We start from the raw sequence: 56372 nt of genomic DNA on the forward strand, positions 1-56372 counted from the left end.
GGCTCGTCGCCCCTTCGGCCACGTCGATCCCCGTCTTCGTCGACCCGGTGAACGCGACCTTGTCGACGCCGGGGTGGCGCACGAGCGCGCGGCCGACCGCGGGACCGTTGCCGGTGATGACGTTGAAGACGCCGTCCGGGATGCCGGCCTCGGTGACGAGCTTGGCCAGCTCGAGCGCGGTCACCGGCGTGTGGTCGGACGGCTTGACGACCATCGTGCAGCCGGTCGCGAGCGCCGGCGCCAGCTTCCAGGTGAGCAGGAGCAGCGGCGAGTTCCACGGCACGACCGCGGCGACCACGCCGACCGGTACGCGCTGGGTGAAGGCGACGAAGTTCGGCTTGTCGGACGGGATGCTCTCGCCCGCGAGCTTGTCCGCCCAGCCGGCGAAGTAGCGGTACCAGGTCGGCAGCAGCCGCATCTGGCCGCTGAACTCGCGCAGGAGCTTGCCCGAGTCGCGCGACTCGAGCTCGGCGAGTCGGTCGGCGTCGCGCTCGATCAGGTCGGCGAGCTTGTGCATCAGCCGCGAGCGCTCGAAGCCGGTCTTCTCGCCCCACTCGCCCTCGAAGGCCGCGCGGGCGGCGCCGACCGCGCGGTCGACGTCCTCGTCGCCCGCGTCCGGGACCCGCGCCCAGGGCGCGCCCGTGTACGGGTCGACCGTGTCGTAGAAGCGGCCGTTCGCCGGCGGGAAGGTGCCACCCGCGACGTAAAGCTCGTACTGCGGAAGTTCAACGGTGGCCATGACCGGAGAATACAGACGCGCCAGTTTTGTATACAGAAGTTGGCGCCCTGTGTACGATCGCGCGAATGACGGGACATGACCTCCTCGCCGGTCGCACGATCGTGGTGACCGGCGCCGCGACCGGCATCGGGCAGGCGTTCGCCGTGGGAGCGGGCGAGCAGGGCGCCAACGTCGTCGCCGCCGATATGAACCCCGCCGACGAGACCGTCGCCGCGATCGAGGCTGCGGGCGCGAAGGCGATCCAGGTCGAGGTCGACGTCTCCGACATCGACTCGGCGGCCGCGATGGCCAAGGCCGCGACCGACGCGTTCGGCCGGATCGACGGCCTGGTCAACAACGCGGCCTACTTCCGCGAGATCAAGCTCACCCCGTTCCAGGACATCGACGAGGCGGTGTGGGACCGGACGTTCGCGGTCAACGTCAAGGGCATCTGGAACTGCTGCAAGGCGGTCCTCCCGGCGATGCGCTCGCAGGTGTCCGGAAGCATCGTCAACATCGCCTCGATCGTCGCGGTCGCGGGGCAGCCCGGCTACCTGCACTACGTCGCCAGCAAGGGCGCGGTGCTGTCGATGACCAAAGGGCTGGCCAAGGAGCTCGGCAACGACGGCGTCCGCGTCAATGTCATCGCACCCGGCTTCGTGATCACGGGCGCCACGCAGGACCGGCCCGTCGAGTGGCAGCAGTCGTTCCTGCGCGCCCGCGCGCTCTCGCGCGAGCAGCGGCCGGACGACCTCGTCGGCACGGCGCTCTACCTGCTGTCGGACCTCGCGGGGTTCGTGTCCGGGCAGACGATCGTGGTCGACGGCGGCCACATCATGTACTGAGAGGAGCATGTGATGGGCCTGGAGGAGAACAAGCAGCTCTGCCGCGACTACTTCACGGCGTTCCTCGCCGGCGACGAGGCGTGGATGAACGCGCACATCGCGCCGACCTTCGAGCGCCACGATCCGGGCCTCCCGTTCGAGGTCAAGGGGCCTGAGGGCGTCATGCAACTGCACCACGCGCTGATGCCCGCGTTCCCGGACATGGAGCTGCCGCTGCACGACTTCGTCGCCGAGGGCGAGAAGGTGCTCGTGCGGCTGACGATCCACGCCACCCACACGGGCGCGTTCGGCGAGCTCGAGGCGACGGGCAAGCGGATCGAGGTGGCGGTCTTGGACCTCTTCCAGATCCGCGACGGCGTGTTCGTCGAGCACTGGGCGCAGCTCGACAACCTCGGGATGCTCACCCAGTTGGGTGCCATGCCGGGTTAGCGGCGGCGCAGCCGGACGGTGCGTGTGGCGGTGGTGGCGTTGCCGGCCTGATCGCGGGCGGTGACCGTGAGCTGCGCGCTCACGTGGCGATGTGCCCTCAGCGCCTTCACCGCCGCCCGCCGCGTCTTGGCCGGCACGCGCAGGTGCAGCCGGGCGGTCACGTTCGGGGCGAGCTGTGCCGTGGCCGTGCCGAGGGCGTGGCGCCGGCCGCGGACGATGAGGGTTCCGCCTGCCGTCGCCGATCCGAACTCGCTCGCGGTGACACCGACGGTCACGGTGCGGCCGGAGCGCTGTGACGTCGCGCCCGACAGGACGACCACCGGCGGGGTGGTGTCGGGCGCGGGTTGTGGGACCGGTATCGGTGTCGCGGTGGGTGTCGGCGTCGGGGTGGGGAAGCCGGGCGCGGTCGCGCTCCACGCCCGTGGGCTCGCGCAGGGAGTCGACCCTTGGCGGGCCTGGAAGGTCCCCTGAGCGGTGCCCGGCGACGGGAACGTCCCGCTCAGCGTGACCGTGGAGGTCGCGTACGTGAACGCGCCGTTGGTGATCGGCAACGTGCCGACGTACTGCACCACGAGCGATCCGCAGCCGGTGTTCGGGACGTTGAGCTGGATGCCGTTGACCGCTGTCCCGCCATCGGACACGGTCAGGCTGACCGATCCGCCGCCGTCGATCGTCCCGCTGTACGTCGCGGCGGTCACGGCCAGCACGGCCATGAGACCAACCTTGTTGATCACAGCAACAGCGATCTTAGATCACGGCGAGGTGCTCGGCGAGTGCCGAACGTGGGCCCTCGATGAGCTGCAGCGCGACCATGCCGTCGCCGTAGCGGACGACGCGCGCCGTGAAGCGCAGCTGGACGATCTCGATCTCGATCCGATCCTCGAGCGCGACCGTCAGCGCCGCGCGCGCGAGCACGCCGTCGCGCGAGACGTTGGCGGTCACGCCCGCGACCACTTCCTCACCGCGGCGCAGCGTGACCGGCAACTCGACGTCGATGCGCGGCGCCCGCTCCCGGCGCACCCGCACGCCGTCCTGGACGCGGAAGCGGACGCCGCCGCCGTCGCGGGTGAGCGACCCCTTGAGCGCGACCAGCCCTCGCCCGCTGACGAACGACAGGTACACGTCGTCGGTCTGTCCGGGGATCAGCTCGAAGTCGATGTCGGGCCGCAGGACGACGGCGCTGTCGAGCAACTCGACGACGGTTGCGTCGAAGTCCCGCAACCGCGCCCGCGCGTTCGTGGGCGGAAGGTTGACGGTGACCCGGAAGTCCTGATCGAGCCGCTGATCCACAACCTGGGAGATCGGCCGCTCGGCCCCTGAGTCCCAACGCGCCAGGTCTCCGGTGTCCGCGATCGAACGCGTCAGAGGAGCAGCGCTCCCGCTTCGCCGACGCTGAGGTCGCGATCGACGCCGTGCGAGACCACGGTCTGGCCCGGCTCGGGCTCGAACCGCTCGCCGTCGAGCCGCACCTCGACCGGATCGGGCGAGCTTGGCGTGTGCCGGCAGGTCGACGTGCGTCCAGGCCGCTCGGCGGGCGTCGCCCGCGACCGTGAACCAGGCGGTCTCACCGAGGTCGGCGTGCCGCGTCCGATGCTCGATCGGTTCGAGCACGCCTTCGGTGAAGTCCTTCGGCGCGAAGTAGGCGACGGGGTAGCGGCCGGGCTCGAACAAGAGCACCACGTCGTCGGACTGCACCACCGTGCGTCCGCCCAGCTCCGCCCGGAGCCTCCGGCGCAAGGGCTCGGCGTACAGCACGCGCTCCGGCACGCCGGGGACGAGGAACTGTCCGTGGGGATTGCGGCCGAGCGGCCCTTGCTGCCATGACAAGCCCATCGCGGGCCTCCGATCGTTCGTGGTTCGAACGCATTGGTGGCGCGCAGCGCGGCGGTCTTACCATCACTCCTCGTGGACGCCACTTCGCTGCGTTGGGTCGAGCGGTTGCGGCTCGGCGACGAGCAGGCGGTGTCCGACCTTCATGACGCGCTGCGCCGGGCCGCGCTCCACGAGCTGCACCGGCGCGGCGGACCGTTGTCGGGCCCGGAGCTCGAGGACGTCGCGCAGCAGTGCGCGAACGACGCGGTGGTCACCATCCTGGCCAAGCTCGACGACTTCCGCGGGCTCAGCCGGTTCTCGACATGGGCGTACAAGTTCGCGATCTTCGAGGTCTCGAGCAAGCTCGCGCGGCACGCCTGGCAGCGCCATCCACCTGGGCGGGAGGAGCTGACGTTCGACCAGCTGCCGGACGTCCTCGCGACGACGCCGGGAGCGCGGGTGGAGGCGCGTGAGCTGCTCTCGACCCTGTCGGCCGCGATCCGGAGCGACCTCACGCCGCGCCAGCGCGAGGTGTTCACGGCGGTCGCGCTCAACGAGGTGCCGATCGACGTCCTCGCGTTGCAACTGGAGTCCAACCGCAACGCGGTCTACAAGAATCTGTTCGACGCGCGGCGCAAGTTGCGCGCGTGCCTGGCCGACGCCGGATACGAGGTGTCCACATGACCGAGCTCGACGAACTGCTGCGCGCCGAGGAGGCTGATGCCGGATGCGAGGCCGGGGTGCCGATCATGGACCAGTACGTGGAGATCGAGCTCGGCGGCGGCGACCCCGCGGAGCGCTTCCCGGGCACCGCGATCCATCTGCGCGTCTGCCCGGCCTGCCGTGCCGACCACGACGGGCTGCTCGAGGCCGCTCGCGACTTCGACGAGTTCGGGTAAGACGACCGTCGGGCGGCACACTCATGACGTCATGAAGCTCGTCTCGCTCAACGTCGGTGTGCCGCGCGAGGTCGCGTGGGAGGGCAAGACCGTCCGCACCGCGATCTGGAAGGCCGCCGTGGACGGGCCGCGGATGGTGCGGCGGCTCAACATCGACGGCGACGACCAGGCCGACCGGCTCGCCCACGGCGGCGAGCACCGCGCGGTGTTCGTCTATCAGCTCGACTCGTATCGCCACTGGGAGCGTGAGCTCGGCCGCGACGACTTCTCCTACGGGCAGTTCGGCGAGAACTTCACGGTCGACGGGATGGGCGACGACGAGGTCTGCGTCGGCGATCGCTACCGCGTCGGCGGCGCGTTGTTCGAGGTCACCCAGCCACGGGTCACGTGTTACCGCGTCGGCATCCGGATGAACGACGCAGCGATGCCCGCGCTGCTCGTCTCACACCACCGGCCGGGCTTCTACCTGCGCGTGCTCGAGGAGGGCGTGGTGCAGGCGGGCGACGCGATCGTCAAGGTGGCCGACGGGCCGGAGCGGATGACGATCGCCGACGTCGACGCGCTCCTGTACCTGCCCGGGAAGACCCGCGAGCGGCTCGAGCGGGCGCTGCGGATCCCCGCCCTGAGCGAGGGGTGGAAGGGCAGCTTCCGCGACCTGCTCGCCGCTCCCGTGCAGGCGGAGCCCGCGTGGCCGGGGTTCGCGCCGCTGCGGGTGACCGAGGTGCGGCGCGAGAGCGCGGGCGTGAAGTCGTTCACGTTCGCGGGGCGTGGCGCGGTGCCCGCGCCGGGCTCGTATCTGACCGTGCGGCTCCGGCCGTCGGACGACGAGCCGCCGCTGCTGCGCAGCTACTCGCTCTCCGACGTCGACCGCTTCCGGATCAGCGTCAAACGCGAGGGCGCGGCCAGTTCGTTCCTGCACGATCACGTGGGGGTGGGCGACACCGTGGACGTCGCCGCCCCGCGCGGGACGTTCGTGCTCAAGCCGGGCACGCGGCCCGTCGTCCTGATCAGCGCGGGCGTCGGTGCGACACCTGTCCTGGCGATGCTGCACGCGCTCGACGGCGCGCGGCGGGTGTGGTGGCTGCACGGCGCCCGTAACGCCGCCGAGCACGCGTTCGCGGCCGAGGTCGACGCCCTGTTGTCCGCCTTGCCCGACGCCCACCGCCTGGTCGCCTACAGCCGGCCGGCGGCGCGCGACTCCGGCTATGACATCACCGGTCGGCTCGGTGTGAGCGCTCTGGAAGGGGTCCCCGTCGACGCCGACTACTACGTCTGCGGGCCGGCGGCGTTCATGCAGGGAATCGGCGACGCGCTGATCGCCCACGGCGTCGCGGGCGACCGGATCGCGACCGAGACGTTCGGCACCTCCGCCGTCCACCGCTCCGGGATCGTCGACGCGGGCTCGCGCGCGCCGCACGCGCCCGACGGCGAGCCGGGCACCGGGCCGGCGATCACCTTCGCCCGCAGCCACCTGACGATCCCCTGGGACGCCCGCTTCGGCAACTTGCTGGACTTCGCCGAGGCGTGCGACGTCCCGGTCGGCTTCGGCTGCCGCAACGGCGTCTGCCACAACTGCGAGAGCGGCCTCCTCGCGGGCGAGGTCGCCTACGCGCCCGACCCGCTCGAGCCTCCGCCCGCGGGCCGCATCCTCGTCTGCTGCACCACGCCGACCTCCGAACTGGCGCTGGACCTGTGACGCGGTTCGCCGAGGTCTACCCACGTGTCGCCGCGCGCGCCGACCGGCGCGGGGCGGCGGGACACCGAAGCCGGCTCGTGGCGGGATTGGCCGGCCGCGTGGTGGAGATCGGCGCGGGCAACGGGCGCAACTTCGCCCACTACCCGGCGGGTGTGACCGAGGTCGTCGCGATCGAGCCGGATCCGACCCTGCGCGCGCTGGCGGTCGAGGCGGCGCGGTCCCTGCCGGTCACGGTGATCGCGGGAGTCGCGGAGGACCTGCCGTTCGCCGACGGCGAGCTGGACGCGGCCGTCGTCAGCCTCGTGCTCTGCAGCGTTCCGGACCAGGCGCGCGCTGGCCGAGGTGCGGCGGGTGCTGCGCTCCGGCGGCGAGCTGCGGTTCTACGAGCATGTGGCCCCGCGCCGGCAGCCGAAGCGCCTGGCGTTCCGGCTGGCCGACGGCGTCTGGCCGAAGCTCGCCGCCGGGTGCCATCTCTCGCGCGACACGGAAGCCGCGATCGCTGACGCGGGGTTCGCGATCGAGGCGTGCGAGCGGTTCGGGTTCCGCTCGGCCGCGGTGGAGCCGAAGCTCGCCTACATCCTGGGCCGCGCGCGGCGTCAGTGACGCGCGCGCTCGCGGCGCAGCCAGTTGCGCACGACGGAGTAGGCGGGCCGCGGCGTGCCGTTCGCGTTGGTCAGCGCGGAGTCCCACGTCGCCAGCGGGTCGGTGGGCGGGGTCCAGTGGTAGAAGTAGATCCGCTTGATCCGGGGTGACAGCTCGGCGAGCCGGAAGACCCAGCGAGCGGCCCGTGCGGCGTGCTCGCGCGAGGCCGGCAGCGGCACCTGCGCGTCCTGCTTGCGCTTGACGATCCCGCCGGTCTCGGTGAACCACACCTCGCCCTTGGTGGCCTTCAGCAGCGCCTTCGTCCCACGCGTGCGGAACCGGTTCGCGTCGATGTAGTTGTGCAGGCCCCAGATCAGCTTCCGGTCGCGGCCGGCGGTGTCGAGGAACGCGCTCGCCCACGTGGCGATCCGCGAGTCGTCGAGCAGGTCGGCGGCGACGATCCTGCAGCGCAGGCACGCCCGCTTGAGCGCGACGTAGTACTGCGCGACCCGGTCCGGCCGGCGGCAGGTCGGCTGGCTGCAGTGGTTGGCCTCGTTCCAGGTCACGTAGTCCGTCACCCACGGGTAGCGGGCGCGGAACCGCTTGAACTCGTGCGCCAGCGTCCTGGCCGAGGGCAGCGTGCGGGTGTGCCGGTTCGAGCGCCCGAAGCTCAGCAGGACGTGGGTCCCCTGTGTCTTCGCGTCGAGCAGATAGCTGTCGAGCTTCGTGGTCTCCCACGGGTCGTGCAGCGCGTCCCACGGCGCGACGTAGCGCGCGTGGTGCACGTCGAGCGCGGCGTAGTCCGCGTCCGAGAACATCTCGGGGGACTGCTCGCCGATGCCGACGAGCGGCGCGGCATGGGCTTTGGCGACGCCGACGAGGAGCATCGCCGCCGTGACGAGGAGAGCGGTGTAGAAGCGCATTCAGGGCTCGCGCCGAGAAGCGCGAAGGGGAGTCCGTTCCGTGGTGTCGGTAGATCCTACGGGAGGCCCTCGACGGCGACGAGGTTCATGCTCGCCGCGCCTGCTCGCAGCGCCTTCGCGTCCTGGTACTCGGGCGACTCGAACCAGCGCTTCGCGGTCTCGAGGTCCTCGAACTGCAGGATCACGAGGCGCTTGGGCTCCCACTCACCTTCCAGCACCGCGAGCTCGCCGCCGCGGGCGATGTAGCTCCCGCCGTACGCGTCGATCGCCGCGGGCGCGGCGGCCTTGTACTGCTCGTATTGCTCGGCGTCGTGGACGTCCATCTCGGCGATCACGTATGCAGGCATGCGTCGCAGCTTAGGCGCGGGCGTAGCGGCTGGGCGGCTCCCCCACGTAGCGGGAGAACGCCGTGCTGAAGCTGCTCGCCGAGCTGTACCCCACGCGCTCGGCGACCTCGGCGAGCGCGAGTTCCCGCCGTTTGAGGAGGTCCTTCGCGAGCGCCATCCGCCAGGCGAGCAGGTACTCCATGGGCGGCAGGCCGACGGTGCGGGTGAAGCGCTCGAAGAACGCCGAGCGGGAGAGCGTCGCGGCCCGCGCGAGCTGCGGCACGGTCCAGGCGCGGGCCACCTCGCCGTGCAGCTCGCGGATCGCGGGCGCGAGTCGCGGGTCGGCGAGGCCGCGCAGCAGGCCGGCGGGCGCGTGCTCAGGGGGCGTGGCGCGCAGCGCCTCGATCAGCAGGACCTCGACGAGGCGGGTGAGGACGAGCTCGCGGCCCGGGCGTTCGCTGCGCGACTCGTCGCCGACGAGCTGGACGAGTGTCGACAGCCGCGCTGCGCCGCGCACGTGCACGACGGTCGGGAGGACGGAGGCGAGCAGCACCGGGTCGGGCGAGTCGAAGAGGAAGTAGCCGCCGAGCTGGAGCACGTCCGGCGGGCCGTCGGGCCGGCCGTGGCGGACCTCGCCGTCCTCGCCCTCATCCGGCTCGACGTCCACGGGCTCGACCGGGTCCAAGCCCGACATGACGAAGCTCGGCGTGCTCGGAAGCAGGAGGAAGTCGCCCGCCTCGAGGGTGATCGCGGGCGCGCCGTCGACCGCGAGCAGGCAACTGCCCTCGAGCACGGTGCAGAAGCTCGGGTGACCGTACGCGGCGTAGCGCACCGCCCAGCGGCCGGCGCCACTCACACGCTTCGAGAAGACGGTCCGCGGCCGCAGCAGCGCGATGATTTCAGTCAGAGGATCGGACGCTTGCAAATGAAATACGGACTCTACACGATAGAAAGTCCGGTTCGACGGGCGTACCTTCGACGTCATGAACACCGTCCTCATCACCGGAGCCTCCTCGGGCTACGGCCTCGAAACCGCCCGCCACTTCCTCGCCGAGGGCTGGGACGTGATCGCCACGATGCGCACGCCGCAGGAAGCGTTGCTGCCCGAGGCGCGCGTGCTCGCGCTCGATGTCACCGACGAGCAGTCGATCGCCCGCTTGGTCCGCGACGCCGGCCCGATCGACGTGTTGGTCAACAACGCGGGCGTCGGCGCGTTCGGCGCGTTCGAGGCCATGCCGCTCGCCACCGCCCGGGCGGTCTTCGAGACCAACACGTTCGGCGTGATGGCGGTGACCCAGGCCTTCGTGCCGCAGTTCCGCGAGCGCGGCTCAGGCGTGGTGATCAACGTCACCTCGAGCGCCACGCTGACGCCGTTCCCGCTCGTCGCCGTCTACACCGCGAGCAAGACCGCGATCGAGGGCTTCACGGCGTCGCTCGCGCTCGAGCTGGAGGCGTTCGACGTGCGCGTCAAGCTCGTCCAGCCCGGCTACGGTCCGACGACCCGCTTCACCAGCAACGGCACCATCGGGAGCATCCCCGAGGCGTACGCGCCCTTCGCCGAGTGCGTCATGGCCGGCGTCCAGCAGCGGAGCCTGGTCACCAGCGAGGCCGACGTCGCCGAGGCCGTCTGGCGCGCCGCCCACGACACGACCGGCCAACTGCGCTTCCCGGCCGGCCCCGACGCGGTCGCGCTCGCGCAGTCGCTCTAGCCGATCCGGTCGTCGATCCGCACGTGGACGGTGTCGCCGGCCTGCTTGTCGATCGCTTTGCGCAGGGCCGCGCGGACGGGCAGCCGGTGCGTCCCGTCGCCCTGCGCCATCAGCGCGCCGTCGAACGGCTCACCGTCGATCGACCCCCGGATCTTCACCAGTCCACGCGTGCCGAAGAGCTCCTTCACGTCATCGACGATCACGCAGGTCCAGGCCCCCGGGTTGTCGCCCTTGTGCAGCTCGGCGTCGAATTCCTTGATCATGCTCGTTGAGACTCCCGGTCGCCGACGAACTCATCGTCGCACCTCGACGAACGTCTCGTGGCCCGGCACGTCCGGCGTGGCCATACTGGCCACGTGCAACGTCTCGCCGCCTGGGCTTCCGTCGCGCTTCTCGGCGTGGCGTGCTTCGCGCCATGGACCGTGGTGACCACTTTCCAGGACGAAACGGTGTTCATGGGGGCGATGAACGAGACGAGTTCGGGCGCCACTTACGTCCTGTTGTGCGCGGCGGGCGCGGCGTTCGGGCTCCTCGTGCGTGCACGGCAGCTCGCGAGGACGTGTGGCGTGATCGCCGCGCTGCTCACGGTGATGATCGCCTATGAGTCGCCAGGGGCGATGATGCAGTTCGGTTACCAGGCGAGCCTCGCCTGGGGCGCCTACCTCGCGCTCGCGAGCTCGGTCGCGCTCGTCGTGGCGACGCGTCGGCGCGTCGCGCGTGAGTGGGTCGAGTTCGAACCGCTTCGCTGAGGCAGTCGCGGTGCGATCATCCGGCCGTGTTCGAGTTCCACGGTTGGGTGACCGTGCGTGAACGGCCGTTCGGGCCGCCGTCGGCGACGGAGGTGTCGGACGCGACCCTCGCGCGGGTGCGCGCGCTGCTGGAGACCGCGCCCACGGACTTCGTCGGCGGTATGGGCGATCTTCGGCGGTGCAACGCCGACTGGCATGTCTGGCTCTCCGGGTTGCGCAACCACGCGCAGCCCTGGGTCACGGAGGTCTACGCGGCGATCGCCGAGCTCGCGCCCGGCTCCTACGGGCTGCTCCACATCCGCGACGACGAGGCGCCCGACGGTGAGCGGTGGGTGTGTTGGACGATGCTCGGTGGACGCGTCGAGGCGTCGACCGAGGAGCGGCTGACGCCGCACCTCGGGCGCGTGGAGGACGGGCCGCCGTACTAGCGGCAGGGCGACTCGCCACCCGGCAGCGGGCCGGAGAGCAGGCCGCCGAGGGAGGGGCGGGGGCGTGGGTCGGGGTCGGGGAGGACGTAGCCGTTGCGTTCGACGTAGCTCCAGCTCGTGCCGTCTCGGGCGATCAGCTCGACGGCACCGAGCACGCGATCGATGTCACCCGCGCTGGTGCCGACGCCGATGCTCGCGCGCACGGCGTGGCGGGAGCCGAAGTGATCCATCAGCGGGTGCGCGCAGAAGCCGCCGTCGCGGACGCCGATGCCGTGTTCGGCGCCGAGCGCGGCCGCGAGCAGCGCAGGGTCGAGGCCGGCGACGTTGAAGCTCACCACGCCGACGCGATCGCTGTCCTCCCACAGCTCGTACACGCGCAGGCCGGGAATCGCCTCGAGGCCGGCGAGGAGCCGTTCGAGCAGCTCGGCCTCGTGGGTCTGGATGCGGTCCCACCCCGCAGCGTCCAGTACGCGCACCGCGGCGGCGATCGCCACGGCGCCGAGCGCGCCCGGGGTGCCGGCCTCGTGGCGGGCCGGGCCGGTCGCCCACTGGACGTCGTCGACGGTGACCCGGCGCACCGCGCCGCCGCCGGCGAGGTAGGGGCGGCCGGCGTCGAGCCAGTCCGCCCGCCCCGCCAGCACACCCGCTCCGTACGGGGCATAGACCTTGTGGCCCGAGAAGGCGACGTAGTCGACGTCCCAGGCGGCGATGTCAATCGGGCGGTGCGCCGCCAGCTGGGCGGCGTCGAGCGCGACCCGCGCACCGTGCGCGTGGGCGAGGCGGGCGATCGCCTCGATCGGCCAGACCTCGCCGGTGACGTTCGAGGCGCCGGTCACCGACACCAGCGCGCGGTCGCCGACCTCCCGCAACGCCCCCTCGAGCGCGGCGAGGGCATCGGCGGGGCTGGCCGGGATCGGCAGGTGGCGGACGTCACCGCGCCGCCAAGGGAGGAGGTTCGCGTGGTGCTCGCCCGCGAACGTCAGCACCGTCGTGCCGGGCGGGAGCGCGCCCGCGAGCAGGTTGAACGCGTCGGTCGTGTTGCGGGTGAAGAGCACGAGGTCGTCCTCGCGCGCTCCTACGAACCCGCGGACGACCTCGCGCGCCCGCGTGTACGCCTCCGTGCTGACCAGCGACGCGAACCCCGCGCCCCGGTGCACGCTGCCGTAGTACGGCAGCAGCTCCTCGACCGCGTCGGCGACCTGCCGCAGCGCCGGCGCGCTCGCCGCGTTGTCGAGGTTGACGTAGCGGACCCACTCGCCATCGACGAGCGGGACCCGCAGGTCACCGCCGACAAGCTCCAGGAGCTTGCCGGCGGTGTGGGGGTGCGTCGCGGAGATGACGCGCCCCTACTTCTTGACCTTGATCGAGGCGCCGGTGGCCGAGCCGCCTGACCAGGAGATCGTGACCTTCCAGGTGCCCTTCGCGAGCTTGGGCACGGAGAACGTGACCACGCCGTTCTTGAGCGTGCCGGTGACGGTCTTGGTCTTGGAGCCCTTCTTGAGCTTGATCGTCACCTTGCCGGTGGCATTGGTGATCGTCACCTTGTACTTGCCGGCCTTGCGGCTCGTCGGGAGCTTGGTCACCGCACCGGTTGCCTTGCTCTTGACGACGGCCACGGGCGTGGCCGTGGGGGTCGGCGTCGGCGTGGCGGCAGGCGCCACCGGCGTCGGCGTGGGCTCGGGGTCCGCGCTCTTGTCCCCCGGCGTGACGGTCAGCGTGCCGGTCTCGGTGAAGGCGGCGATCTGATCGTCACCCGCGTACGAGAGCGTGAAGGCGTACGAGCCCTCCGCCTGCGCCGGCAGCGTGACCGTGGCCGTGCCGTTCGCGACCGCGGCGGAGCCCGTCGCGACGGTCGCGCCGTCGCGCTTGAGGACCGCCGTCACGTTCCCGACCGGGACGCGCCCGTAGTCGTTGGCGATCGAGACGGTGATCTTGGGCTCGGTGCCGGCCTTCACCGCATCCGCGGTCACGGTCCGGCGCGAGACCACGCCGCCGGGGAGACCGCCGAAGAACACGTCGAGCGCGTGGACGGCCGCCAGGCCGCCGATCACGCTGCCGGGCTTGGTCGCGCTGCCCCAGGCGTTGTTGAGCCCGTTCTTGCGGGTCTGGGCGACGCCCCAGGCACCGACGACCGTCGTGAGCTTGGCGATCAGCTCCGGGTCCTGCGGCGATGCCTTCTGCGCGGCGATGTAGGCGGTCCGCGCCGCGGCGTTGTTGGCCGGTGCCGAGGCGCCCAGAGCCGCGAGCGCGCTCGCCAGCGCGGCGGGGCTGATCGCGACCGCGCCGTTGGTGCTGCTGCTCACGGACACGCTGCCGTTGCCCGTCGACGTGTACACCACGTTCGCCTTGTCGGCGTCGACCAGGAACTGGGCGTCATCCGTGTCCACGGCCGTGTTGACGAGCAGCGGGGTCGGGTTCGTCTGCCACGTGACGGTCGGCAGCTGCGCGTTGATCGTCTGCCAGATCGGTGCCGTGAGCGGGATCGTCAGGCCGAGCTGGTTCGGCTGCGGGTTGGTGAACCACCACTGCGACATGTACTCGGTGTACGTGTCATTGCCCTTGTCGATGATCCACTGGCGTGTGACACCGCCGTTGGGGGCATCGCCCGCCTTGCCCTGATAGCCGATGACGAACGGCACCTGGAGCTTGCGGGCCTTGCTCGCCGCGCCATTGCCGGCGCCCTTGTAGTACGTGACGACGCTCGTCGTCGCCGGGTCGTACTCGGTCTTGATGTTCGTCAGGTACTGCTCCAGGAGGTCGCCGTAGAGATACGTCGGATTGGACTTGTCCGTCGACTGATACGTGGCGGTGTTGCGGATCTGCAACGGGTTCACCGCGCTGGTCGCCAGGCCGCCGACCGCGGCACCGTCCAGCACCGTGTCGAAGTTGAAGACGGTGACGTTGTTCTCCTGCGCGTACTTGTTGATCGCCGGGAGCACCGGGCGGGTGTTCGGGCACCAGGTGCCGCCGAAGAGGATCACCGCGTTCGCCGTGTTGGCACCGCTCTTGAACAGGTCGACGAGCTCGGGGTAGGTGACCTGGTTGACCCGCCAACCGCCGTCGGCGGCGGCGTTGGCCGCGTCGGTGATGAGCGGGATCTGCTTGCCGCGGGCGTCGGTCGAGGAGGTGACGAGCTGCCGCGCGTTGCTCTCGCTCTTCCACCAGGCGAACTGGTCGAGTTGGCCGAGGTTCCCCGCGCCGACCTTCGTGATCGCGGTCCCCACGTCCGCCTTCGCGGTGGCGGAGCTGTTGAGGTCGACCCAGGAGACGATCTTCGCCGGCTGCGCCGAGCCGCCGTCCGGCGTGACCGTGCCGTCCTTGTCGTAGACGAAGAAGTAGCTGTGCAGGACGTTCGCCGGCGTGGCGGTGGCGTAGTCGTAGAGCGCACCGCCGTTCTTGTCTCCGACCTTCGTGCTGAAGCCGTTCGTGGAGCCGTAGTCGTTGACCTTGGCCGACGCGTCGGCCTTGATCGTCTGGTCCTCGTCGAGCGGGTCGTTGACGGTGATGGTGTAGCCGTTGCCGAGGTACTGGCCGACGACGTTCAACCAGGCGTCGCGGTACTTGTTCTGCGAGTTGAGCGGCAGCGGGATCGCCGAGGGGTTGCGGATGTCGAGAGCGGGCTCCTGGATGGTCCCGACCGTGGCGCTGCCCGACAGGTTCGGGTTGAACCAGTAGACCTTCTTGGCGCCGGCGGTGTCCGCCGCCGCCTCGACGTCCTGCGCCCGAGCGGCGAAGGACGGATCCGTGGCGGGGTCACCGATCAGGAACGCGAACTTGCCCGGCTGCTGGAGCAGCCACTGGAAGCGGTCGTATGTCACCGACTCGATCGCCGGGCTGGTTTCCGTCGCGGGGAGGCCGAGCGCGTGCTGCAGGTACGTGGCGTGGGTGTAGCTGGTCGTCGTCGCCGTGCGGGCCGGGGCCGCGTGGGCGGTCGTCGCCACCAGCGGCACGGCCGCGGCGGCCGCTGCCAGGGCAGCGGCGGACCGCCTCCATCGGGTGAAGGGGCTCACTGCGTTCCTCTCTCTTGTCTGTTGTGTGAGTGCGGGGTGCTGCGCTACTGACGGCTGAGGCCCTGGAGGCGGGCGAAGCCACGGAACACCAGGCCGAATCCGGCCAGGCCGAAGAGCGCCGCCAAGACGGCGATGCCGACCATTCGTGTGACATCGGGATCGGCGCCGGCGCCGATGTGCTCGCTCGCGAGCTTGTACTTCACGGCCCCCGGCGCTGCGGCGTTCGCCACGCCGCCGGCGGAGGCCGGGCCGTTGGCCGCGGCGGACGTGGTCGTCACGGCCCCGGTGGTCGCCGCCGGATCGGTCGTCGCAGGCGCCGCTCCCGGCGCACCGCCGGTCTCGGTGGCCGTCGCCGTCGCCTGGCTCGTGGCGGTGCTGTGCGGGCTGCCCGAGGACGTCGACGTGCTGCTCTGCTGCGAGCTGGCGGAGCCGGACGTCGTCGACGTGCCGGACGTCGTGCTACCGGACGAGGAGGACGACGAACCGGTGCTGGTGCTCTTCGTCGACGACTTGCCGCCGGAGCTCGTGGACTTGGTGGTCGTCGAGTTCCGATTCTTCGTGGTCGAGCCCGACGTGTTCGTCGTGGCGTTGCTCGTCGACGGATTGCTCGTGGCGGTGTTCGTCGTCGCCGACGGGCTCGACGCCGCGGGGCTCGAGTCGGTGGGCGTCGAGCTCGCGGGCGCCGAGCTGGTCGGAGCGGCCGTCGCGGTCGGGGTCGGCGTCGGCGTCTTCTGCTGATCGACCCAGGTCTGGTAGGAGCTGATCCGCGACCACTCCGTCCAGTGGGCGGTGTCCAGCAGCTCGCCCTCGTTGTTGTAGTACTGGATCTCGTTGCTCGCGAAGTCGTACTGCACGCCCGGGATCGGGGTGCATTCCTGGTCGTCGTAGCCCGGGAGGGTGTCGAGCCCGTCGCTATAGGTCCGGCCGTCGATCGTGACCTTGACCGGTGCGGGGTGGTCGGCCGGGTTGGTGACGCCCTGGGCGTGCGCGGCGGGCGCCGTCACGGCCAGCGCGGCGATCGTCAGCGCCGGGAGGAGGATCTTGCGGTCAGGCATGGACGAGTTCTTTGGGTTCGTGGTAGGTGGGGACGGGAGCGGGTGCGGGTGGCCTCGCGGCGATCGGCGCGGGGGCGGGGGCGAGGGGCTCCTTGCGGCCGGCGAAGATGTCGTCGTCGAGCAGCCCGGTCTGGCGGGCCACGACGGTGGCGCTGACCGCGGCCGCGGTGACGTTGGTCGCGGTGCGTGCCATGTCGGCGATGACGCCGATCGGGATCGTCGCCGCGACGAACTCGAGCGGGAGCCCCGCGGCTGACATCACGGTCGCGGCTGACACCGTCGCCGCCCCGGGCACGCCGGCGACGCCGACCGAGACGATCACCCCGAGGAACGCCAGCACGGCGTAGTCGGTCAGCGAGTACGAGAGCCCGTACGCGTTGATGCCCCAGATCGCGATCATGATCGGCCAGATGCCGGCGCAGCCGGGCATGCCGATCGTCGCGCCGAGCGGCGCGGTGAAGTGCGCGATCTCGGAGTGGACGCCGACCTTCTTGGTCAGCTGCTCCGTCGTCACCGGCAGCGTGCCGATGCTGCTCTGGGTCGTGAAGGCGGTGAGCTGCGCCGGGAAGATCTTGCGGAAGAACTCGACCATCGGCACGTCCGCGAACACCTCGAGGATCGCCCCGTTGACGAGGTAGGCGTGCAGGACGCACGCGCCCCAGACCAGTGCGAGCAGACCGAGCAGCGACCAGAACGCGTTCCCGAGGTCGGTGCTCGAGCCGACCATGTTCGCCGTGAGCGCGACGATCGCGTACGGCGTGAGCCGGATGACGTAGCCGACGGCCTTGAAGACGACGAGCTTGACCGCCTCCACGAAGTCACGGAACGGCTTGACCTTCTCCGCGTCCTTGTCCGCCAGCGACAGGTAGGCCACCGAGATCGTGACCGCGATCAGGATGATCGGGATGATGTTGTTGGCCCCGAGGTCCTGCACCACGTTGGTCGGGAAGAAGCCGACGATCACCTGGCCGAAGTCCTGCACCTGGCCCTGGATCGTGTCGGTGGACACCGAGCCGAGCTTCTCGTGCAACCCGGTCCCCGGATGGAAGACGAACCCGAGCCCCATCGCGAGGATCACGGCGAGCGCGTTGCTCAGCATCAGCCAGAAGACCGAGCGCAGACCGATCGTGCGCAGCTGCGCCACGCCGCCGAGCGCGGTCACCGACGACACGATCGCCACGAGGATCAGCGGGGCCACCGTCGCCAGCAGCACGTTGATGTAGATCCGCCCGATCGGGTTGATCGACGACACGTGCTTGCCCGCGATCAGCCCGACCACGACGCCGGCCGTCAACGCGATCAGCCCGATCAGGCTGAAGTTGACCTTCTGCCTGCGCAGCCACCAGATCCCGACCCAACTGAACGCCACGGCGGCAAGCGTCGCCAACCCCGACGAGTTCCAATGCATAATCCTGTTAGCCCCTCTGTAGACCCCACTCGTACCGCGAGGCCAGAGAATCTACACTAACTAGGTCGGGTTTATCCAGATTAAGCCGTGTAGGTATCTCCGCGGGGCCCGGCCGGCCGGTCGCCGCGGCCTGCGCGGCGACCGGCGGCGAGTGCTTACGGCGTGGTCGTCGAGAGCGTGAAGGTCAGCTTCGTCGAGTAGGTGCCGGTGCGCAGGGCGTCGGTCGTGCCGATGCGCTGGCTGAAGCCGATCTCGACCGAGTCGTGGGTCGCCGGGCCGGTCCAGGAGGACTTCGAGAGCTGGACCTGCAGCGGCTGGGGCAGGGCGAACGTGCCGTTGGTCAGGTGGTCGGACCCCGTGAAGGTCAGCGCGGCGTCGCCCGCCGTCGAGGTGACGTCGGCGATCGTGCTGGTCGTGTACGTCTTGTCGATGCCGGGCGTGAACGCGCCGAAGGAGGCGGACGCGCCGAGGGCCAGGGCGAGGGTGGCGAGGACGGCGCCGCCCGCGCCGCCCGCGACGACGTTCTTGTTCTCCCACAGGATCGCCTCGGTGCGCTGGGGGGTGAGGGTCTCCTTGCCCGCCCACTTCACGAACGACCCGCCCGGGAGGTAGTTGCCGCCGAGCAGGAAACCGCGGTTGATCGAGGAGACGTCGATGCTGTAGGCGCCGGGGGTGCCGACCGGCACCGCGATCGCCTTGATCGCCTGGATGTCGAGGGCGGTGGTGCCGGGCGGGAGCTCGATCGTCGTCGCGGCGGGGTCGTCGCGCTGGATCGAGTCGGTCGCCGTGGTGTGGTGCGACGTGTACCAGACGTCGCCGACCTTGGCCGCGAGCGCCGTGCCCGCCCAGCTGCCCGAGCGCGGCGGCGTGGCGTAGCTCGTGGTCTTCTTGACCTCGGCGAAGAAGTAGTTGCGCTGGTCGGACATCGCGGTCGTCGCCGGGTTGGCGACGGCCTCGATCTTGCCCTCGCGCGCCATCTCCTTGGCCATCACGAGGTACGCCCACGGGTGGGTGTCCATGATCCACTCGCGCGCCCGGTTCGGCGGGAGCTGGACGGCGCTGTCGAGGAAGAAGCGGTAGCCGGACGACGTGGCGACGTCGGTCACCGAGGACATGTTGTTGTTGCTGGTCGTGACCTGCAGCAGCGGGTGGTCGTCCTCGCGCAGGCCGTCGAAGGCGACGGTGCCGTGGCCGGAGGACTGGTACTGGTCGCTGACGCGGTTGCCGTTGGCATCGACCGTGACGCGGTAGAGCCACTCGATGTCCGTGGTGCGGCCCCAGCGGGCCATCAGCGACGGCGAGTTGGTCCCGCCGTCCTCGTTGGACCAGGTCATCGTGTACTCGATCACGCGACGGCCCTGCGCGTCGGTGCTGTCGACGTGGTAGAGGAGCAGCGGCACGTCGGTGTTGACGTTCTCGTACGCGCCCGGGACCGTCGGCAGGTTGCGGCCGTAGAGGATCGGCGCGTAGCGGGCCGCGAGGTCGCCCTCGGGCGCCAGCGACGGCTTCAAACTGCTGACCACGGCGCTCGGCGACGGCGACTTCGCGGCGTCGAGCTTCACGGCGACCTCGTGCGTCCCCGCAGTCACCCTGCCGAGCGCGACCTCGTAGTCCAACGGCGCCGCGCCGTTGAACGTGACGATGTTCGTGACGGTCTTGCCGTCGACCGCGACCTCCAACAGCGCGGACTCACGGCCCGCGGCGCCCCAGTCGGCGTTCGGGGCCGCGGCGGTCACCACGAGCTTGGCCTCACCCGCGCGGTCGGCGGTGAACTCCGTACGCGCGAGCGGCGCGTCCTGCGCCTGTGCGGTCGCCGGAGCGAGCAGCGCGGCGGCGAACGCCGCGCACGCGAGGATACGTCGGTTCTTGATCGTGATCTGCATCGCGGGCCGCACCGTATGCGCGCACGCGAACACTCATGTAACGGACTCGTTGGCCGACACATCGGGTACTGACAGGCGGCGAGCGAACCCGGAGGAGCGGTGTGCTGACGGTCGAGTTCAAGACGACGGGACGTCGGGAGCGAGCGCCGTCGTTCGGCGTGCCGCTGCCGCACGGCGCGACCGACGGCGGCCTCACGCTCAGGGAGCTGATCGCGCTCGCCGTGCGCGAGGAGCTCGCCGCGTACAGCGAGCGGCGGGTCGAGCGGACGTTCGCGCAGGTGTTGAACGACGAGCGGATCGCCGCCGGCCGCGAGAGCGGGCGGATCGACAGCGGGCAGCGGCGCACGCCGGCACCGCCGTCGCCGGAGGCGGCGGTGGGCACGGCGGTCGAGGCGTTCGAGGACGGGTTGTTCCTGGTGCTGCTCGACGGAAAGCAGGAGACCGAGCTCGACGCGCAGGTGTTCGTCGGCCCCGACAGCACGCTGACGTTCGTGCGGCTGGTCGCCCTGTCGGGAGGCTGAGGTGCTCTCGGCCCAGGAGGCACAGCGCGCGCTGGCCGAGCGGCGCGAGCGGGCGGTCACGCGCGGCCGGTTGACGGCGGCGTTCGGCAAGGTCGCGGGGGTGCTGCAGACGGATGCGGGGGCCGCCGTCACCGTGCTCGAGGCGCTCCCACGCCGCGCGCGTCGGGCGGCCTTCGGGGCGGTCTGCAGCGGCATGGGCGGCGAGCTGGCGACGGTGTTCGAGAACGCGGGCCGGCTCACCTATCAGAACGACTGGGACCGCCGCCCGTTCCGCGCGCCGACCCTGCCCCACCTCGCACGCGCCCGGGTGCTCGACCGGGCGCGCAACACCGCCCCTGAGCTCGTCGCCTACGGCGCCGACTCCGAGTGGCTCGCCCGCTGGGCGGGACACGTGCTCGCGCAGGACTGGCAGGTGAGCCCGCACCTCGTGGGTTGGCTCCTCGCGGCGGCGATCGACGCCGGCAACGACGAGGTCCTCGAGCTGCTGCTGGCCTCGACCGACGGCAGCGACGACGTCGCGACGATGGGCCAGCACGTGCCGATCGCGCTGCTGTGCGCCGACCGTCCGGACGGCTGGGAGCGCGTCGAGGAGCTGCTGCTTTCCGCGCAGCGTGAGGAGGGACTGCGGCAGTCGATCCTCGAGGTCGTCGACGAGGCGTACCCCGAGGCGCTGCGCCGGATGCTGGCCTTGATCCTCGAACACGGGCTGGCGCGGTTCGCGTCGGTGGCGCGCGCGGTCGCGGTGTGGTTCGGGCTCGAGGTTCTCGCGGGCGATCGGAAGCGAATCGAGGCGATCGTCGAGCGGGCGCTCCATGTTCCCGACGAGCCGACCGAGCCGCTCGACATCTACATCGCGCTCTGGTCGCAGGCCACCGAGGACGTGCTGACCGCGATCGAGTCCGCGCAGTCGTGGCTCGAGAGCCCTGACCCCGAGGCGCGCTTCAGCGCCGTCGCCTTCCTCTCCCAGACCCACGTGGACCAAGCGGCCGGAGCGCTGCTGCGCGCCCTGGACGACGACGACCTCCGGGTCGCCGGCACCGCCGTCGCGCCCCTGCTGTGGCTCAGCCTGCCCGCGTCCTACGACGTGTTCGAGCGCCTGCTGGCGCGGCTGCCGAAACGCACCGTCGAGCTCGAGCCGATCGAGTGGTACGGGCCGCTGCCCACGCTCAAGCGCGAGGACGTCGGCCGCTTGCTGATGCGGCATCGCGATCCGCCTGACATCGACCGCGTGCTCCCGCATCGCGCGGCGCTCGAGACGTGGGACCGCCGCAACCTCGTCAAGCACCTCACCAAGGCGCCGCCGACCGCAGACCGCCGCGCGGCGCTGTTGGAAGCGCTCGGCGACGCCTCACCCCAGGTGCGCGAAGAGGCGATCGCAGCGGCGGCCACGGTCAAGCTCGACGACGAGGAGGCGCTCGCGCTCGAGCCGCTCCTGCGCCGCAAGCCGGGCGACCTCCGCCGCGGCGTGATCGAGCTGATCCTCGGCCGCGGGGAGCCGTGGGCGCGCGCCGCGGCCGAGCGGCTCCTGGCCGGCGACGCGCAGCAGCGGCTCGCCGGCGTGGAAGTGCTGCGACGCCTCGCCGCCTCCGGGTCGACCGCCGCGACGAAGCGGCTCGGCGAGCTCGAGAACGCCGTCGACGACCAGGTGGTCGAGCAGGCCACGCGCCGCGCGGTCGCCGACAACGCCCTCGCCACCCTCACCGAGGCCGACGGCTTCGGCCTCATCGAGGCGTCCGAGCTGACACCGGCCGTGGCGCCGCGGGAGACCGGGTTCGTGTTCGCCACGCTCGCGAGCCGCCGGGTGCTGCAGCTGCTCGACGAGCTGATCGACGCGCACAAGGACGTCGAGGTCGTGGTCGACCGGAACTGGGGGCAGGTGGATCGCCTGCTGCTCGGCGCGGTCCAGTACGCGAACCTGGCCGGACACCATCGCCGCCTGCGCCGCGGTGACACCGAGGTGGAGGTGCCGCTGCTGGAGCTGTGGCAGCGGTTCGCCGCCGAGTTGCCCGCCGAAGCGCGTGACGACGACGGACTGCAGCTCCTGCGCGCGCACCTGATCTGCGCGGAGGCGCAAGCGCGGTACCGGTTCGACCAGAAGAGCAAGGCGGCGGCCGACGTCGGCGTCCAGCACTTCGATCTCGTGCACGACGTGCTCGACCTGCTGCTCGTGCTCGACGGCGGCGACGACGTGCGCGCGGGAGCGCTGGATGCCGCCGAGGCCGAGTTCGCCGCCCTCGGCCGGCGCGAGCTCCGGCGCCGGGCGGAGCAGTTCTACTCGTGGGAGTCGCCGGCGCTGGAGCTCACCCGCACGCTCCCGTCCAAGGACCCCGAGATCGCCAAGCGCCACTGGCGGCTCGAGCTGTGGCTGTCCGAGGCGCCGAAGGACCGCCAACGCCCGCCGCTCGGCGTCGTCGTCACGGCCTTCGAGCAGGGCGCGGCCACCGAGGCCGACCTGATCGACCATCTCGTCGGGCCTCGTGGCGAGAACCAGGGGTTCTGGGATCTCGGCCGCATCGGCCGCGCCGCGCCCACCGTCGTCGAGCGCATCCGCGAGCGGATCGTCGCGATCGAGCTCGCCCGCGGCGAGACGCCCACGGCGGCCGCGAAGGCGGTGCGCGAGCTCACCCACTCCGGCGGCCTCGACGTCGTCGTGGCCGCGCTCGTCGCGCTCGGTCGGGAACGGTTCGTCCGCGGCTGGTCGAGCGACGGCGAGGGCCGCGCGACCGTCTTCAGCCACATGGTGGCCACGAGCCACCCCGGAGACGGCGACACGCCCGAGCGCTTCGCCGCCGCCGTCCGCGAGGCGAAGATCGCGGATCGGCGCCTGCGCGAGCTCGCGTGTTACGCCCCGCAGTGGGCCGCGCACGTCGAGGCGACGCTGGCGGCGCCCGGTCTGGCGGGCGCGGTGTGGTGGCTGCACGCGCACACGAAGGACGACCGCTGGGACGTCGCCGCCGAGCTCCGGGCCGAGTGGGAGCGCTCCGTCGCCGACCGCACCGAGCTCTCCGCGGAGCAGCTCGTGGACGGCGCCGTTGACGTCCGCTGGTTCGCGGAGGTGCACGAGCAGCTCGACGACGAGCTGCTGAAGGCCGCGAAGTACGGCTCGACGGCCGGCGGCCACAAGCGGGCCGAGCTGTTCGCGCGAGCGATGCGCGGCGACCTCGACGAGGACGAGCTGCTCCAGCGGATCGAGGCCAAGCGCCACCAGGACTCGGTGCGCGCGCTCGGCCTGCTTCCACTGGCGGACGGCGACGCGCTCACCCGCCGCTACGAGGCGCTGCACCACTTCCGCCGCGGGAGTCGGGAGTTCGGCAAGCAACGACAGGGAAGCGAGGGGCGCGCGACCGACATCGGGCTGGAGAACCTCGCCCGCACCGCCGGGTTCAGCGACCCGGCGCGGCTCACGTGGGCGATGGAGGCCGCGGCGACCGCGGACCTCGCCGGCGACGGCGTGGTCGTCGAGCACGAGGACGTGCGTGTCGCGCTCCGCGTGGACGCCGATGGCAAGCCCGAGATCAGCACCCGCCGCGGCGAGAAGACGCTCAAGAGCGTCCCCGCCGCGCTCCGCAAGGTCCCCGAGATCAAGGCGCTGACATCTCGGACCACGGAGCTGCGCCGGCAGAGCGCGCGCATCCGGGTCTCGCTCGAGCAGGCGATGGTGCGCGGCGACGAGCTGACCGGCGACGAGCTGGCCCGCTACCGCGAGCACGCGCTGCTGTGGCCGGCGCTGTCGCGGCTCATCCTCGTGGGCGAGGGGACGGCCGGGTACCCCGACGGCCGCGTCCTGCGCGACCACACGGGCGCGCAGCACGCGGTCGGCACGACGGAGCGGCTCCGCATCGCCCACCCGCTCGACCTGCTCGAGCGCGGCGACTGGGCCGACTGGCAGCAGGACGTCCTGGCGCGCCGGGTCGTCCAGCCGTTCAAGCAGGTGTTCCGCGAGCTGTACCTGCCGGTCGACTCCGAGCGGGCGGACGGGGGAGGCTCACGCCGCTACGCGGGCCACCAGATCCAGCCGGGACGCGCGCGGGCGCTGCTGTCGAGCCGCGGCTGGCGGATCGACGAGTACGAGGGCGCGAGGCGCACCGACCACCACGTGCACGTCGCCGCCTCGCTCTGGTTCCTCAACGGCTTCGGCAGCCCGGCCGACGTCGAACCGCCGACGCTCGAGGAGGTCCGGTTCACGAGCACCCGCGACGGTCGTGACATCGAGCTCGACGCCGTGCCCGCCCGGCTGTTCAGCGAGACCATGCGCGACCTCGACCTGGTCGTCAGCGTCGCCCACGTCGCCGGCGTCGACCCCGAGGCGAGTCAGTCCAGCCTCGAGATGCGCGCGTCGCTCGTCGCCGAGACGGCCGCGATGCTCAACTACGAGAACGTGAGGATCGATGGCCCGCGCGCCCTGATCGACGGCGAGATCGGGCGCTACTCGGTGCACCTCGGGAGCGCCGGGGTGCACCAGCTGCCGGGCGGCGCGGTGTGCATCGTGCCCGTGCACGCGCAGCACCGCGGCCGCGTCTTCCTCCCGTTCGCCGACGACGATCCCAAGACCGCCGAGATCGTCGCCAAGGTGTTGCTGCTCGCGCGGGATCGCGACATCCGCGATCCCACGATTCTCGAGCAGTTGCGGGGCTAGGGAGTGGTCGTCGACAGGGTGAACGTCAGCGTCTTCGAGTACGCGCCCGTACGCAGCGCGTCGGACGCCTTGATCGCCTGCTTGAACGTGACGGCGACCTTCTCGTTGCTGGTCGGCGCGGTCCAGGCGGACTTGGCGAGCTCGACGCGCAGCGGCTCCGGGAGCGAGAACGCGCCGTTGGTGAGCCGACCCGGGTCGGAGTAGGAGAGCGTCGCGTCGCCGGCGCTGCTCGTGACGGTCGCCTCGGTCGTCGCCGTGTACTCCTTCGCCAGGCCCGGCGTGAAGGCGCCGAACGACGCGGATGCGCCGAGCGAGAGCGCCAGCGTCGCGGGCGTGGTGCCACCGACGGTCCCTTGCGTGGACGTCGAGGTCGGCGCGTTGATCGTCGCCTGCAACAGCGCGCTGATCGCCTTCGTCGGGCGCAGCACGGCGTCGCGCGCGGCGGCGTCGCTGGTCAGCCCGAGGGTGGCCTGCAGGGCGATGTCATCGAGGAAGAAGATCGCCGTGTAGTGGTCACCCGCCGTGCCGTACTCCTCGGCCTTGGCCGCGCTGGCCTTCAGGCGGGTGGCGAGGGCGCCCGGGATGCGGGTGCCGTAGTCGTTGACGAGGTCGCGGATGTCCGTGTACCACGCCGGGTCGCGCGTGAAGTCCGCGGGGATGTAGCCCTTGGCGGCATTGTCGAGCGTGCGTTCCTTGACCTTGTCGACGTAGGACTGCACGGTCGGGTAGAGCGTCGCGAGCTGGGCGTCGGTCATCGGCGTCGAGCTGCCGTCGAGGAAGCAGAAGCCGGGGCCCGTGTTCGTGCCGGTGTTGATCCGCAGCGGCGCGTCCTGCTGCGCGAGGCGGATGCCGCCCAGGGCGAGGCCGAGGCTGTCGCGCGTGATCGCCCCGCCGGCCGGCGTGGCCGTGGTGATCACCGGGGCCGACGGCGGCGCGATGCCATACGCGACCCAGTTGAACGTGTGGTCATAGACGGCGTCCTGGACCATGTGCTGCGGGACGCGCGAGAGCGACGTCAGCGCGCAGGTCTGCGGCTCGCCGGGGTAGCCGCCGGGGTAGGAGCCGACGTCGCGCTTGCGCAGCGGGCCGTAGTCGGTGATCAGCTTCCAGTCGCCGTGCGAGGCGCCGGCGACCTCCCAGTTGCGGAACGTCGGCGAGTCCGCCGCGCGGGCGCCGTTGCCGATGCCGCCCGAGATGTCACCCTCGGAGTTCAGGCGGAAGATCGGGGTGGGGGTGTCGGTGCGCATCGCTCCGCCGCCGCCGTGCAGCACGACCGCGTCGACGATGTTCGCCAGCGGCTGGATCGAGTTGGCGTAGGTGCGCAGACGGGTCGCCGACTGGGAATGCCCCGTCGCGATCACGTAGTCCGGCGCGGGCAGCGTGCCGAGCGGGTCGAGGCCCGCGGGGCTGCGAACGGCCTTGATCGCCTGCGAGAAGATGTCATACGAGAGCGAGTCGTCGTTGACCGTGTTGCCGACGGTGACATCGAGCGCGCCATAGCGCGTCGGGCTCCACGCCTTCAGGCCGGTGGTCGCCGCGTGCAGACCCACCCGCTGGGCCGAGACGCCGACCCACGCGTAGCCCCTCTGGAGCAGATGCTCGTGCGTCTGGTACCAGTCGACCTCCTGGTCCCAGTTGTTCGAGACGTTGTACCACTCGGCGATCACGCCGCCGTTGAACTTCGCGGCGTTGACGGGGCGGCGCACCACCAGTCGCGTGTTGTACGCGTTGCCCGTGCTCTGGACCGTGGCCGTGTTCGTGCCGGTGATCGTGTACCGGTTGGCCTGCCCGGAGATCAGGAACTCCTGCTCGACGTACCCCGCCTTCGCGAGGTCGACGTCGGTCGTGAGGAACGGATACCCATGCGCGGGATCACCCACCGGCGACGTGTTCGCGATCGGTCCCGTGACCGCCGGGGCCGGGACGGTCGCGCCGGTCGCGGTCGACACGCGCGGCGTCTCGCCGTTCGGGCCGGGCGGGACGGCGGCGGCTGGACCGGCGAGGCCGGCCGAAGCGGTCAACGCCACGAGCACCGCCGATACACGGGCAGCACGACGCGGGCGACGCTGGACAGAGCGTGCGGACAATCTCCACCTCACAGTTGGACCGGGAGGCGGATTATGAGAGCCGTGGTGACACGTGTCAACTGTCGCCTGAAGAACCTCCAGGGTCAAGCGAAGGCGGCCCGCCGCCGACTCCTGTACTCGATGTCCCGTCTCATTGCACGGTCATGCGCCGTGGCGGCGCTCATCGCGGTTGCCGCGATCGCCGGGTGCGGCGGTGACGCCGAGCGCCTCGAATGGCCGGCCGCGAAGCCCGCGTTCGGAGCCGACACGCCGGAACACGCGATCCAGAGCTTCATCGCCGCGGCCGGACACCCCGGCAGCAGCTATACGACGTTGACCGAAGCGTGTCGCCAACTGGCGCCGAGCGTACGGCCCGCGGTCCGCTTCAACGCGTCCGTCGCTCCGAGTGAGTCCGACTGCGCGGCCGGGCTCGCCACGCTGCTCTACGACACCGGCGACACCAGCGGCATCGCGCCGCCGACCGGATTCACCGGCACGATCACCGGCACCTCGGCGGCCGGGGAGCGCGCGACGGTCACGATCGCCATGAGCTACGACGGCGCTCCTGGCTTCGAGAACCGGCCGGTGCGCGTGCTGGTCGCCAAGGAAGAGGGTTCGTGGTGGGTGGCCACGCCGCGCGCACTGAACGTGCTCTCGGCGGCGCATCCGCCCACCGACGCCGAACTCGTCCAGCAGTACGACGAGCTCGTCGCCGCGGCCGGCATCGCCGAGCGCCAGGCCGAGGCCGGCCGCAACGCCGAGGCGAAGGTCGGCGGCGACGTGCGCGCCTGCCCACGTGACGGGGCCTCGTCGGCGAAGGACGCGCACGGGGACGTCAGGATCGCCGACGGGATGCGCCTCGCCCCGCAACAGGTCCCCGGCCACGACCTGGTCGAGGTCATCCACAGCGGCGACGGCGATCAGGCGTGCTTCGAGTTGCACTTCGGCGGCGACGTTCCCAGCGCGGGCGCGGCGGAGATCGCCGTGCTGCCGACCGGGGCCCGCGTGGCGGTGCGCTGGGAGAACGACCGCGCCCTCGGTCAAGGTGGCACGCAGGACGCACCGCAAGCCGTGGCCGTCGAGACGACGCGGGACGGATCGGTGATGACGCTCCGCCTGCCGAAGACGAGCATCGGGATCACCGGCGGGCCCTACCGGTGGGCCGCCAAGCTCTTCATCAACACGGCCTCGACGGGCATGGCCCGCGACACCGACTTCGACAGCGTCCCGGACGACCTCACGATCAGCGGGGACCAGGACCACTACATCCCGCACGCCGGCTAGCGTTTGATCGTGACCTTGGCCGTGGCGGTGCTCGTGTTGCCGGCGCCGTCGCGCGTGGTGGTCAGGAGCGTGAACGTAGCCTTGCTCGACCTGCGCAGGCGCACGCGGAGGCTGTGGTCGAGCTTGAACGTGACGGCGGTGGTTCCCGTCTTGCCCACGTAGACCTGCTTGGTCGCGAGCGCCTTCTTCGTGCGCGCGAGCTCGCGGTCAGCTGGAGTCGCAGGCCGCGCCGGCGGACGTCGGCGAGCCGCTCTCCGGGGATGGCGGCGATCTGCGCCGTGGGCCGGGTCGTGTCGCCGAACCACAGCAGCGCGCGGGCGTGCTTCTCGGATCCGTATGAGCCGATGACCAGGCCCTGGTCGTTGATCGCGGTGGACGCGGCGTATTGGGCGCCGGCCGGGACGCCGAGCTCGACCATGCCCTCCGACCGTGTCCACAGGAACGGGCGACCGCCGCTGGTGCCGACGACCTGACCGTGATTGTTGATGTCAGCGGCCGAACTGATGGAGTCGCCCGGCAACGCGCCCAGAGTGATCCGCTCACCCGACGGCGTCCAGACGACGGCGTGAGGGCTCCCGGTGGTGGCGACGTCCTCACCCACCGTGCCGGCGATCTGGCCGCTGTCGCTGATCCCGTACGCCGCGCCGCGCTCGATCTCGATCGGGACGGGCCCGGCCTAGGCGATGATCAGCGCGGTTGCGCAGGGACGTCGCATCAGCGTTTGATCGTGACCTTGGTGGTGGTCACGGTGGAGTTTCCGGCGCGGTCGCGTGTGGCGGTGCGGACGGTGAAGGTGGCCTTGCTGACGTCGCGCAGCCCGACGCGGAGCTTGCGGTCGAGCTTGAAGGTGACGGCGGTGGTTCCGGCGGCGTTGAGCGTCTTGGTGGCGAGTTGCGTCTTGCCGCGCGTCAGGGTGAGCTCGGTGCTGCCGGGCTCGCTGACGGTGAGTTGCAGTCGCAGGCCGCGGGTGCGGACGTCCTTGAGCTTCTCGCCGGGCAGGGCGGTGAGCTTCGCCGTGGGCGGGGTCGTGTCGGCACCCCACAGGACGGCACGCTCGCTCTTTTCGGGCGTGTAGGGGAACAGGTTGGTGCCAGCCACCTGGCCCTGATCGTTGATTGCCAAGGCGCCGCCTCCCGTCGCCCCGGGCAGGAGGTCGAGCGCGGTCATCCCCGTCTCCGGGCTCCAGAGGAACGGGCGGTCGCCGCTGACGCCTACGACCTGGCCACGGTTGTTGATCGCCGTGGCAGAGCTCGAATCGGTGCCGGGGAGCGTGCCCAAGTCGACCATGCCGCGGGCCTTGGTCCACAGGAACGCATGCGCGTCGTTGCCGACGTAGCTCCAGCCGACGACCTGACCGTTGTCATTGACGTCGGTGGCCCCGCTGACGCTCGCGCCAGGAAGCGTGCCGAGATCGATCATCCCGCCGGCCGGCGTCCACAGGAACGCGTGTCCTCCGATGGAGTTGCTCCCGCCTTCGCCGCTGGTGCCGACGACCTCGCCGCGGTCGTTGATCGCGGCAGCCATGGCGTGGTCTGTGTTCGGCAACGAACCGAGGTCGACCATGAACCCTTCCGGGGTCCACAGGACTGCTCGCTCGGTCGGGTTGACGGGCGACCCGTCGCGGGCCCTGCCGACGATCTCACTGCGGTTGTTGACGTCGTACGCCCAGGCCACTCGGTACAGCCGCCCGCCCAGCGTGCCCAGCCGAACCTCCCCGGTCGACGGCGTCCATAGATAGGCGCCGCCGTCGGAGTGGCTGCCGACAACCATTGCAGCGTCGTTGATCGCGACCGGCTGGGATCCGACGAACGTCATCCCTGCCCCCTGCTTCCAGAGCCAGCCCGGCGCGTAGATGCGCTGAAAGCCCACGATCTGGCCCTTGGCGTTGATCGAGCTTCCTCCACCGGGTCCGATGTCGATCGGGACAGGGCCGGCCGCGGCCGCGCTGGCGGGCATGACGAGCGATGCGACGATGACCGCCACTTTCAGACGAACAGCACTCATTACATCGGAGAACGCTTCTCGGTGCGGTGAGTTGCGGTGAGGTGGGCTTCGAGGGCGGCGACGGCGGGTGGGACGGTCTGGAGGTCGAGGCGGGCGAGGTTGATGTCACGGTCCAGGCCCGGTGCGGCGAGCGGGCGGGTGACGACGCCGGGTGGGAGCTGCTGGGCGGCGAGGCCGGCGACGAGCGCGATGCCCTGGCCGGCGGCGACGAGGGCGAGGACGACGGCGAAGTCGTCGCCGTCGTAGGCGGCTCCGCGCGTGCGCACGGGGAGGATGCGGGCGAGGGTGGGTGAGACGCTCGCGTCCGGCGCGTCGATCCAGCGTTCGTCGACGAGGTCGGACGGCGCGAGCCGCGGCTTCGCGGCGAGCGGGTGGTCATCGGGGAGCGCGACGAGGACGGCGTCGGTCATCAAGCGGCGCAGCCGGATCGGTGGAGGGAGGGGGACGCCGCCGGGGCGGTCCTCGAAGGTCACCGCGAGGTCGAGCTCGCCGGCGATCAGGGCGTCGTAGGCGTCGCGGGTCTCGAGTTGGGAGATCGAGACGTGCACGTCCCGGAAGGTCTTCAGGGCCGGCGCGACGATGTGCTCGGCAGCGGTGCGGAAGGCGCCGATGCGGACCGTGGCGGATGTGCCGTCGCGCAGGGCGCGCAGCTCGGTCGCGGCGGCGTCGAGGACCGCCCCGGCGTGGCGTGCGGCGTTCAGCGCGACCTCGCCCGCGGCGGTCGGCCGGACCGGCCGGCGCTCCAGCAGCGTGAGGCCGACGGCGCGCTCGAGCTCGGAGATCTGCTGGGAGACCGCCGACTGCGTGTAGCCGAGCGCGGCGGCCGCGCCGCCGAACGAGCCGTGCTCGACGACGGCGGCGAGCGTTCGAAGCCAACGGGCGTCGAGCATCAGTTGAGCTTATCCGCGTTTCATCAGAAATCGTTTGTGCTGATCGGCGCGCACCGCAACCATGTCTGGCCGTGACCGTCGCAGACCTCGCCGCCGAGCTGGTGGCCATCGACTCCGTCAACCCCGCCCTGGTGCCCGGCGGCGCTGGTGAGGCGGAGATCGCCACGTTCATCGCCGGGTGGGCGAGGGCGAACGGCCTCGAAGCGCAGATCCTGGACGCGACGCCGGGCCGGCCGTCGGTGCTCGTGACCGCTCGCGGACGCGGACGCGGAAAGACACTCTTGTTGTGCGGCCACACGGACACCGTCGGCGTCGACGGCATGGCCGATCCGCACACGCCGCGCCGCGACGGCGACCGTCTCTACGGCCGCGGGACGTGTGACATGAAAGGCGGGCTCGCGGCGACGCTGATCGCCGCCCGCGACGCCGCCGCGGCGGGCCTCGCGGGCGACGTCGTGGTCGCGTGCGTGGCCGACGAGGAGCACGCGTCGCTCGGGATTCAGGAGGCGCTTACGCACGTGCGCGCCGACGCGGCGGTGATCACGGAGCCGACCCGGCACGAGCTCGTCATCGCCCACAAGGGCTTCGTCTGGGCCGACCTCCTGGTCGAGGGGACCGCCGCTCACGGCTCGCGGCCGGAGCTGGGCGTCGACGCGATCGTCCACATGGCGCCGGTGCTCGCCGGCGTCGGGGCGCTCGATGTCACCCTCGCCGCCCGCGACCCGCACCCGCTGCTCGGCCGCGGGTCCGTTCACGCCGGCACGATCGTGGGCGGCGTCGAGGCGTCCTCCTACCCGGCGCGCTGCACCGTCACCGTCGAGCGGCGCACCCTCCCCGGAGAGACCACCTTCGCGGGCGAGCTCGAGGCGCTGCTGGAGCAAGCGCGAACCGCGCAGCCCGGACTGCGGGCCTCCTTCGACATCGGCCTGGTCCGCAAGCCCTTCGCCATCGACCCCGGCCACGAGCTGGTCAGGCTCACCCGCGACCTCGCGGCGACCGAGCTCGGCGCCGTGCCGCCCCTGGCCGGCGCGCCCTACTGGACGGACGCGGCCTTCATCGCCGCGGCGGGCATCCCGGCGCTCCTGTTCGGGCCGATCGGCGAGGGCGAGCACGCGGAACGGGAATGGGTCAGCATCGCGTCGATGGAGACCGTCACGCGCACGCTCACGAAGCTCGCCGCCGAGGTCTGCGCGTGAGGCCGTTCGCGACCAACGCGGCGGCTCGCGAATGGATCGCGCCGGCCCGGGCGGGCGACGCGCTCGCCTTCCACCGCAGCATCCCCGGCTACGCCGCGACGCCGCTGGCCGAGGTCCGGCCGGGCGTGTGGGTCAAGGACGAGTCCGACCGCTTCGGGCTGCCGGCGTTCAAGGTGCTCGGCGCCTCCTGGGCCGCCAACGTCGCGATCGGCTCGCAGCTCGGCCTCACGCCGGCGCCCACGTTCGCCGAGCTCGCGTCGCGTGAGACCGACGTGACGCTCGTGACCGCGACCGACGGGAACCACGGCCGGGCGCTGGCCTGGGTCGCGCGCCAGCTCGGCCTGAACGCGCGCATCTACGTGGCCGGCGGGCTCCCGGACAGCACGATCCAGGCGATCCGCGACGAGGGCGCCGACGTCGTCGAGACCGGCGCGATCTACGACGACGCCGTCCGTATGGCGGCGGCGAGCGGCGACCTGCTGATCCAGGACACCGCGTGGGACGGGTACGAGGCCATTCCGCGCGCGATCGTGACCGGCTACTCGACCCTGTTCGCCGAGATCGACGAGCGACTGACACAGGATCTCGTCGTCGTCCCCACCGGGGTCGGCTCCCTCCTGCAGGCGGCGCTCGAGCACTACCGGAGCGCGGACGGACCGCGTCCCGCCGTGCTGGCCGTCGAGCCGGTGACCGCCGCCTGCGTGACCGCGTCACTCGCGGCGGGCGCGCCTGTGAGCGTCGACACGTCCGCGCCCACGATCATGGCCGGCCTCAACTGCGGCACGGTCTCCTCGATCGCGTGGCCCGCGGTGCGCGACGGCCTCGACGCCGCGATCGGCGTGACCGACGACGAGACCCGCGCGGCGATGCGCGAGCTCCACGCCACCGGCCTCGCCGCCGGGCCGTGCGGCGCCGCCGCGCTCGCGGGGTTCGACGCCGCGGGGCTGGAGGCGGCGACGGTCGTCCTCGTCAGCACGGAGGGAATCGCCGCGAATTCCGCGTGAGGATGTCGAGATCGGCGGGGGCGCTCCGCTCTACCGATGAATTCATACGCCCGGGGGTGTCTAACCGTTAGATCGCCCCTCGAGGAAGGAGCACCGATGGATACGCCGCCGATCGTGTCGCCACAGGAATGGGACGCCGAGCGCGAGAAGCTGCTCGTGAAGGAGAAGGCGTTCACGCGCGCCCGTGACGCGCTCGCCGCCGACCGCCGCCGGATGCCGTGGATGGCGGTCGAGAAGGACTACCGCTTCGAAGGCCCGGACGGCGAGGTGAGCCTGCTCGACCTGTTCGAGGGCCGCCGCCAGCTGATCGTCTATCGCGCGTTCTTCGCGCCCGACGTCACGACGTACCCAGCCTCGGGCGGCGAGTACCCGACCCGGGCCTGCGTGGGGTGCTCGTTCGGTGCCGACCAGGTCGCCCACCCCGCCCATCTGAACGCGCGCGACACGACGCTCGTATGGGTCTCGCGCGCGCCCCAGGACGAGATCCAGGACCTCAAGCAGCGCATGGGCTGGGGCCTGATCCCGTGGTTCTCGCTCACCGACGACTTCGACAAGGACTTCGGCGTCGAGGAGTGGCACGGCCACAACGCGTTCATCCGCGAGGGCGACCGGATCTTCCGCACGTACTTCATCGACAGCCGCGGCGACGAGGCGCTCGGCACCACCTGGAGCTACCTCGACATCACCGCGCTCGGGCGCCAGGAGGCGTGGGAGGACTCGCCGGCGGGCTACCCGCAGACCCCGCCGTACCAGTGGTGGAACTACCACGACGCGTACGCCGCGACATGATGCTCGCCCACGTCGGAGGCGTCCCGGTCGAGGAGCTGCTGCCGCTGACGCCCGCGCTCGCCGCCGGGGCGGGCCTGATCCTCGCACGCGCCCGGGCCATGGCGGCCAGGGTCGTGCTTAGGACTCGCGGACCGGCTTCAGCGTCGCGAGCGGCACGGCGCTGCGCTCCCTCGGACGTTCGCCGAGTTTGACGACGACCACGCCCGCGATGATCAGCGCGCCGCCCGCGAGTTGGGCGGCGCCGGGGAGCTGGTCGAGCAGCAGCCACGCGAACGTCACGCCCGCGACGACCTCGAGCAATGCCACGAACGACGAGAGGCGCGAGCCGAGGCGGCGGCTGGCTTCGATCCCCGTGCAGTAGGCGAGGCCCGCGGTGACCACGCCGAGCCCGACGAGCGGGACCCACCACGCCCACGCGTCGCCCGCGTAGACCGGGGAGGCGGTGGTGGCTGACATCGGGAGAAGGCCGGTCACGCCCAGCAGGGCCAGGACCAGCGCGCCGCTCGCCAGGCCGGCCCCCGCCAAGGCGACCGGCGGGAGGTCGGCCCGCGGCTTCGCGGCGAGCACGAAGTAGGACGCGCAGCCGACCATCGCGAGCAGCGCCCAGGCCACGCCCGCCGGGTTCAGGTCCGCGCCCGAAAGCAGGTCCAGCACGAGCACGAGGCCGAGTGCCGCGAGGCCGGCGCCCGCGACCGTCAGCGGTCCGGGCCGTTCGCCGTTGCGCAGCCACAGCCAGACGACGACCGCGGCGGGCGCCGTGTACTCGATCAGCAGTGCCGGGCCGACGTCCATCCGCTGAACGGCCGAGAAGTACGCGAACTGCGCGCCCGCGACCGGCACGGCGCCGAACAGCAGCAGGAACCACGCGTTCGTTCGCAGCGCCCCCCAACGGCCGGACAGGGCGCGGAACGCCAAGGGCGCGACCACGAGCGCCCCGATCGCCAGGCGGGCCAGGACCACCGCTCCGGCGCTCCAGCCGGCGTCGAGCAGGCCGCGCGCCAACGAGCCGGAGAGCCCGAACGAGGCAGCCGAGGCGACCGCGAACGCCAACCCGATCCCGGTCTGCCTGTCATTGCTCATGGACGTCATGGCCGATGACCTTAGGCGACATCCTGTAAGATGTCAACGTGCTCTTTGCCTATGACACGGAGGCCTCGCTCAAAGCCGCGGTGTCGCTCGTCAACAGCGCGGCGGAGCCCGACACGCTGACGACGATCGCCGAGCTCGACGCGTGGTACGCAGAGAACGCCTTCACCGGGCGCCGCGACGGTGACGAGGCGGAGCTCCAAGCCCTCAGGGCCCTGCGCCCGACCTTGAGAGCGATCCTCCTGGCTGAGCGCGACGTCGCGGCGGAGCTCGTCAACACGCTGCTCACCGAGGCCCAAGCGCTCCCGCAGCTGCGCCGCCACGACGGGCTGGACTGGCACATCCACGCCGTCCCGAGCGAGGCGCCCCTCGACCGCCGCGTCGCGGTGGAGCTCGCGATGGCGATGATCGACGTCATCCGCGCCGACGAGCTCTCACGGCTCTCCGTCTGCGCCGACGATCGCTGCGAGGGCCTCGTGCTCGACCTCTCCCGCAACCGCTCGCGCCGCTTCTGCAGCACCGCGTGCGCCAACCGCAACGCGGTCGCCGCCTACCGCGCGCGCGGCAGGCGGCAGACCTGACCCGCGTCAGCCGACGCGGATCATCTTCTTGTTGACGAACTCGTCCGCGCCGAAGCGGCCGAGCTCACGCCCGAAGCCGGACGCCTTGACGCCGCCGAAGGGCAGCTCGACGCCCTCGGCGCCGACCGCGTTGATGAAGACCATCCCGGCCTCGATCTGGTCGGCGACGCGCAGCGCCTGCTCGGAGTCGGTCGTGAACACGTACGAGCCGAGGCCGAACGGCGTGTCGTTGGCCAGCTCGATCGCCTCGGCCTCCGAGCCCACCTTGTAGACCTGCGCGACGGGGCCGAAGAACTCGTCGGTGTAGGCCGGGTTGTCCTTGGTGATGTCGGTCAGGACGGCGGTCTTGAAGAAGTTGCCGTCGCGTCCGCCGCCGGCGGCGAGGGTCGCGCCGCCGTCGATCGCCTGCTTGACCTGCGCCTCGAGCCGGTCGGCCGCGGCGGTTGAGGACAACGGCCCGACGGTGGTGTCGGAGGACTCCGGATCGCCCGGCTCGACGGCCGTGAGCGCCGCCGTGAACTTCTCCACGAAGCCGTCGTAGAGGTCCTCGGTGACGATGAAGCGCTTGGCGGCGTTGCAGGCCTGGCCGCTGTTCTCCAACCGCCCGCCGACCGCCTGCTCGACGACCGCGTCGAGGTCGTCGGCCTTCAGGACGATGAACGGGTCCGACCCGCCCAGCTCGAGCACGACCTTCTTCAGGTTGCGGCCCGCGATCTCCGCCACGGCCGCGCCCGCGCGGCCCGAGCCGGTCAGCGACACGCCTTGCACGCGCGGATCGCCGATCACCCACTCGATCTGCTCGTTGGTCGCGTAGATGTTGATGTAGGCGTCCTTCGGCACGCCGGCGGCGTGGAAGATCTCCTCCATCGTCGCGGCCGACTCCGGGCACTGCGGCGCGTGCTTGAGCAGGATCGTGTTCCCGGTCACCAGGTTCGGGCCGGCGAAGCGGGCGACCTGGTAGTAGGGGTAGTTCCAGGGCATGATCCCCAGCAGCAGGCCGACCGACGAGCGGCGGATGAAGGCCGAGCCGTCGCCCTCGAGCAGCTCGATCGGCTCGTCGGCCATCAGCTTGGCGCCGTTGTCGGCGTAGTACTGGTAGATCGCGGCGCTGAACTCGACCTCGCCGCGCGCCTGCTCGACGGGCTTGCCCATCTCGCGGACGATGATCTCGGCGAGCTCGTCGCGCCGCTCGTTGTGGAGGTCGGCGACGCGCGCGATGATCGCCGCGCGGTCCTCCACGCTCGTGCCGCGACCCCAGGCCGCGTGCGCGTCGTGGGCGCGGCCGATCGCGTCCTTGAGCGCGTCGTCGCTGATGGTCTCGTACGTCTTGAGCGTCTCGCCCGTGGCCGGGTTGACGACGGCGTAGATGGAAGTGCTCATGGTCTCCCTCGTGGACGGGTGCGCATGGGCCGCAGGGGCCGTCCTGCGACTCTACTGACGTGGACAACGCGGGGATCGCCGACCACCTCGAGGCGTTCGCCGCGCTGCTCGATCTCGCCGAGGCGAACCCGTATCAGCCGCGCGCGTACCGCCGGGCGGCCGACACGATCCGCGCGGCACCGATGCCGGTCGAGGAGCTCGTTCGCACCGGCCGCGCGGCGCGGTTGCGGGGCATCGGCTCCGGGATCGAGGCGCGGCTGCGCGAGCTGGTCGAGACGGGGGAGATCGCCGAGCTGCGCGAGCTCGAGCGCGAAATGGTGCCCGGGCTCGTCGGCCTCGGGCGCTTCCTCGGGCTGACGACGAAGCGGTCGGTGGACATCGCGCGGGCGCTGGGGGCTCGCACCCCGGAGGAGTTCCGCGAGGCGGTCGCGGACGGACGACTGCGCGATGTCCCCGGAGTCGGCCCGAAGCTCGAGGCGCAGGTGCGCGAGGCGCTCGAGCGCGAAGACGAGCCGCGACCGGGGCTGATGCTCGACCGCGCGGCCGCGCTCGTCGGCGGTGTCGCAAGCGCGCTCGGCGGCGAGGTCGCGGGCGACGTGCGCCGGTGGCGCGACGCGTGCGAGGCACTGGTGGTCGTCTGCGCGACCGAGGACCCGGAGACGCTGCTCGCCCGCTTCGCCGCGCTGCCGCAGATCGTCGCGGTGCTCGGCGCGCCGGAGGCGCCCGCGGCGCCGCCGGCACCGGCGCATCGCCGGGGGTTGACCGTCGAGGGCGTGCCGGTCGACGTGATCGCCTCCCCGCCGAGCAGCTTCGGCACCGCCTTCGTGCGCGCCACCGGCACCGCGGCGTACGTCGCGGCGCTCGAACCTCTGCCTCACGCGCCGACGGAGGCCGGCGTCTACGAGCGGCTCGGCCTGCCGTGGGTCCCGCCGGAGCTGCGCGAGCGACCGTTCCGCGGCGAGCCGCCGGCCTTGCTGGAGCTCGACGACATCCGGGGCGACCTGCACTGCCACACGACCTGGTCCGACGGCCGCTTCAGCGTCGAGGAGATGGGCCGCGCGGGGCGCGCGCGCGGCTACGAGTACATCGCGATCTGCGACCACACGCCCGCCGTCGGAGCGGTGCGCGGCCTCACCGGCGACGACGTCCGCCGGCAGGCGGAGGAGATCGCGGCCGCGAACGAAGTGCTCGCCCCGTTCAAGATCCTGCGCGGGATCGAGTGCGACATCCTGCCCGACGGCCGGCTCGACCTGCCGGACGATGTGCTCGACGAGCTCGACTGGGTGCAGGCGAGCGTCCACGCGGGTCAGCGGACGCCCGGGCCTGAGCTCACGCGGCGCGTCGTGGAAGCGCTCCACCACCCGGCGGTCCGCTGCCTGAGCCATCCGAAAGGGCGGCTGATCGGGAGGCGGCCGGAGAACGCGCTCGACCTCGACCGCGTGTTCGAGGTCGCGCTCGAGCACGACGTCGCGCTCGAGGTCAACGGGCTGCCCGCGCGGCTCGATCTCAGCGGCGAGCACGTGCGCGAGGCGCTGCGTGCGGGAGTGCGGATCGTCTGCTCCACCGACACCCACTCGGTCGGCGGGTTTCAGAACATGCCACTGGCGGTCCACACCGCGCGGCGCGGGGGCGCGACGCGGGCGGATGTGCTCAACACCCGCCCGCTGAGCGAGCTCTAGTTGCCGTCGGGGTCGACCGTGCCGCTGACGGTCGTGCTGACGGAGACCGAGTAGACCGTCGGCGGCGTGTAGCCGGCGGGAGCGGCGGCGACGGCGGCCTGCCAGGCCTCGACGGCCTCGAGGTACGTCAGGTTGTAGAAGACGTAGCCGCCGATGCTGATCACCGACGTGACGGGCGCGGCGGCCGTGGTCGTGGCCGGGGCGGGCGTGGTGGTGGCGGTCGTCGTCGCGGTATTCGTGCGCTTGCCCTGATGCCAGCGGCCCGAAGGAGCGGCGGAGGCGGGGCTCGCGAGGACCGGGACGGCGGCGACGGCGAGGGCGACGACGGCGGCGCGGCGGATGCTGCGGATGGGGTTGTTCATGTCATCAACATCGGCCCGCCGCGGAGGTGACACGACCCTCGAATGTTGATGCTGCTTAACCCGTGGGGCCAGAAACCGCTTGCCGTGTCAGCCCCGCAACAGGCCGGTTTATGGCTTGCTCGAGCGACGTTCGCGGAAGTTGTCGAGCTGCTTGCGGGCCCCTTCCCACCGCGTGTGCGCCTCGGCCATCACGTTGTCCCACTCCTGGCGCACCTCGTCGTCCGGCGGCCGCTGTCCATGGCGGATCTTCTCGAGCTCGTCATGGATCTCGCGGCCGAGCGTCGCGGCCGCGACGACGACGAACATGACGCAGAACAGGGCCGAGATGATCGCCAGCACCGCGCCGAGCACGCCGTAGTGGTCGGCGTACGTGGTGAACTGGCGTGGCACGTAGATCGCGGCACCGAGTCCGTAGATCGCGAGCGCGATCGAGCCGATGATCGCGAACGGTGCGAGTGCGCGGTGCGAGATCCGCTTGGCGCTCAGCCAGTAGGCGCTCCACAGCAGGAAGACGCCGGCGATCGGGACGGTCACGAAGGTGGCGATGACGTCCGGCCCGTCCTGGCCGAGGAAGGCGTGGATCGCTCCGGTCACGAGCGCGTACGCGGCGAAGACGGCCGTCCAGCGCAGTCCGTTGAGCGTGTTGCGGTAGCTGAGCGGCGACAGGTCCCACGTCGACTCGAACACCCGCTGCAGCGTGCGGGTGAAGCTCAGCGCGGCGAGCAGCGCCAGGAGCAGGCCCATGACCGTCACGCTCGCGTCGTCGGCCGGCGTGAACGCGTCCTCGACGGCGCGCGCACCGGCGCCGGTGAGCTCGTAGCGCTTGACGATCCAGTCGGCGATGTCCGTGCCCCACAGGCTCGTCATCACGGTGCCGAGCGCGATGGTCAGCGGGATGGCGGCGGTCAGCCCGCTCGAGGCCAGCGCGATCGCGCGGTCGAAGCCGGCGACCTTCTGGAAGCGGTTGATGACGCGCAGGACGAACGCCGGGCGCAGCCAGAACGTGAGCGTCTTGAAGACGCGCCCCTTGTCGGCCCAGGCGCGCGAGGGCGATGCGTCGGCTGCGGCGCGCCGCGCCATGTGGCTGCGCCCCTCAGTCTCTCCCGAGCGCGGCCTTGCAGTCGGCGATCATGCCTTGCAGCTCCTGCTTGGCGCTCGTCGCCGCGGCCGCCGGGTCGTCGCTGGAGAGCACGACGTCGACCTGGTCGAGGAACGTGTTCCCGCAGTCCTTGATGAACGTCGCGTTCGCCTCGGCGGCCTTCGCGTCCGCCTGCGCCTGGTCGATCTCGGCCTGCGACTTGTCGGCGGCGGTGTTGGCGTCCGCGACGTTCTGCTTGGCCGCCGCGGCGTCCTTCTCCGCCTGCGCGGCCGCGGCCTGGGCGGACTCCAGCTCTTTCTGGGTGGCGGCGAGGTCCGACTGCGTGGTGCCGAGCTCGCTCTGCAGGTCCTCGTAGGCCGTCCGGTAGGAGTCGGCGGCGGCGGTGCCCGCCTCCTTGGCGTCCCCGACCTGGGCCGTGAGGTCCTTGACCTGGCCCTCGAGGTCGGAGACCTGGCCCTGGAGGTCCGTGACCTGCCCGTTCGCGTCGTCGAGGTCGGACTGCAGGCTCACGTTCCAGACGATCAGCGCGATCACGATCACGGCGAGCAGCGCGCTGATCCAGATGAACCAGTTGCGGCGCTTGGGCGCGCTCGGCTCGTCGGCGCTGACGTAGCGGGCGGAGATGGCCGTGGGCGCCTTCTGCGGGTCCGTCGTCGACATGCGCAAACGGTCGGGGGCGGGCGCCGCGCGCGCAAGGATGTCTGCACGTCGCTTTCGGGAGGCGCACGCCCCGCGATAGGCTCGCGGGATGCGACTGGCCCGTGCGCAGGCGATCGTCGAGGACGTCGTGGCGAGCGCGCCCGGTTCGGTGTCGGTGTTCGTCGCCGACACGCACGGTGAGCTGGTGGCGGCGGCGACGATGGACGGCGCTGCGGCGGACACGCGCTTGAACGCGCAGCGGAAGGCCTACACGGCGGCGCGCAGCGACGCGCGCTCGACGCGGGAGCTGGCCGACAAGGTGCGGGACGACCCGGTGGAGCGCGCGAGCTTCGACCCGTTCTTCACGTTCTTCCTCGGCGGTGTGGCGGTGTTCGAGGACGGCGTGCGGGTGGGGGCGGTCGGCGTCAGCGGGCTGCCCGGTGACGTCGACGAGCGGCTGGCGATCGGCGCGATCGAACGGTCAGCCGGTCCGGACGGGTAAGCTGCGGGCCATGGCTCTGCTCGCTTGCTCACTCCTCGCCGTCGTCGTCAGCTTCACGGTCGGCGCCTGGTTCTCAGGTCGCGGCTAACCGCGCCAGCAGCGCGCGCAGCGTCTCGAGCTCGTCGTCGTCGAGCGCGCTGAGCGCGGCGGGCGGCGTGGCGAGGATCTCCTCCGCCTGCCGCGCCAGTTCCTTGCCTTTGCCGGTCGCCTCGACCAGCTTCGCGCGGCGGTCGGTCGGGTGCGGCTTGCGCCGGGCGAGCCCGGTGGCCTCGAGGTCGTCGACGACCACGGTCGCGTTGGGCGCCTCGATTCCCATCGCGTCGGCGAACTCGCGCATCGACATCGGGTTGCGCGCCAGGCGGCGGATCGCGCGCGAGCGTCCGAAGCTCATGCCCAGCGCGTCAGAGACCTCGCGCCGGCGGGTGTTGTCGAGCACGAGGTCCGACATCAGCAGCCAGACCTCACGTGCGGCATCGGCGCTCATGCGCCCGCAGCCTACGCGACCTCCGGATTGAGGGCGGACGCCTTCGCCCACGGCGTCGTCGCGACGAGGCCGAGCACGAGGACGAGCGCGCCGCAGCCCGTGAGCGTCCACCAGCTCGCCGCGCCGACGGCGCCGACGATCGCCACCCCGAGCGTCATCCCCACCTGGCGCGACGTGGTGGCCGTCGCCGCCGCCACACCCGCCTGGGCGCGCGGCATCCCCGACACGGCGGTGTTCGTGATCGGCGCGTTGACGAACCCGAGGCCGAGCCCGAAGACGACATACGCCGCCACGAGCCATCCCAGCGGCGTCGTCGTGTCGAGCCCGACGAGCATCGCGCACGCCACCACGAGCGCGACGCCGGCGATCGCGAGCGGGAGCCGCGGGCCGTGCCGCCCCACCATGCGGCCGGACAGCGGCGATGCCACAACGGTCATCAGTGCCATCGGCGCCGTCGCGAGCCCTGCCTGCACCGGCGTGAGCCCGCGCGTCTGCTGGAGGAACAGCGTGTTCAGGAACAGGAACCCGCCGAAGGTGGCGAACGCGGCGATGCTGATGACGATCGCCGACGAGAACGGCACCGAGCGGAAGAACCGCGGACCGACGAGCGGGTCCTCGCGGCGCGGCTCGTAGCGCAGCAGGCCGACCAGCGCCGCGCCCGCCGCGGCCAGCGCGCCGACGATGAGCGGCGAGCCCCAGCCGCGCTCCGGCGCCTCGATGATCGCGAACGTGAGCCCGGAGAGCAGCACGATCACGAGGCCTTGGCCGACGGGGTCGAAGCGGCGCGGGCGCTCCGCCCGCGACTCCGGGAGGAAGCGCAACGCGAGGACGATCGCCGCGACGCCCACCGGCACGTTGATCCAGAAGATCGCCCGCCAGTCCAGCGCGGAGACGAGCGCGCCGCCGACGACCGGGCCGAGCGCCATCGAGAGCCCGAACACGGCGCCCCAGACGCCGACCGCCTGCGCCCGCTCGCGCGGGTCGGTGAACGTGTTGGCGATGATCGACATCGCGACCGGGTTGAGCATCGACCCGCCCACCGCCTGCAGCGCCCGGAACGCGATCAGCCACTCGACGGTCGGCGCCAGGCTGCACAGCAGCGACGCGACGGTGAACACCGCCAACCCGAGCGCCAGCACCCGCCTGCGGCCGAAGCGGTCGGCGGTCGAGCCGGCGAGCATCAGCAGGCTCGCGAGCACCACGGTGTACGCGTCGATCGTCCACTGCAGGCCGCTGACGCCGGCGTCGAGGTCACGCCCCAACGACGGCAGCGCGACGTTCACGGCGGTGATGTCGAGCCCGACGATGAACAGGCTCATGCAGCAGATCGCCAGGACTCTTACTTGCTTCGACATAATAGTTATTGAAGCATAACTGTTAATAGAACAAGAAGGGCCACCAGTTCTTCATCGGGCGCCCGTCGTCGTCGAGCGCGGTGTTGTCGAGGCCCGGCATGTTCTGGCGCCAGTAGACGACCCAGCGGCCCATGCAGTCCGGCGCGAGCTCGCGGAACGCCTCCAGCGCCGCGGGCGTCCACGGGCGCGCCTCCGACCCCGCCTGCCGCCAGGTCTCGATGGTCGACCGCACGGGGCCTGCGCCGTCGAGGTCGTAGTCGAAGCGCCCGTTGGGCATGAAGTGCACGTTCCCGCCGGCGGGGACGTAGTCCTCGACCCGGTGCTTGCGCCAGCCCCGCCGGTACTGCAGCGTGCACGGGGACGGGTACTCGACGTTGACCGGGCCCTTGAGGTAGAGCGACTCGAACGGCATGCCGTAGCGGCGGTCGAGATCGAGCATCGCGTACTCGCGGAAGTAGCGCTCGTAGTAGGGCAGCGCGCCGCAGGTCGCCATCCGCTCGAGCGAGTGGCCGAGGCTCTCCATCGCGCAGCCGATCCCGCGGGCGAAGTTGACGAACAGGATCCGCAGGCTGCGGCCGATCCACGGCGCGTGATGCTCGCCCGAGTTGCCCGCGTGGTACTCGACGCCGACCGGGTTCCAGGCCGTGTCGTAGCGGCGCTTGACCTCGACCGTCTCCCACGGCGCGCTGCGGTCGGTGTGATCGGCGAGCAGCCACACCTCGTTCACCAGGCCGCGCTCGGTCAGCTCCTCCAGCCGGAGCCCGTCGTGCAGCGGCAGCTCGTGCAACGCGGCGTAGTCGAAGCCGATCCCGTCGGTCGCCCGGGGAAAGCGCGCCGAGTTGCGGTCCAGCCTGCCGGCGGGCTCGGTCAGGTCGGTGATGCCCACGAGCTCGTAGTCGAGGAACGGCGGCGCGGCGGGGTCGCGGTAACCCTGCCAGCGCGACGACTCGCGCAGCGCCACGCACAGCCAGTCGAGCTGGGCGCGCGCATCAGCCTCGCGCAGGCCGTGGACGAAGTTCACCGCCAGCACCCGCGGACGCATCAGCCGGATGGCGTCGTGGTTGGCGATCAGCCACGGGTCCGAGTTGGCTGCGCTCTCGTCGTTCGGCCAGATCATCGACGAGCGCCTACGTGCCAGAACCGCAGGTCGTGTCGAAATGGCGGGTGCGCCGTTCGTTCGCCAGACATGGACATCATCGTCACAGAGTTCATGACCCTCGACGGGGTCGTTCAGGCGCCCGGTGGCCCGGGCGAGGACACCGACGGCGACTTCGCCCACGGCGGCTGGTCGCGGCCCTATTTCGACCCCGAGACGATGGGCGGCGCGTGGGACGGCGTGATCCAGCGCTCGGACGCGATGCTCTTCGGACGGCGCACCTGGCAGACGGCGGCGGACGCTTGGCCGAGCCAGAGCGGTGACCCGTTCTCGGACCGCATCAACGCGATCACCAAGTACGTCGCCTCGCGGACGCTGACCGAGGCTGACATGACCTGGAACGGCTCGAAGCTCCTCGCCGGCGATGCCGTCGCCGCCGTCCGCGAGTTGCGCGAGCGCGAGGGTCGCGGGATCTTCGTCCTCGGCAGCGCCACGCTCGCCGCGCAGCTCGCCGAGCACGACCTCGTCGACGAGTACGTGCTGATGATCGAGCCGATCCTCGTGGGCGGCGGCAAGCGCGTCTTCCCGGCCGACGGCCGCGCGCGCGAGCTCGATCTGGTCTCCGTGCAGACCGCCAAGACCGGCGTTCTGGTCTGCACGTACCGCGTGCGCTGAGGCGGCGGTTACTCTGTCCCTGGGACGGGACAGAGACATGCTTTTGCATCTCACCGCGGTGCTGGCGCTCGCCGTGGCCGTGCTCTACGGCTTCATCGGCCTCTACGTCGTCCCCAAACTCGCGCGGATCGCGGACCGGACGAGCGGCCTCCTGCGCGCCGCGCAGTACGGCGCGGCGGCGTTCTTCGTCGGCTGCGCGATGACCCACATCGCGCTCGCCGAGCACATGCTGGCGGTGCCCGAGCTGATCAAGGGGCACGAGTGGGCGCACCTCGCGCCGCACATCCTGCAGGTGTTCGGCGGCGCGACGTTCGCCCTGATCGCGTGGCGCAAGCTCGACGTGCGCCTGCAGACCAAGGACGAGGCGCGCTACGAGGCCGAGAGCGAGCGGCTGCGCGAGCAGCTCGAGCGCAGCCAGCGGCTCAACGGGCTCGGCCAGCTCGCGGGTGGCGTCGCGCACGACTTCAACAACCTGCTCGCCGTGATCGGCGGGTACGCGCGGATGCTCGACAAGCGCCTGGCGGACAACCCGGAGCTGCGCCTGCAGGCGGGTGAGATCGTCGCGGCGGCCGACCGCGGGGCGGAGCTGACCCGCCAGATGCTCGTCTTCAGCCGCGGCACCGCGCCCGAGATCCAGACCAGCGACCTCAACCGCGCGATCGAAGGCTCCGAGACCCTGCTCCGGCGCGCCGCGGGCGAGCTCGTCGAGCTGCGGCTGATCCTCGCGCGCGACGCGCCCGCGGTCGGGCTCGGGCGCGGGCGCATCGAGCAGATCCTGCTCAACCTCACGCTCAACGCGCGCGACGCGATGCCCGACGGCGGCAAGCTGACGATCCGCACCGACGTCGACGACGACGTCGTGCGACTGACGGTGCTCGACACCGGCGAGGGCATGCCCGAGGAGGTCAAGGCGCACGCGTTCGACCCGTTCTTCACCACCAAGGCCGAGGGCGAGGGCACCGGCCTCGGGCTCTCGGTCGTGTATGGCATCGTCGAGCGGGCGGGCGGGAACATCGACCTCGACTCGAGCCCGGGCATGGGCACGTGCTTCGCGATCGACCTCCCGCGCGCGCACGGCGCCGCGGCCGAAGCGCCCAAGACGAACGGCACGGCCGGAAGCCTGCGCGGCGTGACCGTGCTCGTCGTCGATGACCAGGAGGCGGTGCGCGAGCTCACGGTCAAGATCCTCCAGCAGCACGACGCCCACGTGGTCGGCGCCGCCAACGGGGAGGAGGCGCTCACGCTGCTCGCCCAGCACGAGGAGGCGATCGACGTCGTCGTCACCGACATCGTGATGCCAGGGATGTCAGGCACCGAGCTCGCTCGCCGGCTGCGCGGCGAGCGGCCGGGCCTCCCGCTCGTCTACTTCTCCGGCCACATCGGCGACGTCGACCGCCCGGACGACGGCCCGCTGGTGGAGAAGCCGTTCACGCCGGAGGCGCTCGTGTCGGCGATCGGCGACGTCCTCCCGGCGCGGCTCTTGAACTGATCGACATCGTGGTGGGATGGCCGAAGTCGCTTCCTCCTGCAGGGGTTGGGCTCAGAGCGCGGCGAGTTCTCCTGGCGACAAGCTGTCCAGGCCTAGCGTCTTGAGCGTCCTGGCCCCCTGCGCACGGAAGTCGCGCGCGAGCACGACTGACGCGATCGTGATCACGGAGTCGATCACGGGCGTAGGGACGTCGAGCCGGGCGGCGAGATCGGCCATGAAGACCAGTGAGTAGCCGACATCCTCGGTCAGATAGCGGTGGTCGAGCTCACTTTGCGCCTTGATGCCGAGGAACCCGGGTGCGGTGCTGTAAGCGGTTGAGTAGTTGTGTTCGCGCATGTACCCCTGCCGGACGCCGATGGCGGGCTCGGACAGGACCGAAACGCCGAGCGCGCGGGCGATCGCGAGCCGCTCGTGGTCAACCGCCTCGATCAGCCGGCCGACGCTCTCGGTCACGCCCTCCTCGTAGAACAGGAAGTCGCCCTTCGTGCGCTCGAGCAGCCCCGCGTTGAGCAGCGTCACCGCGGGATGGATGACCGGGTTGCCGTTCTGCAGCGTGGTCTGGAACACGCTCGCGGCCTTCTCGACGGCGGGCCAGACGTCCTTGACGAGCTCGTACAGCCGATCAGTCCCGCCGCGCGGCAGCCCCGCGAGATACACGTCGGTCGTGAGCTTGAGGTAGACGTTGACGACGCCCGGGTCCGTGACCCGCACCGCGTAGGGCAGCGTGCTGGTCTCGCCGACGACGATCCGGTCGTCGTCGAGTTCCAGCCCGGCCGCGCGCTTGAACGCGATCGCCCCGGCGCACGACCCGGGGCAGACCAGCACAGCCATCCCGGCGGTCAGGTAGCTCGCGGCGACTTCGGCGAGCGCCTCAGTCGCGTACGTCGGCGCGACCACGATCACGAGCTCGGCACCGTCCAGCGCCTCCTCGACGTCGTGGCCGGAATACCGGATCGACGCGAAGCCCTCCAGATCGCCGCCCGCGCTGATCCCGCCCGCCGCCTTGACCGCGACCACGTTCGTCCCGAACTCAGGCGTCGCGTACAGGGACACCTCGTGGCCATGCTGGGCGAAGTCGAACGCCGCCGCGACCCCTCCGTTACCCGCTCCCAGAACCGCCACCCGCATCACGACCTCCCGGAGTAGACACCCACCCTAGATCGCCTTCGGCATCGGTGCAGCCCACCGCCTGCACCTCAGGCAGTGGACGATCCGCCGGGTACTCCACGCGACCACATCGGCGAGGATACGGCGGACCAGCTCGCAAGACGGCGTAGGTGTTGGCGTCGGTGGTGTCGCGCACGGGCGTTCATGGCGTACGTGCCCGGGGGCTGATCGTCATGCCCTGCACGGGCGCCGGCCGCCGATGATTCCGGCCAGCATCGGGCTTGCCTTGCCGCGCGTCCGGATGTAGCCGGCGTCGACACCGACGTCGTCGCCCCGCACCGCACCCACGCGGCACAAAGAGCCACTCGTCCGCGATCAGCGCCGGGTGTCCGGAAACCTGGGCACGCCGCGGGCCCTACGAGGTCCCGCCCAACGTCGGTTACCAACTAGCCTGCGCTTGACGCCATCGCGGCGGCTACGGCGTCAGCCAGCCGGGCTCTGTGACCAACTCGCTCGGGTTGATCGAACCTCCATCGAGATCGAGGGCGAACGCGTCCCGTTCGAGGCATACGGAGCAGCGGCAGGACGCTGGGTGGGACTCGGCCCTTGGCGGACGTTCGCGGTCTTCGTCCACGCGATCGACATCGGCCCCGAGCGCGTTCGGTTGCGCATCACCCAGCGCGCTTACTGAGGGAGAACCGAGATCACGTCGACGTCTCGCCCCGCTTCTCGACGGAACGAGCAGCGCGACCGAGCTTACGGCCACTCCGCTGTGGTGATCGCGGTCAGGTTCATGCCGACGACGAACGCGATGGTCATCATCGGCGCAGGTTTGCGCCGCTGCAGGCCTTGGCATCGCCAACACGATCGCGCCCTGACGCTCATGGCGCCCGTAGCTTGGTGCGGGCGCCGGTCTTCAGCCACAGCTCGCACCCGCTCATCAAGGGTGGCCCGGTGATGTCGGACAACTTCTGGCGCTCAGGCCTGATGACCTCGACCGGGACTCCGAGCGACTCGATCCGCCGGGCCAGATCACGTCGAAGCCTGCTCGATGTGCGATTGGGAAGCGTCGAGATGATGATCCGGTCGTACGCGTTCGTTGCGACGAGATTTCGTACCGCTGCGAACGGGTCCCCGAGCGTGCCGGTCAGTCCCGTCACCGGACCACCGGCCGCGCGTTCGAGTAGCGAAAGTGCGAACTCGAGCGTCCAGTCGGGATGCTCGGCCCTGGGCGCATCGGGGATCAGAACCGAGAAGGCCGTCGGCTGCCGACGCGCGTATCGCCTCACCGCAGCGACGAGATCGGGCGTGGCGGCGGTGCGGTTGGCGACGACCAAGACGCGCAGCGGCAACACCGCGAGATCGACGTTGTCGCGGCCGACGCTCACGAGACCCACGATACGAGGCTCGAGCGCAATCAGGCCCGTGGCGGTAAGCACCTCGTACGAGGACCACCGACGTCACAGGGGCACGGTCCTCGGCGCGCGTCCGTGAGCGCCGCGAACGCCCGATGGTCGCCCCCACGGGCTCGGATCAGAGCGCTCTCGTTCACGAGCGAAGTCTGGCATCGCGGTCACGACCATTGCGACACCACCGCTGCTCGAAATTCGTCGGCGAGTTTCGCCCACAGGCCGGGTCAGAACCGCAACAGGCAAATTCGTGAAAGGAGGCGCACATGCTGCATCCCGCTCTCGCTCAAGCGCTCGCCACCGCTCACATCGAGGACCTCCATCGCGCGGCCGCTCGCAGGCGGGCGATCCGCTTCGCCCGTCCCGTCGCGCACCAGCCACACCCGTACCCGAGAACGGTCGAGAACCCGCCACTCCTTCCCGAGGTGGTGCTCGACACCGACGTCCAGGACAACTCGCTCGACCTTGACGGCACGACCTTCTCGTGGCGAAAGCGACAGCCGACGCCTCACGGTCGGGCGCACAGCGGAGCTGCCCAGACGCGAGGTGATGCACCACACGGGTGCGCCGACGTGATGTGACGGCGCCGAAGATCTCGGAGGAGTCGCCGGTGCTGACCGCCGTGCGGCAACCGCCGTTGGCTCACGCCGCGGCGTCGGTGGTGTCGAGCGCGAGGGAGGACGAGAGGTCGCGGTAGGCATCGATCTGTGCCTGGCGTTCGGCGAGCTTGTCTTCTGCTTGGGCGATCGCGTCGGCGCCGGCGATGAAGCGAAACGGCGGCTGCGGCGCACCGGCAAGGGTCACCAGCGCCTGGGCGAGCTTGGCCGGGTCGCCGCCCTGCTTGCCGTTCATGCCGTCCCAGAACTCGCGCTGGGCGGCGTTGCGCTCGGCGTAGTCCTCGATCGACGCCGGCGCGTAGTTCGTGGACTCCTGGGTGAGCAGTTCGGTGCGGAAGAAGCCTGGGTTGACGACGGTGGTGCGGATGCCGAACGGCTCGATCTCGGGTGCGAGCGACTCCATCCAGCCGTCGACGCCGAACTTCGACGCCGCATAGGCGCTGCCGTACTCAAAGCCCGCGAACCCGGCCGAGGAGGAGATCGTGATCACGTGTCCGGCGCGCTGGCTGCGCATGACCGGCAGCACCGCGCGGGTGACGTTCATCGGGCCGAGCAGGCTGACGGCGAACTGGCGCTGCATCTGTTCGGGCGTGAGCTCCTCGAAGAAGCCTGCGTAGAAGCTGGCCGCGTTGTTGACCAGCACGTCGACGGTGCCGAAGCGTTCGACCGTCGCCTTGACCGCCGCGGCGATCTGCTCGGGGTCGGTGACGTCGAGCGCGAGCACGAGCAGGTTCTGGGCGTCGCCGAGCGCGTTGGCGACGGTGTCGGGGTTGCGGCCGGTGGCGACCACGTTGTGTCCGGCGGCCAGTGCGGCGTTGGCGATGTCGACGCCCAGGCCGCGGCCGGCGCCGGTGATGATCCATGTCCTGGTGTCAGTCATGCCCCAAAGAAAGCGCCCGCCGGCGCGCAGTGGGAGTCTCTGATGACCCAGGTACCGGCAGTACCTCCCACTCCGCAGCATCCCGATCTAGGCTCGGAGTCGTGGACACCAGGGACGAGATCCGCGAGTTCCTGACCTCGCGCCGGGCGAAGATCACGCCGCAGCAGGCCGGCCTGCCGGTCTTCGGCGGCACCCGCCGCGTCCCAGGGCTGCGCCGCGAGGAGGCCGCGATGCTCGCCGGTGTCAGCGTCGACTACTACACGAAGATGGAACGCGGCGACCTGCGCGGCGTCTCCGAGGGAGTGCTGGAGGCGCTCGCCCGGGGGCTTGGGCTCGACGAGGCCGAACGAGCGCACCTGTTCGACCTCGCTCGCGCGTCCGGGCCGATCTCTACCGCGCGCCGCCGCCACGGCGCGGCGCAGCGCGTGCGGCCGAGCGTGCAGCGCATCATCGACGCGATGACTCACGCGCCCGCGTTGGTGCAGAACCGGCGCGGAGACGTCCTGGCTGCCAACCGGCTCGGCTACGCGCTCTATTCCGAGATGGACCTCGCACCCGGGCGGCCGGCCAACCACGCCCGCTTCGTCTTCCTCGACCAGCGCTCGGAGCGCTTCTTCGTCGAGTGGGACCGCGTCGCCGACGACACCGTTGCGATGCTCCGCACCGAAGCCGGCCGCAACCCCCAAGACCGCAACCTCAGCGACCTCGTCGGCGAACTCTCCACCCGCAGCGACCAGTTCCGCACCCGCTGGGCCGCGCACAACGTCCGCGCCCACCAGACCGGCGCCAAGCGCTACCACCACCCCGTCGTCGGCGACCTCACCCTCACCTACGAGATCCTCGAACTCGCCGCCGACCCAGGGCTGGACCTCCTCGCCCTCAGCGCCGAGCCCGGCACCCCCTCCGACGACGCACTCAACCTGCTCGGAAGCTGGGCGGCCACCACCGAGCACGCCGCCGACCAGGCCTGACACGGCGCAGCGAGGAGTCGGAGCACCCCGTACCGCGCTGCTGCTTGAGGCACAAGCGAAAGTGTCGCTTCTCGACGGCCCGCCGGCGTGCGGTTTCGACGCAAGCGCATCGCGATCACGGCGCTCGCCGGCGAGTCGCGACCTCGTCCATCCAGCCGAAGAAGTCCGGCAGAACCTCTTCAAGCGAGGCGAGCCCCTCGAAGCGACGCTCCTCCACGCCCATCACCCCGACGACGTCGGACCACGCGGACGCGCCGTCCAGCGTGGCTCTCAACCGGACCTGGCGGCTCGGCCTGGACTCCCCGTCGATCAATAGCTCGGAAAGCGGGTGGCTACACAGCCGGGCGCCGCTCAGCAACTTCTCCTCACGCCGCGTGCCAGCACCTCGACGAACTCGTCATGAAAAACGAGGAGGTGATGGTGGGTGTCCACGAGCATGGTGTCGCCACGGCCCCACTCGTACCCGGCGCCGTAGTGCTCAGCCTCGTACGCGTGCCGGTCACGCAACCACGCCGACGGGCGGATCAGCGCTAGGGCCGGAACCCACTGTTGCCCCTCAGGCGGCTCATACGGGCAGTGCTCACCGCGTGACATCCGCACCGCGTCGAGACCTTCGAACGAGGCCACGACCGTCGCCTCGCCGCTCGCAAGGTAGCCCGGGGAGACAGCTCCGCGAACACGAGGACGGCGAGCGCGAACTTCTCGGTCGTCTCGGCGAGTACCGACCGGCCTCCTGACTTCGTCGAATGAGAGCACAGAGGTCCACGCGTACCGCCTGGGCGAGCGTCTCCTGTTGGGTTGATTTGCGATCGACCCGGCTAGGCGGCGAGTTGTCCTCGACGGTGTCGTCGCCCTACTCGTCTGGATGCGTCCCGACGCGGCGCATGACGAAGCGAAGTACCTGGAGGACGACGATCACCGCCACGGCCCCGATGACGAACCCCTGCACCGACGCGCCGTCGGCACCGAATACGAGGGCTCCCAGGGCGGCGCCGACGAGGATGCACACGGCCAGCAGCACATCGTCGAGCAGCGTGCGTTGCATGAATGGCGGCAACTTGCGCCAAGGCGATCTCATGACGCACGCTACCTCGGCGCCTCGCATGTGAGCAATCAGGACTTCGCCCTGACCTTTCGGCCGCTTCGCTCATTCGGGGCGCTGCGGACCACGGCTGTATCGCAGCGCACATCCTTCGAGGGTGCTGGCGCGAGCATGGCGGCGATGAGTTTTGTCGATGTCGCGGGTCTCAGTTCGAGAACCCGTACGTCCAAGGAGGACCGCGCGATGTCGCAGCAACCCCAGATCGAGCACCGTGGCGCGCAGCTCTACGCCGCAATCCCGGCCGAAGTCACGATGGAAGGCTTGGCCGGCGCCGTTGATCACGGGTTTCCGGAGCTGTTCGGCTGGCTCGCCGAGCACGCTCTCAACCCCGCTGGAGCGCCGTTCATCCGCTACCTCAAAGTCGACATGGGCGCCGAGTTGGAGATCGAGTTGGGAGTTCCCGTCGCCGCCGAGCCGACGGGCGACGAGCGCGTCCGCGCCGGCGTGCTCCCGGCCGGTCGCTACATCACGATGGTGCATGTCGGGCCCTACGACGGTCTCGTGCAGGCCAACGCCACACTGCAGCAGTGGGCGCACGAGCGAGGGATCAGCTGGGAGATGGATGACGACTCGAGGTGGCGCGGGCGCGTCGAGCGGTACTTGACGGACCCTGCTCAACAGCCCGACCCGTCCGGCTGGGAGACGGAACTGGCGTACCTAGCCGCCGACGATTGATCACGGCTCAACGGGACACCGACGGCTACCGCGTGTCGGTCATGCCGCGACGCCGAGGCGCCCGGCGAGGGGTTGGACGCTGAGTTCCATCAGGAACGCGAGTTGGTCTGACGGCAGCCAGGTCCGCATCGTCGCGATGACGCTCGCTCGTGCCGCTTGGGGGTCGTGCCAGTCGGCATCGCGCACGGCCCCGAGCATGGTCTCGATGTAGCGTTCCTGCCAGTCGAGGACCTCCAGTCCTGACGGATCGCCGTGCCCAGGGTGCAGCGTCGTCGCGGGCGCGAGTTCCTCACGGAGCCGGCGGATGCTCGCGAGCCATGGCTCGTAGAACCCGTCGGCGAGATAGCAGTGCGTGCGGTCGTAGGCGATATCGGCGGAGAACACGCGCTGGGGCTCGCGCGTCAGCGTCCAGATCGAGTCGGCAGGCGACTCCGAGGGCCCGAGGTCGGTGACCGTCAACGCGATGTCGCCGAGCTCGATCGTCTCGCCGTCCTTGACGACGTCCGTCGGGAACGCGCGCTCCGCGGGCCACTCGTCGCCGATCATCGGCCGCAGGATCTGCTCCTTGACCGGGTCGTCGCGGCGGATGACCTCGTGCACCCGCTCGGTCGCGAACACCGGCACGTCACGACCGGCGACGAGCTCGACCAGGCCGCCGTAGTGATCGGGGTGCGCGTGGGTGAGCACGACGCCCAGGAGCGGCTTGCCGAGCGCGTCGGCGAGCGCGCGCACACCTAACCCGCCGGTGACCGTCAGCGTCGCGTCGACTCCGACGATGCCGTCGGAGCCCTCGATCAGGTACGCGTTCACGGGCGTGTTCGCGACCTCGGATCGGTATCGATGCACGAGCAGGGAAGCCATACGACGACGCTAGGGACATGGGAACCGATCGACAAGTAGGCACCTTTTGGTGCCTACTTGTCGTACGATCGTGACATGGACGAGTCACTGACCGCTCAGCCGAACGTGCTTGATCAGCACTGCGAGTCGCGGCAAGCGCTCGACCGGATCGCCGACAAGTGGACGTGCCTGGTCGTGTACGCGCTCGTCGACGGCCCGCGGCGTCACGGCGAACTGCGGCGAGCGATCGACGGCATCTCGCAGAAGATGCTCACCCAGACGCTGCGCAGCATGGAGGCCGACGGCCTCGTGCTCCGCACCGTCCTCGATCGCGTGCCTCCCGCCGTGGAGTATCGCCTGACGCCGCTCGGCGAAACGCTCAAGGACCCGCTCGTGGCGATCTGCCGCTGGGCGATGGAGCACCTGCCCGAGTTGCAGCAGGCCCGCCGAACCGCCGCTCGCTGACCACCGACTCGGTCGAGCGCAGCGAGGTCGAGCCGCTCAGAGGGTACGGCCGGGTCCGAGATGTACACGGTCAGCGAGGAGCAGATCGCGACCGCTCGCCAGCCATCGTCGCCACCCCTCGAGCTCACAGTCACGCGACCTCGCACCGCAGACCAGTAGTACAGGCGACTCAATTTGAGCTTGCGTAGCACCAACCAACACGACGTCAGTCGTGGTGTTGGTCTACTTCAGGCGCCGCTCCCGTCAGCCCGTACTTACGGTTCCAGCGGTCAAGATCGGTGACCTTGGCGTGGCCATACAAGACGCGGCGCAACCTGGTGCGCACGCTGAGCTGGACACGCCGCCCCGGTGCCAGAGGGCAATCGAGCCGAGCCAGCGCCTCGCGATCTACCCGCCACTCGACGCTGTCGTGCGCGGGTATGACCTCCGGAACTCCCTCCAGCCCGGGTGACATCTCATACGAGTAGCTGAACTTATTGCGGTCCCAGTAGACGCCAAGCCGAAATCCCACGACGCGGACGTCGTAGTCACTTGGATTGGTGATCGTCGCCTCGACCGCCTCGGCGGTCGAGGTCCACCACGCCTCGCATGCGACGTCTAAGCCGCCTCGACGCTCGAGTCGCGCCTGCCGCCACGTGTAGACCTGCCAGCAGAGCGCAAGAGTCGCAACGATCGCCGCGTAGAGCGCCACTGGGTCCACGACGCGACTCTACGCAATCGGGCTACCGCCGTGGGGGGCGATCGCGCGCTCCCACAGGGTCGTTGATTGGCGAGTCGCGCGAAGCGCCGATCGCGTCAGCCACGTACGAACTCGTGTCGCCCCGCTCAGGCGGGAGTGCGGCGCTGCTACGAGCCGCATCAGATGCGTTACGCGCACCGGCCGACCGCAGCAGGTCCAGAGCGTGTTGACTGAACGCCGGCCACGCCAGCGCATCGAGATCGTCCTGCCGCCGGGAGGAGTAGCTGGTCTGCTCGTCAGGAGCGGGGATGTTGCTCATGCGCCTCCTTCAGCATGGAGGTCGGCGCGTTCGCGACAGTGCCTGACCTCGGGTGCGTCCCCATTGGTGCCGGATGCGGTCTGTGCAGAGTCCGCACGGATTTCACGAACGACAGACGCGCGCGGACGGTCGCGAAATGCTGCCTTCTCGGGAGCTACTCATCTGTTGCACACCTCGCCTGCGCCCATCTAGCGTCGACACCGCCGTGTGGAAATGCATCTTCGCTCCCGCGGCGTTGCTGATCGGGTGCGCCGTCTGCGCCGCTGCGCATGCCACACCCGCGGCCGCCGCGTTGCCCCCCGGGTACTCGGTCGTCGCCGACGAGTCCGGTGCCACGACCTCGGGTCCGCTGGGCGGGAGCGGGTCGCTCTCAGGGAGCGGCCAAGGCAACGTGAACTACGGGTATGCGCGCGAGTGCGCGCCGAGCCAGGACGGCGGTCCGTTCTCCGTCGGACGGTACCCGCCCGCCACGTGCGATCAGCTCGGAAGGCCATTCAATCCCACAGGCTCGCCGGAGCAGCCGAGCGGATTCTGGTTTTCCGGCAACGCCAACTGCTCCAACGCCGGTCGGCCGTTCTCGGGCGCGACCTTTACCTGGCACGCGCAGTTGCCGCAGTCCGGCCGGTGGCACGTCGATGTGTACATCCCCACGTGGACGTCGTACGGGTTCGGCGATCAGTACACGATGACATCGGCCGACGGCCAGTTCCAGAACTCGGGGTTCAATCAGCAGGCCGATCACGGTCGCTGGGTGAACCTGTTCGGCGCCTATCAGTTCACCGCCAACGTGGACTACACCGTCCAATTGGCATCGATCGACCAGGCTGATTCCAGCTGTCACTATCAGATGGCGGACGAGATGCGGTGGGTCTACGAGGGCTCAGCGACGACGATCCCGGCCAATGTCGCCCCTCCGTCGATCGCCGGGAGAGCGAAAGAGGGCGAGACGCTCGCCGAATCGCACGGAAGTTGGACGAACGAACCAGCCTCCTATCAGATCCGCTGGAAGGACTGCGACG

Annotated in this window: 56 protein-coding genes and 2 pseudogenes (2 of these 58 cut by a window edge); 25 read left to right on the top strand and 33 right to left on the bottom strand. The window is 71.0% G+C overall.

Features of this window, described 5'->3' with window-relative positions:
* On the bottom strand, positions 1–739 hold the beginning of the coding sequence (locus G569_RS0113415) for an aldehyde dehydrogenase (RefSeq protein WP_028063783.1). The gene continues 743 nt to the left of window position 1, outside the view; only the first 739 of its 1482 coding nucleotides appear in the window; it begins with the start codon at positions 737–739; the stop codon falls past the left edge of the window.
* Positions 740–804: 65 nt separating this feature from the next.
* Between G569_RS0113415 and G569_RS0113420 the strand changes: the two genes are divergently transcribed.
* The gene (locus G569_RS0113420; RefSeq protein WP_028063784.1) at positions 805–1563 is read left to right on the top strand and encodes an SDR family NAD(P)-dependent oxidoreductase; all 759 of its coding nucleotides are present in this window, start codon (positions 805–807) and stop codon (positions 1561–1563) included.
* A 12-nt stretch (positions 1564–1575) separates the two neighbouring features.
* Positions 1576–1992, top strand: coding sequence for an ester cyclase (locus G569_RS0113425; protein ID WP_028063785.1), 417 nt, complete (start codon positions 1576–1578; stop codon positions 1990–1992).
* Here G569_RS0113425 and G569_RS0113430 read toward each other — a convergent pair.
* The 4 genes and pseudogenes from G569_RS0113430 to G569_RS66345 form a co-directional block, all read right to left on the bottom strand.
* Positions 1989–2705: a hypothetical protein gene (locus tag G569_RS0113430; protein WP_028063786.1), complete on the bottom strand. Its 717-nt coding sequence runs from the start codon at positions 2703–2705 to the stop codon at positions 1989–1991. The two genes, G569_RS0113425 and G569_RS0113430, sit on opposite strands and share 4 nt — an antisense overlap.
* A gap of 34 nt (positions 2706–2739) precedes the next feature.
* Positions 2740–3282 carry a PilZ domain-containing protein gene (locus G569_RS65300; RefSeq protein ID WP_028063787.1) on the bottom strand — a complete coding sequence of 181 codons (543 nt, stop codon included), beginning with the start codon at positions 3280–3282 and terminating at the stop codon, positions 2740–2742.
* 71 nt (positions 3283–3353) lie between these two features.
* Positions 3354–3560, bottom strand: a complete 207-nt coding sequence (locus G569_RS65305; RefSeq protein ID WP_245602479.1) for a hypothetical protein — start codon at positions 3558–3560, stop codon at positions 3354–3356.
* Positions 3559–3825: pseudogene (locus G569_RS66345) on the bottom strand (DUF427 domain-containing protein); the annotation flags it as partial. The pseudogene G569_RS66345 and the gene G569_RS65305, both read right to left, overlap by 2 nt.
* A 72-nt stretch (positions 3826–3897) precedes the next feature.
* Between G569_RS66345 and G569_RS48125 the strand changes: the two are divergent.
* The 5 genes and pseudogenes from G569_RS48125 (at position 3898) to G569_RS65310 (ending at position 7002) form a co-directional block, all read left to right on the top strand.
* Positions 3898–4488: an RNA polymerase sigma factor gene (locus tag G569_RS48125; RefSeq protein ID WP_064750344.1), complete on the top strand. Its 591-nt coding sequence runs from the start codon at positions 3898–3900 to the stop codon at positions 4486–4488.
* Positions 4485–4703: a hypothetical protein gene (locus G569_RS0113455; RefSeq protein ID WP_037496316.1), complete on the top strand. Its 219-nt coding sequence runs from the start codon at positions 4485–4487 to the stop codon at positions 4701–4703. Before G569_RS48125 ends, G569_RS0113455 begins: the two co-directional genes overlap by 4 nt.
* A gap of 31 nt (positions 4704–4734) precedes the next feature.
* A complete protein-coding gene (locus G569_RS0113460; protein ID WP_028063790.1) occupies positions 4735–6399 on the top strand; it encodes an MOSC and FAD-binding oxidoreductase domain-containing protein in 1665 nt (554 codons plus the stop codon).
* Positions 6400–6551: 152 nt separating this feature from the next.
* Positions 6552–6680: pseudogene (locus G569_RS66350) on the top strand (SAM-dependent methyltransferase); the annotation flags it as partial.
* Positions 6681–6750: 70 nt separating this feature from the next.
* Positions 6751–7002, top strand: coding sequence for a hypothetical protein (locus G569_RS65310; protein WP_245602480.1), 252 nt, complete (start codon positions 6751–6753; stop codon positions 7000–7002).
* Here the strand turns inward: G569_RS65310 and G569_RS0113470 are convergent.
* Genes G569_RS0113470 through G569_RS0113480 form a run of 3 tightly spaced genes read right to left on the bottom strand, consistent with a single transcriptional unit; the run spans position 6996 to position 9155 of the window.
* Positions 6996–7904: a hypothetical protein gene (locus G569_RS0113470; RefSeq protein WP_028063791.1), complete on the bottom strand. Its 909-nt coding sequence runs from the start codon at positions 7902–7904 to the stop codon at positions 6996–6998. The two genes, G569_RS65310 and G569_RS0113470, sit on opposite strands and share 7 nt — an antisense overlap.
* Before the next feature lie 56 nt (positions 7905–7960).
* Positions 7961–8251, bottom strand: a complete 291-nt coding sequence (locus G569_RS0113475) for a DUF1330 domain-containing protein (RefSeq protein WP_028063792.1) — start codon at positions 8249–8251, stop codon at positions 7961–7963.
* A 10-nt stretch (positions 8252–8261) separates the two neighbouring features.
* Positions 8262–9155 carry an AraC family transcriptional regulator gene (locus G569_RS0113480; RefSeq protein WP_028063793.1) on the bottom strand — a complete coding sequence of 298 codons (894 nt, stop codon included), beginning with the start codon at positions 9153–9155 and terminating at the stop codon, positions 8262–8264.
* Positions 9156–9213: 58 nt separating this feature from the next.
* Between G569_RS0113480 and G569_RS0113485 the strand changes: the two genes are divergently transcribed.
* A complete protein-coding gene (locus G569_RS0113485) occupies positions 9214–9939 on the top strand; it encodes an SDR family oxidoreductase (RefSeq protein ID WP_028063794.1) in 726 nt (241 codons plus the stop codon).
* Here G569_RS0113485 and G569_RS0113490 read toward each other — a convergent pair.
* Entirely contained in the window at positions 9936–10202 is a 267-nt protein-coding gene (locus G569_RS0113490; RefSeq protein ID WP_028063795.1) for a DUF1905 domain-containing protein, read from the bottom strand. The genes G569_RS0113485 and G569_RS0113490 overlap by 4 nt on opposite strands.
* 57 nt (positions 10203–10259) lie before the next feature.
* Between G569_RS0113490 and G569_RS0113495 the strand changes: the two genes are divergently transcribed.
* Both G569_RS0113495 and G569_RS48135 read left to right on the top strand, forming a co-directional pair.
* Positions 10260–10688: a hypothetical protein gene (locus tag G569_RS0113495; RefSeq protein ID WP_028063796.1), complete on the top strand. Its 429-nt coding sequence runs from the start codon at positions 10260–10262 to the stop codon at positions 10686–10688.
* 26 nt (positions 10689–10714) lie between these two features.
* Positions 10715–11116 carry an Imm7 family immunity protein gene (locus G569_RS48135; protein WP_053226311.1) on the top strand — a complete coding sequence of 134 codons (402 nt, stop codon included), beginning with the start codon at positions 10715–10717 and terminating at the stop codon, positions 11114–11116.
* Here G569_RS48135 and G569_RS48140 read toward each other — a convergent pair.
* The 5 genes from G569_RS48140 to G569_RS48155 form a co-directional block, all read right to left on the bottom strand.
* A complete protein-coding gene (locus G569_RS48140) occupies positions 11113–12453 on the bottom strand; it encodes an aminotransferase class V-fold PLP-dependent enzyme (RefSeq protein WP_084284884.1) in 1341 nt (446 codons plus the stop codon). The two genes, G569_RS48135 and G569_RS48140, sit on opposite strands and share 4 nt — an antisense overlap.
* Positions 12454–12462: 9 nt before the next feature.
* The gene (locus G569_RS0113510) at positions 12463–15126 is read right to left on the bottom strand and encodes an Ig-like domain-containing protein (protein ID WP_157592010.1); all 2664 of its coding nucleotides are present in this window, start codon (positions 15124–15126) and stop codon (positions 12463–12465) included.
* Positions 15127–15170: 44 nt separating this feature from the next.
* Positions 15171–16181 carry a hypothetical protein gene (locus G569_RS57860; protein WP_028063798.1) on the bottom strand — a complete coding sequence of 337 codons (1011 nt, stop codon included), beginning with the start codon at positions 16179–16181 and terminating at the stop codon, positions 15171–15173.
* Positions 16174–17550 (bottom strand): dicarboxylate/amino acid:cation symporter, encoded by a 1377-nt coding sequence (locus G569_RS48150; RefSeq protein ID WP_245602482.1) that lies wholly within the window; start codon positions 17548–17550, stop codon positions 16174–16176. The genes G569_RS57860 and G569_RS48150 overlap by 8 nt, the downstream gene beginning before the upstream one ends.
* Positions 17551–17744: 194 nt before the next feature.
* Positions 17745–19472, bottom strand: coding sequence for a hypothetical protein (locus tag G569_RS48155; RefSeq protein ID WP_053226313.1), 1728 nt, complete (start codon positions 19470–19472; stop codon positions 17745–17747).
* Positions 19473–19573: 101 nt separating this feature from the next.
* On the opposite strand from G569_RS48155, the gene G569_RS0113530 reads away from it, so the two are divergent.
* Positions 19574–19993, top strand: a complete 420-nt coding sequence (locus G569_RS0113530) for a hypothetical protein (RefSeq protein ID WP_053226314.1) — start codon at positions 19574–19576, stop codon at positions 19991–19993.
* Position 19994: 1 nt separating this feature from the next.
* Positions 19995–24629, top strand: a complete 4635-nt coding sequence (locus tag G569_RS57865; protein WP_053226315.1) for a DUF4132 domain-containing protein — start codon at positions 19995–19997, stop codon at positions 24627–24629.
* Here G569_RS57865 and G569_RS57870 read toward each other — a convergent pair.
* Complete coding sequence (locus G569_RS57870; RefSeq protein ID WP_157592011.1) at positions 24626–26656, bottom strand: alpha/beta hydrolase domain-containing protein; 2031 nt, start codon at positions 26654–26656, stop codon at positions 24626–24628. The genes G569_RS57865 and G569_RS57870 overlap by 4 nt on opposite strands.
* A gap of 210 nt (positions 26657–26866) precedes the next feature.
* On the opposite strand from G569_RS57870, the gene G569_RS0113545 reads away from it, so the two are divergent.
* Positions 26867–27979, top strand: a complete 1113-nt coding sequence (locus G569_RS0113545) for a hypothetical protein (protein ID WP_028063800.1) — start codon at positions 26867–26869, stop codon at positions 27977–27979.
* Here G569_RS0113545 and G569_RS62520 read toward each other — a convergent pair.
* The 3 genes from G569_RS62520 to G569_RS48175 form a co-directional block, all read right to left on the bottom strand.
* Complete coding sequence (locus G569_RS62520; RefSeq protein ID WP_157592012.1) at positions 27976–28137, bottom strand: hypothetical protein; 162 nt, start codon at positions 28135–28137, stop codon at positions 27976–27978. The genes G569_RS0113545 and G569_RS62520 overlap by 4 nt on opposite strands.
* Positions 28138–28693: 556 nt before the next feature.
* Positions 28694–29983 carry a hypothetical protein gene (locus G569_RS57875; RefSeq protein WP_084284886.1) on the bottom strand — a complete coding sequence of 430 codons (1290 nt, stop codon included), beginning with the start codon at positions 29981–29983 and terminating at the stop codon, positions 28694–28696.
* On the bottom strand, positions 29983–30873 hold the full coding sequence (locus G569_RS48175; protein ID WP_053226318.1) for a LysR family transcriptional regulator: 891 nt from the start codon (positions 30871–30873) through the stop codon (positions 29983–29985). Before G569_RS48175 ends, G569_RS57875 begins: the two co-directional genes overlap by 1 nt.
* Before the next feature lie 71 nt (positions 30874–30944).
* On the opposite strand from G569_RS48175, the gene G569_RS0113575 reads away from it, so the two are divergent.
* The 3 genes from G569_RS0113575 to G569_RS48180 all read left to right on the top strand — a co-directional run bounded on the left by G569_RS0113575 (position 30945) and on the right by G569_RS48180 (position 33862).
* Positions 30945–32069: a M20/M25/M40 family metallo-hydrolase gene (locus G569_RS0113575; protein ID WP_211232982.1), complete on the top strand. Its 1125-nt coding sequence runs from the start codon at positions 30945–30947 to the stop codon at positions 32067–32069.
* The gene (locus tag G569_RS0113580; RefSeq protein WP_053226319.1) at positions 32066–33073 is read left to right on the top strand and encodes a pyridoxal-phosphate dependent enzyme; all 1008 of its coding nucleotides are present in this window, start codon (positions 32066–32068) and stop codon (positions 33071–33073) included. The genes G569_RS0113575 and G569_RS0113580 overlap by 4 nt, the downstream gene beginning before the upstream one ends.
* A gap of 96 nt (positions 33074–33169) precedes the next feature.
* Positions 33170–33862 carry a DUF899 domain-containing protein gene (locus tag G569_RS48180; RefSeq protein WP_037496319.1) on the top strand — a complete coding sequence of 231 codons (693 nt, stop codon included), beginning with the start codon at positions 33170–33172 and terminating at the stop codon, positions 33860–33862.
* Between the two features lie 117 nt (positions 33863–33979).
* Here the strand turns inward: G569_RS48180 and G569_RS0113590 are convergent, their stop codons facing one another.
* Positions 33980–34942, bottom strand: coding sequence for an EamA family transporter (locus tag G569_RS0113590; protein ID WP_037496540.1), 963 nt, complete (start codon positions 34940–34942; stop codon positions 33980–33982).
* A gap of 47 nt (positions 34943–34989) precedes the next feature.
* On the opposite strand from G569_RS0113590, the gene G569_RS0113595 reads away from it, so the two are divergent.
* Positions 34990–35529: a CGNR zinc finger domain-containing protein gene (locus tag G569_RS0113595; RefSeq protein WP_028063805.1), complete on the top strand. Its 540-nt coding sequence runs from the start codon at positions 34990–34992 to the stop codon at positions 35527–35529.
* 6 nt (positions 35530–35535) lie between these two features.
* Here the strand turns inward: G569_RS0113595 and G569_RS0113600 are convergent, their stop codons facing one another.
* On the bottom strand, positions 35536–36909 hold the full coding sequence (locus G569_RS0113600) for an NAD-dependent succinate-semialdehyde dehydrogenase (RefSeq protein WP_028063806.1): 1374 nt from the start codon (positions 36907–36909) through the stop codon (positions 35536–35538).
* 59 nt (positions 36910–36968) lie between these two features.
* On the opposite strand from G569_RS0113600, the gene G569_RS0113605 reads away from it, so the two are divergent.
* A complete protein-coding gene (locus G569_RS0113605) occupies positions 36969–38588 on the top strand; it encodes a PHP domain-containing protein (protein ID WP_028063807.1) in 1620 nt (539 codons plus the stop codon).
* Here G569_RS0113605 and G569_RS0113610 read toward each other — a convergent pair.
* The 3 genes from G569_RS0113610 to G569_RS57880 form a co-directional block, all read right to left on the bottom strand.
* Entirely contained in the window at positions 38585–38950 is a 366-nt protein-coding gene (locus G569_RS0113610; RefSeq protein WP_028063808.1) for a hypothetical protein, read from the bottom strand. The genes G569_RS0113605 and G569_RS0113610 overlap by 4 nt on opposite strands.
* Before the next feature lie 108 nt (positions 38951–39058).
* Positions 39059–40030 (bottom strand): YhjD/YihY/BrkB family envelope integrity protein, encoded by a 972-nt coding sequence (locus tag G569_RS48185; protein ID WP_053226320.1) that lies wholly within the window; start codon positions 40028–40030, stop codon positions 39059–39061.
* Between the two features lie 13 nt (positions 40031–40043).
* On the bottom strand, positions 40044–40709 hold the full coding sequence (locus tag G569_RS57880; RefSeq protein ID WP_028063809.1) for a hypothetical protein: 666 nt from the start codon (positions 40707–40709) through the stop codon (positions 40044–40046).
* Positions 40710–40797: 88 nt separating this feature from the next.
* Between G569_RS57880 and G569_RS48195 the strand changes: the two genes are divergently transcribed.
* Complete coding sequence (locus G569_RS48195) at positions 40798–41190, top strand: GlcG/HbpS family heme-binding protein (RefSeq protein WP_037496321.1); 393 nt, start codon at positions 40798–40800, stop codon at positions 41188–41190.
* 73 nt (positions 41191–41263) lie between these two features.
* On the opposite strand, the gene G569_RS0113630 is transcribed toward G569_RS48195, so the two are convergent.
* From G569_RS0113630 to G569_RS0113640, 3 genes are read right to left on the bottom strand one after another with little or no spacing between them, the layout of a single operon-like run.
* Positions 41264–41674, bottom strand: coding sequence for a MarR family transcriptional regulator (locus G569_RS0113630; protein WP_028063810.1), 411 nt, complete (start codon positions 41672–41674; stop codon positions 41264–41266).
* 11 nt (positions 41675–41685) lie between these two features.
* On the bottom strand, positions 41686–42993 hold the full coding sequence (locus tag G569_RS48200) for a DHA2 family efflux MFS transporter permease subunit (protein WP_245602483.1): 1308 nt from the start codon (positions 42991–42993) through the stop codon (positions 41686–41688).
* Between the two features lie 58 nt (positions 42994–43051).
* Positions 43052–44146, bottom strand: coding sequence for a hypothetical protein (locus G569_RS0113640; protein WP_028063811.1), 1095 nt, complete (start codon positions 44144–44146; stop codon positions 43052–43054).
* Between the two features lie 69 nt (positions 44147–44215).
* Between G569_RS0113640 and G569_RS0113645 the strand changes: the two genes are divergently transcribed.
* Together G569_RS0113645 and G569_RS48205 are read left to right on the top strand one after the other, a co-directional pair.
* A complete protein-coding gene (locus G569_RS0113645) occupies positions 44216–44800 on the top strand; it encodes a dihydrofolate reductase family protein (protein WP_028063812.1) in 585 nt (194 codons plus the stop codon).
* 37 nt (positions 44801–44837) lie between these two features.
* Positions 44838–46289, top strand: a complete 1452-nt coding sequence (locus tag G569_RS48205; protein WP_084284890.1) for a hybrid sensor histidine kinase/response regulator — start codon at positions 44838–44840, stop codon at positions 46287–46289.
* A gap of 51 nt (positions 46290–46340) precedes the next feature.
* Here the strand turns inward: G569_RS48205 and G569_RS0113655 are convergent, their stop codons facing one another.
* The 3 genes from G569_RS0113655 to G569_RS0113675 all read right to left on the bottom strand — a co-directional run bounded on the left by G569_RS0113655 (position 46341) and on the right by G569_RS0113675 (position 50302).
* A complete protein-coding gene (locus tag G569_RS0113655; RefSeq protein WP_028063813.1) occupies positions 46341–47417 on the bottom strand; it encodes an NAD/NADP octopine/nopaline dehydrogenase family protein in 1077 nt (358 codons plus the stop codon).
* An 860-nt stretch (positions 47418–48277) separates the two neighbouring features.
* Positions 48278–48784, bottom strand: coding sequence for a hypothetical protein (locus G569_RS0113665; protein ID WP_037496326.1), 507 nt, complete (start codon positions 48782–48784; stop codon positions 48278–48280).
* Between the two features lie 663 nt (positions 48785–49447).
* Positions 49448–50302, bottom strand: coding sequence for an SDR family NAD(P)-dependent oxidoreductase (locus G569_RS0113675; RefSeq protein WP_028063815.1), 855 nt, complete (start codon positions 50300–50302; stop codon positions 49448–49450).
* 101 nt (positions 50303–50403) lie between these two features.
* Between G569_RS0113675 and G569_RS0113680 the strand changes: the two genes are divergently transcribed.
* Positions 50404–51273: a helix-turn-helix transcriptional regulator gene (locus tag G569_RS0113680; protein ID WP_028063816.1), complete on the top strand. Its 870-nt coding sequence runs from the start codon at positions 50404–50406 to the stop codon at positions 51271–51273.
* A gap of 115 nt (positions 51274–51388) precedes the next feature.
* On the opposite strand, the gene G569_RS0113685 is transcribed toward G569_RS0113680, so the two are convergent.
* On the bottom strand, positions 51389–51547 hold the full coding sequence (locus G569_RS0113685; RefSeq protein WP_157592013.1) for a hypothetical protein: 159 nt from the start codon (positions 51545–51547) through the stop codon (positions 51389–51391).
* A 77-nt stretch (positions 51548–51624) separates the two neighbouring features.
* The gene (locus G569_RS0113690; protein WP_028063818.1) at positions 51625–51900 is read right to left on the bottom strand and encodes a hypothetical protein; all 276 of its coding nucleotides are present in this window, start codon (positions 51898–51900) and stop codon (positions 51625–51627) included.
* 238 nt (positions 51901–52138) lie between these two features.
* Between G569_RS0113690 and G569_RS61030 the strand changes: the two genes are divergently transcribed.
* A complete protein-coding gene (locus G569_RS61030) occupies positions 52139–53050 on the top strand; it encodes a GyrI-like domain-containing protein (protein WP_084284891.1) in 912 nt (303 codons plus the stop codon).
* Between the two features lie 39 nt (positions 53051–53089).
* On the opposite strand, the gene G569_RS0113705 is transcribed toward G569_RS61030, so the two are convergent.
* A complete protein-coding gene (locus G569_RS0113705; protein ID WP_028063821.1) occupies positions 53090–53911 on the bottom strand; it encodes an MBL fold metallo-hydrolase in 822 nt (273 codons plus the stop codon).
* Positions 53912–53986: 75 nt separating this feature from the next.
* On the opposite strand from G569_RS0113705, the gene G569_RS0113710 reads away from it, so the two are divergent.
* The gene (locus G569_RS0113710) at positions 53987–54355 is read left to right on the top strand and encodes a winged helix-turn-helix transcriptional regulator (protein WP_028063822.1); all 369 of its coding nucleotides are present in this window, start codon (positions 53987–53989) and stop codon (positions 54353–54355) included.
* A 205-nt stretch (positions 54356–54560) separates the two neighbouring features.
* Here the strand turns inward: G569_RS0113710 and G569_RS0113715 are convergent, their stop codons facing one another.
* Positions 54561–55055, bottom strand: coding sequence for a hypothetical protein (locus G569_RS0113715; RefSeq protein ID WP_157592014.1), 495 nt, complete (start codon positions 55053–55055; stop codon positions 54561–54563).
* Positions 55056–55744: 689 nt separating this feature from the next.
* On the opposite strand from G569_RS0113715, the gene G569_RS0113720 reads away from it, so the two are divergent.
* Positions 55745–56372, top strand: partial view of a golvesin C-terminal-like domain-containing protein gene (locus G569_RS0113720; protein ID WP_157592015.1) — the 5' portion only. 536 nt of this gene lie beyond the right edge of the window; 628 of the gene's 1164 nt are visible here — the first part of the coding sequence; its start codon is at positions 55745–55747; its stop codon lies beyond the right edge, outside the window.

The organism is Solirubrobacter soli DSM 22325, assembly GCF_000423665.1.
Lineage (GTDB): Bacteria > Actinomycetota > Thermoleophilia > Solirubrobacterales > Solirubrobacteraceae > Solirubrobacter > Solirubrobacter soli.

Coding starts and splice junctions, on each gene's coding strand:
- G569_RS0113420 (WP_028063784.1), top strand. CDS start 805: ATGACGGGACATGACCTCCTCGCCGGTCGCACGATCGTGGTGACCGGC.
- G569_RS0113425 (WP_028063785.1), top strand. CDS start 1,576: ATGGGCCTGGAGGAGAACAAGCAGCTCTGCCGCGACTACTTCACGGCG.
- G569_RS0113430 (WP_028063786.1), bottom strand. CDS start 2,705: ATGGCCGTGCTGGCCGTGACCGCCGCGACGTACAGCGGGACGATCGAC.
- G569_RS0113455 (WP_037496316.1), top strand. CDS start 4,485: ATGACCGAGCTCGACGAACTGCTGCGCGCCGAGGAGGCTGATGCCGGA.
- G569_RS0113460 (WP_028063790.1), top strand. CDS start 4,735: ATGAAGCTCGTCTCGCTCAACGTCGGTGTGCCGCGCGAGGTCGCGTGG.
- G569_RS0113470 (WP_028063791.1), bottom strand. CDS start 7,904: ATGCGCTTCTACACCGCTCTCCTCGTCACGGCGGCGATGCTCCTCGTC.
- G569_RS0113475 (WP_028063792.1), bottom strand. CDS start 8,251: ATGCCTGCATACGTGATCGCCGAGATGGACGTCCACGACGCCGAGCAA.
- G569_RS0113485 (WP_028063794.1), top strand. CDS start 9,214: ATGAACACCGTCCTCATCACCGGAGCCTCCTCGGGCTACGGCCTCGAA.
- G569_RS0113490 (WP_028063795.1), bottom strand. CDS start 10,202: ATGATCAAGGAATTCGACGCCGAGCTGCACAAGGGCGACAACCCGGGG.
- G569_RS57860 (WP_028063798.1), bottom strand. CDS start 16,181: ATGCCTGACCGCAAGATCCTCCTCCCGGCGCTGACGATCGCCGCGCTG.
- G569_RS48155 (WP_053226313.1), bottom strand. CDS start 19,472: ATGCAGATCACGATCAAGAACCGACGTATCCTCGCGTGCGCGGCGTTC.
- G569_RS57875 (WP_084284886.1), bottom strand. CDS start 29,983: ATGAGTGCTGTTCGTCTGAAAGTGGCGGTCATCGTCGCATCGCTCGTC.
- G569_RS48175 (WP_053226318.1), bottom strand. CDS start 30,873: ATGCTCGACGCCCGTTGGCTTCGAACGCTCGCCGCCGTCGTCGAGCAC.
- G569_RS48180 (WP_037496319.1), top strand. CDS start 33,170: ATGGATACGCCGCCGATCGTGTCGCCACAGGAATGGGACGCCGAGCGC.
- G569_RS0113590 (WP_037496540.1), bottom strand. CDS start 34,942: ATGAGCAATGACAGGCAGACCGGGATCGGGTTGGCGTTCGCGGTCGCC.
- G569_RS0113600 (WP_028063806.1), bottom strand. CDS start 36,909: ATGAGCACTTCCATCTACGCCGTCGTCAACCCGGCCACGGGCGAGACG.
- G569_RS0113610 (WP_028063808.1), bottom strand. CDS start 38,950: ATGAACAACCCCATCCGCAGCATCCGCCGCGCCGCCGTCGTCGCCCTC.
- G569_RS48185 (WP_053226320.1), bottom strand. CDS start 40,030: ATGGCGCGGCGCGCCGCAGCCGACGCATCGCCCTCGCGCGCCTGGGCC.
- G569_RS57880 (WP_028063809.1), bottom strand. CDS start 40,709: ATGTCGACGACGGACCCGCAGAAGGCGCCCACGGCCATCTCCGCCCGC.
- G569_RS48195 (WP_037496321.1), top strand. CDS start 40,798: ATGCGACTGGCCCGTGCGCAGGCGATCGTCGAGGACGTCGTGGCGAGC.
- G569_RS0113630 (WP_028063810.1), bottom strand. CDS start 41,674: ATGAGCGCCGATGCCGCACGTGAGGTCTGGCTGCTGATGTCGGACCTC.
- G569_RS48200 (WP_245602483.1), bottom strand. CDS start 42,993: ATGAGCCTGTTCATCGTCGGGCTCGACATCACCGCCGTGAACGTCGCG.
- G569_RS0113640 (WP_028063811.1), bottom strand. CDS start 44,146: ATGATCTGGCCGAACGACGAGAGCGCAGCCAACTCGGACCCGTGGCTG.
- G569_RS0113645 (WP_028063812.1), top strand. CDS start 44,216: ATGGACATCATCGTCACAGAGTTCATGACCCTCGACGGGGTCGTTCAG.
- G569_RS48205 (WP_084284890.1), top strand. CDS start 44,838: ATGCTTTTGCATCTCACCGCGGTGCTGGCGCTCGCCGTGGCCGTGCTC.
- G569_RS0113655 (WP_028063813.1), bottom strand. CDS start 47,417: ATGCGGGTGGCGGTTCTGGGAGCGGGTAACGGAGGGGTCGCGGCGGCG.
- G569_RS0113675 (WP_028063815.1), bottom strand. CDS start 50,302: ATGACTGACACCAGGACATGGATCATCACCGGCGCCGGCCGCGGCCTG.
- G569_RS61030 (WP_084284891.1), top strand. CDS start 52,139: ATGCGTCCCGACGCGGCGCATGACGAAGCGAAGTACCTGGAGGACGAC.
- G569_RS0113705 (WP_028063821.1), bottom strand. CDS start 53,911: ATGGCTTCCCTGCTCGTGCATCGATACCGATCCGAGGTCGCGAACACG.
- G569_RS0113710 (WP_028063822.1), top strand. CDS start 53,987: ATGGACGAGTCACTGACCGCTCAGCCGAACGTGCTTGATCAGCACTGC.